At 33.2% G+C, this 57,671-nt stretch carries 38 protein-coding genes and 1 tRNA gene (1 of these 39 only partly in view); 17 read left to right on the top strand and 22 right to left on the bottom strand.

From position 1 onward, the window contains the following. The 11 genes from M4I23_RS15465 to M4I23_RS15515 form a co-directional block, all read right to left on the bottom strand. Positions 1-3,547: the 5' portion of a hybrid sensor histidine kinase/response regulator transcription factor gene (locus M4I23_RS15465; protein ID WP_249755006.1), read on the bottom strand. It extends 488 nt beyond the left edge of the window; 3,547 of the gene's 4,035 nt are visible here — the first part of the coding sequence; the start codon lies at positions 3,545-3,547; its stop codon lies off the left edge, out of view. Positions 3,548-3,566: 19 nt separating this feature from the next. Beyond that, the gene (locus M4I23_RS15470; protein WP_249755007.1) at positions 3,567-5,408 is read right to left on the bottom strand and encodes a metallophosphoesterase; all 1,842 of its coding nucleotides are present in this window, start codon (positions 5,406-5,408) and stop codon (positions 3,567-3,569) included. Positions 5,409-5,416: 8 nt separating this feature from the next. Next, positions 5,417-8,389, bottom strand: a complete 2,973-nt coding sequence (locus M4I23_RS15475; RefSeq protein ID WP_249755008.1) for a glycosyl hydrolase 115 family protein — start codon at positions 8,387-8,389, stop codon at positions 5,417-5,419. Positions 8,390-8,393: 4 nt separating this feature from the next. Further along, a complete protein-coding gene (locus tag M4I23_RS15480) occupies positions 8,394-10,244 on the bottom strand; it encodes a Ca2+-dependent phosphoinositide-specific phospholipase C (protein WP_249755009.1) in 1,851 nt (616 codons plus the stop codon). A 52-nt stretch (positions 10,245-10,296) separates the two neighbouring features. Continuing rightward, entirely contained in the window at positions 10,297-11,709 is a 1,413-nt protein-coding gene (locus M4I23_RS15485; RefSeq protein ID WP_249755010.1) for an alpha-L-fucosidase, read from the bottom strand. 61 nt (positions 11,710-11,770) lie between these two features. Then, positions 11,771-14,329, bottom strand: coding sequence for a glycoside hydrolase family 3 protein (locus M4I23_RS15490; protein ID WP_249755011.1), 2,559 nt, complete (start codon positions 14,327-14,329; stop codon positions 11,771-11,773). Between the two features lie 79 nt (positions 14,330-14,408). Next, positions 14,409-15,716, bottom strand: a complete 1,308-nt coding sequence (locus M4I23_RS15495) for an alpha-L-fucosidase (protein WP_249755012.1) — start codon at positions 15,714-15,716, stop codon at positions 14,409-14,411. Positions 15,717-15,720: 4 nt separating this feature from the next. Then, positions 15,721-18,045 (bottom strand): GH92 family glycosyl hydrolase, encoded by a 2,325-nt coding sequence (locus M4I23_RS15500; RefSeq protein ID WP_249755013.1) that lies wholly within the window; start codon positions 18,043-18,045, stop codon positions 15,721-15,723. A gap of 14 nt (positions 18,046-18,059) precedes the next feature. Next, the gene (locus M4I23_RS15505; RefSeq protein WP_249755014.1) at positions 18,060-20,093 is read right to left on the bottom strand and encodes a glycosyl hydrolase 115 family protein; all 2,034 of its coding nucleotides are present in this window, start codon (positions 20,091-20,093) and stop codon (positions 18,060-18,062) included. Between the two features lie 172 nt (positions 20,094-20,265). Beyond that, positions 20,266-21,942, bottom strand: a complete 1,677-nt coding sequence (locus M4I23_RS15510) for a RagB/SusD family nutrient uptake outer membrane protein (RefSeq protein ID WP_249755015.1) — start codon at positions 21,940-21,942, stop codon at positions 20,266-20,268. 17 nt (positions 21,943-21,959) lie between these two features. Next, positions 21,960-25,031, bottom strand: a complete 3,072-nt coding sequence (locus tag M4I23_RS15515; protein WP_249755016.1) for a TonB-dependent receptor — start codon at positions 25,029-25,031, stop codon at positions 21,960-21,962. Between the two features lie 247 nt (positions 25,032-25,278). Here M4I23_RS15515 and M4I23_RS15520 point away from each other — a divergent pair, with 247 nt between their 5' ends. The 6 genes from M4I23_RS15520 (at position 25,279) to M4I23_RS15545 (ending at position 33,738) form a co-directional block, all read left to right on the top strand. After that, positions 25,279-26,655: a DUF1080 domain-containing protein gene (locus tag M4I23_RS15520; protein WP_249755017.1), complete on the top strand. Its 1,377-nt coding sequence runs from the start codon at positions 25,279-25,281 to the stop codon at positions 26,653-26,655. 33 nt (positions 26,656-26,688) lie between these two features. After that, positions 26,689-28,038, top strand: coding sequence for a Gfo/Idh/MocA family protein (locus M4I23_RS15525; protein WP_249755018.1), 1,350 nt, complete (start codon positions 26,689-26,691; stop codon positions 28,036-28,038). A gap of 104 nt (positions 28,039-28,142) precedes the next feature. Then, complete coding sequence (locus tag M4I23_RS15530; RefSeq protein WP_249755019.1) at positions 28,143-29,345, top strand: Gfo/Idh/MocA family protein; 1,203 nt, start codon at positions 28,143-28,145, stop codon at positions 29,343-29,345. Beyond that, a complete protein-coding gene (locus M4I23_RS15535) occupies positions 29,338-31,179 on the top strand; it encodes an alpha-L-rhamnosidase C-terminal domain-containing protein (protein WP_249755020.1) in 1,842 nt (613 codons plus the stop codon). Before M4I23_RS15530 ends, M4I23_RS15535 begins: the two co-directional genes overlap by 8 nt. Positions 31,180-31,350: 171 nt before the next feature. After that, the gene (locus M4I23_RS15540) at positions 31,351-32,034 is read left to right on the top strand and encodes a hypothetical protein (protein WP_249755021.1); all 684 of its coding nucleotides are present in this window, start codon (positions 31,351-31,353) and stop codon (positions 32,032-32,034) included. A gap of 186 nt (positions 32,035-32,220) precedes the next feature. After that, the gene (locus tag M4I23_RS15545) at positions 32,221-33,738 is read left to right on the top strand and encodes a sialate O-acetylesterase (RefSeq protein WP_249755022.1); all 1,518 of its coding nucleotides are present in this window, start codon (positions 32,221-32,223) and stop codon (positions 33,736-33,738) included. A gap of 86 nt (positions 33,739-33,824) precedes the next feature. Here the strand turns inward: M4I23_RS15545 and M4I23_RS15550 are convergent, their stop codons facing one another. The 4 genes from M4I23_RS15550 to M4I23_RS15565 all read right to left on the bottom strand — a co-directional run bounded on the left by M4I23_RS15550 (position 33,825) and on the right by M4I23_RS15565 (position 39,405). Beyond that, positions 33,825-35,327: an aminotransferase class V-fold PLP-dependent enzyme gene (locus tag M4I23_RS15550; RefSeq protein WP_249755023.1), complete on the bottom strand. Its 1,503-nt coding sequence runs from the start codon at positions 35,325-35,327 to the stop codon at positions 33,825-33,827. 53 nt (positions 35,328-35,380) lie between these two features. Continuing rightward, complete coding sequence (locus tag M4I23_RS15555) at positions 35,381-36,382, bottom strand: TlpA disulfide reductase family protein (RefSeq protein ID WP_158847953.1); 1,002 nt, start codon at positions 36,380-36,382, stop codon at positions 35,381-35,383. A gap of 3 nt (positions 36,383-36,385) precedes the next feature. Continuing rightward, positions 36,386-38,344, bottom strand: a complete 1,959-nt coding sequence (locus M4I23_RS15560; RefSeq protein WP_249755024.1) for a cytochrome c biogenesis protein CcdA — start codon at positions 38,342-38,344, stop codon at positions 36,386-36,388. 722 nt (positions 38,345-39,066) lie between these two features. Further along, positions 39,067-39,405, bottom strand: coding sequence for a DUF4870 domain-containing protein (locus tag M4I23_RS15565; RefSeq protein ID WP_158847949.1), 339 nt, complete (start codon positions 39,403-39,405; stop codon positions 39,067-39,069). A gap of 169 nt (positions 39,406-39,574) precedes the next feature. Here M4I23_RS15565 and M4I23_RS15570 point away from each other — a divergent pair, with 169 nt between their 5' ends. From M4I23_RS15570 to M4I23_RS15585, 4 genes are all read left to right on the top strand, one after another. Then, positions 39,575-40,339 (top strand): DUF3108 domain-containing protein, encoded by a 765-nt coding sequence (locus M4I23_RS15570; protein WP_249755025.1) that lies wholly within the window; start codon positions 39,575-39,577, stop codon positions 40,337-40,339. 57 nt (positions 40,340-40,396) lie between these two features. Next, the gene (locus M4I23_RS15575; protein WP_199269929.1) at positions 40,397-40,906 is read left to right on the top strand and encodes a hypothetical protein; all 510 of its coding nucleotides are present in this window, start codon (positions 40,397-40,399) and stop codon (positions 40,904-40,906) included. A gap of 140 nt (positions 40,907-41,046) precedes the next feature. Beyond that, entirely contained in the window at positions 41,047-42,051 is a 1,005-nt protein-coding gene (locus M4I23_RS15580; RefSeq protein WP_249755026.1) for a M28 family metallopeptidase, read from the top strand. 28 nt (positions 42,052-42,079) lie between these two features. Further along, a complete protein-coding gene (locus M4I23_RS15585; protein ID WP_249755027.1) occupies positions 42,080-42,481 on the top strand; it encodes a hypothetical protein in 402 nt (133 codons plus the stop codon). A gap of 73 nt (positions 42,482-42,554) precedes the next feature. Here M4I23_RS15585 and M4I23_RS15590 read toward each other — a convergent pair. Both M4I23_RS15590 and bshB1 read right to left on the bottom strand, forming a co-directional pair. Continuing rightward, a tRNA-His gene (locus M4I23_RS15590) sits at positions 42,555-42,630 on the bottom strand. Between the two features lie 115 nt (positions 42,631-42,745). Further along, the gene (bshB1, locus tag M4I23_RS15595; protein ID WP_158847941.1) at positions 42,746-43,465 is read right to left on the bottom strand and encodes a bacillithiol biosynthesis deacetylase BshB1; all 720 of its coding nucleotides are present in this window, start codon (positions 43,463-43,465) and stop codon (positions 42,746-42,748) included. Positions 43,466-43,884: 419 nt separating this feature from the next. Between bshB1 and pckA the strand changes: the two genes are divergently transcribed. After that, positions 43,885-45,498: a phosphoenolpyruvate carboxykinase (ATP) gene (pckA, locus tag M4I23_RS15600; protein WP_158847939.1), complete on the top strand. Its 1,614-nt coding sequence runs from the start codon at positions 43,885-43,887 to the stop codon at positions 45,496-45,498. 139 nt (positions 45,499-45,637) lie between these two features. Beyond that, complete coding sequence (locus M4I23_RS15605) at positions 45,638-46,315, top strand: DUF2490 domain-containing protein (protein ID WP_249755028.1); 678 nt, start codon at positions 45,638-45,640, stop codon at positions 46,313-46,315. A 2-nt stretch (positions 46,316-46,317) separates the two neighbouring features. On the opposite strand, the gene M4I23_RS15610 is transcribed toward M4I23_RS15605, so the two are convergent. The 5 genes from M4I23_RS15610 to M4I23_RS15630 all read right to left on the bottom strand — a co-directional run bounded on the left by M4I23_RS15610 (position 46,318) and on the right by M4I23_RS15630 (position 51,407). After that, complete coding sequence (locus tag M4I23_RS15610; RefSeq protein WP_158847935.1) at positions 46,318-46,605, bottom strand: twin-arginine translocase TatA/TatE family subunit; 288 nt, start codon at positions 46,603-46,605, stop codon at positions 46,318-46,320. A 125-nt stretch (positions 46,606-46,730) separates the two neighbouring features. Continuing rightward, the gene (locus M4I23_RS15615) at positions 46,731-48,989 is read right to left on the bottom strand and encodes a M1 family metallopeptidase (RefSeq protein WP_249755029.1); all 2,259 of its coding nucleotides are present in this window, start codon (positions 48,987-48,989) and stop codon (positions 46,731-46,733) included. Positions 48,990-49,099: 110 nt separating this feature from the next. Further along, a complete protein-coding gene (locus M4I23_RS15620; RefSeq protein ID WP_249755030.1) occupies positions 49,100-49,603 on the bottom strand; it encodes a DUF6702 family protein in 504 nt (167 codons plus the stop codon). A 123-nt stretch (positions 49,604-49,726) separates the two neighbouring features. Next, entirely contained in the window at positions 49,727-50,515 is a 789-nt protein-coding gene (locus tag M4I23_RS15625) for a carboxypeptidase-like regulatory domain-containing protein (protein ID WP_249755031.1), read from the bottom strand. A gap of 85 nt (positions 50,516-50,600) precedes the next feature. After that, entirely contained in the window at positions 50,601-51,407 is an 807-nt protein-coding gene (locus M4I23_RS15630; RefSeq protein ID WP_249755032.1) for a carboxypeptidase-like regulatory domain-containing protein, read from the bottom strand. Positions 51,408-51,517: 110 nt separating this feature from the next. On the opposite strand from M4I23_RS15630, the gene pepE reads away from it, so the two are divergent. The 5 genes from pepE (at position 51,518) to M4I23_RS15655 (ending at position 57,658) form a co-directional block, all read left to right on the top strand. Next, positions 51,518-52,225 (top strand): dipeptidase PepE, encoded by a 708-nt coding sequence (gene pepE, locus M4I23_RS15635; RefSeq protein WP_249755033.1) that lies wholly within the window; start codon positions 51,518-51,520, stop codon positions 52,223-52,225. A 1,318-nt stretch (positions 52,226-53,543) separates the two neighbouring features. Then, a complete protein-coding gene (locus tag M4I23_RS15640) occupies positions 53,544-54,005 on the top strand; it encodes a UpxY family transcription antiterminator (RefSeq protein ID WP_249755034.1) in 462 nt (153 codons plus the stop codon). Between the two features lie 136 nt (positions 54,006-54,141). Then, positions 54,142-55,260, top strand: coding sequence for a GDP-mannose 4,6-dehydratase (gene gmd / locus M4I23_RS15645; RefSeq protein WP_158847921.1), 1,119 nt, complete (start codon positions 54,142-54,144; stop codon positions 55,258-55,260). A gap of 3 nt (positions 55,261-55,263) precedes the next feature. Beyond that, positions 55,264-56,214, top strand: coding sequence for a GDP-L-fucose synthase (locus tag M4I23_RS15650; RefSeq protein WP_158851719.1), 951 nt, complete (start codon positions 55,264-55,266; stop codon positions 56,212-56,214). A 10-nt stretch (positions 56,215-56,224) separates the two neighbouring features. Further along, positions 56,225-57,658, top strand: coding sequence for a UDP-glucose 6-dehydrogenase (locus M4I23_RS15655; protein ID WP_249755035.1), 1,434 nt, complete (start codon positions 56,225-56,227; stop codon positions 57,656-57,658). Positions 57,659-57,671: the final 13 nt, after the last annotated feature.

The raw sequence follows: 57,671 nt of genomic DNA on the forward strand, positions 1-57,671 counted from the left end.
CATTTTCCGAAAGTGCGGTTAATAAAATTACTGGAATATGACTAATAAACTCATCGTTTTTAAGTTCCTCACAAAACTCAAGCCCACTTTTAATAGGCATCATAACATCTGCAACACATAAAATGGGTTTTATTTGTCGGCAAATCCTCAAGCCCTCTTCCCCGTTTTCAGCTTCGTAAACTTTGTAATAATTCGATAAATAATCAATTAAATATTTACGGAGTTCTATATTATCCTCAACGACTAATATCTTCTCTTTTATTTCAGTATTAGTTGTTATTTTCTTTACCTGTACTTGAGGTATTGGCGTTTCTTCATTTGTATTAGCAACAAATTCAAAAACTTCATTTTTACTATAAAACTCTCGTTTTATCGGTATTTCAACTGAAAAAACACTTCCTTTTTTAGGTGTACTTTCAACAGTTATTTGTCCTTTATGCAGATCGACCAAGGCCTTAACTAAGGACAAACCAATACCAGAACCTGTATTATTTTCTTTACTATTTGTGGCTTGATAAAATCGCTTAAAAATCTTTTCTTGACTCTTTACGGGAATACCTATTCCATCATCACTTACTTCCAAAACTACAACCTCTTCTTTCTCGTCCTTAAAACGTACATATAAATCAACATGTCCGTATTTATTGGTAAACTTAATAGCATTAGACAATAGATTATAAAGAATTTTATCCAATTTATCATGATCAATCCAACCAAAAAGAGAATCGTTTTCGGTGTTAAAATTCATTTGAATTTCTTTATTATAGGCAAACTCTTTAAACGAATCGAAGGTGTTATGTGTGTATTGTAATATATCAGTTCGTGATACTTTTAGTTTTAATTCTCCCGTTTGCGCCTTTCTAAAATCTAAAACTTGATTAACCAAATTTAATAGTCGGCTCGCGTTTTGATGAATCAAATTATAACGACTTTTTTGGTACTCGCTACTATAAGTTTTACTCTCTTCTATTAATTGCTTTACAGGTCCTAAAATGAGTGTTAAAGGCGTTCTTAACTCGTGAGATATATTGGTGAAAAATCGTAATTTCTCATTGTTTAATTTAATATCCCGCTCACGGTTTACTTTTTCTGTTACTAACTCTTGTTTTAACCTCAATCTATTTTTCACTTCACGCCTCACAAAATGTAATATTACCCCAATTAGTAATATCAATAAAATAAGCGCCTGATAAGTAAACCAAAACGGACGTTCAATTTTTATTTTATATGAAACAACATTACTCCAATGCCCATCACTATTACACGATTTTATTTTGAAAACATAATTACCAGGAAATAAATTGGTGTATTGAACCGTTCGAGAATTACTACTAGTAGCAATCCATTTTTGATCGAAACCTTCTAACTGATATTCAAATTTATTAAGCTTTTCATTAGCATAAGATGGCGTAGAAAACTGTAACGAAAAATTCCTATTTTTATAATTTAGCGCAATACTTTTTGTTTGATTAAAATCTTTTGCAAGCGGTATTTCTCCATTTATTTCTTTGGTTGGAAATAATATCTCATTTTGAATTTTCACTTCGGTTATTACAGGTTGGGGTGATAGTTTATTTTCTTTAATAGTATAAGGCGAAAAGTAGATAACACCCTTTTTTCCTCCCAAATAAATATTAGAATCTCCGAACTTATAAAAACCACGAGAGCTAAAATAATCTAATCTATTCCCACTGTTTACATGGTAAATATTATAATCTAAACTATTAGTTTTTAGCCTTGCAACACTGTTATTATTTACGTTTAGCCATAAATCACCTTCTTTATCTATCAATAAATCTGTTATCCATTTCCCTGCAAGTTCTTTAGGGTTTTTTAAAGGTAAAAAGTTGTTTTCAACTTCATCAAAAAAGCATAAACCATTACGCGTTGCTGCCCAAAGTTTACCGGAGTTATCAAAAACGATATCACTAACGTTATTGTGCAATAACCCTCTAACCTTACTTAAAGATGAAGTGTAAACCATTTGATCTCCATTTACCAAGTTGTGTTTTACAACACCCGTTTCGGTAGCAAACCAGAGATTATTATCGGTATCTTTTATAATTTCATTAATCTCATACCCTTTTAATAACTGTATCTTCTTTGTTTTTTCTGAAACATCTTCTGTATCCAAAATCACAGCACCTTCGCCAAAGGAACCTATTACGAGCTTACCATTCCCTAAATTCTCGAAAGCTATAACAGGAGATTCTTCAAAACCAATACCAATTTCTTTTGATCTCCGATTTACATAATCGTAAATTAATATTTTACCGTCCCAAAGTCCACAATAAAACGTTTTACCATCTGTAGAACATATACTAGCAATATCTTTTTGGTTGATTTCTAAAGGAATAAAATTTTCTTTTTCAGAAATAAAAAGTCCATTGTGCCGTGTTGCCACAATAATTTTATCATCATAAGTTTTAGAAAACCCACGAATTCTAGGTGCTTGATTACCAATAAAATTAGAAATATCCTTATTAAGATTAAATTGATTTTCAAACGGATCATATTTATCCAAACCATCCTCGGTACCAATCCATAAAATCCCAGAAGTGTCAAAATATAAAGCCGATACAAGATTATCAATCAAGGAGGTTTGATCTGTTAAAACCGAAAAATAGCGCTTATACTCGCCTTTACTAATCGCTTCCAAAGAATCACAAACTAACAATCCGCCTAAAGTTCCTACCCAATATTTTCCATTAGGAGCTTGCGTAACTGTTAAAAAATAAGGGCCTAGAGCCTCTCTATCCGAGTTGTTTTCGATATAGAGATTCACAAACTTATTTTGGTTTTTATCTAATTTATAAAGTCCTTTACGAGTACCTACGAATATATCCTTTTTAGCATCCTCGTAAATAAAATTAACATAAGGATTTCTCTCAGTAGAATTTGGAATTTGAAGAACAAACGTTTCTATCTGCTGTATCTTCCCAACAGAATCTAATATTATTTTGGCTACCGATGCCGAACCATAACTTCCAATCCAAATATTACCTTTTGTATCTTCAAAAATTTCTTTAACATAATTAAAACCCTGAATTTCTACTTTTTCAAACCGTTTTTCTTCAGCAAAAAATAAAAAAATACCACTATCTTTAGTTCCAACCCAAACACGGCTAAATTTATCAATATAGATAGATCTAATTTCTTCATCTTGTAAACTGCTTAGATTCCCGTCTTCATTTAAAAAAGTGGTAAACTCCTGAGTTTCTATAGTAAATAGAGTAAGCCCTTTTCTTGTTCCAATCCAGATATCCCCCGTTTCTTTATCGATTTCTAAAGCTGTAATATCGTTATCGTTAATTTTACGATCACCTTCGGAAGTGTTTAAAAACGTTTGAAATTCATAACCATCAAATCGGTTTAACCCCGAAAAAGTTCCTAACCACAAAAAGCCATGTTTATCCTGTACAATATGCCGCACAGAATTGTGAGACAAGCCATCGTTATCGTTATAATGCTCGAATTTAAGGCTTTGTCCAAATGAGCACAAAGCAAAAAGTAACATGTAAAATAATATGATAAAGCGGTTTGCCATTAAAAATAGTAGTTTAAGTTTAGTTTAAAATGCGTTCGATACTATTTTGTTCTAGATTAATTTTAAAATGATTAGCTGGTTGCCCATTTTTGCTTTTTTCGAAAATATTAGCCCATAATTTGAACATGTCATTATCCGAGTTTTTTAACGCATGGCACACCAACTCATATTGTTTTAATCTACTTGCTCCAATATCTTCAAAGGCCAACTCATCTGCACTTCTTAGTTTATAAAAATCATTAATCATATCAAAACCTGTCCAGTTTTCGAATGATTCTAAAGTTACATTATTCTCCTCTAATACTTTTTTTAATAAAGTAGTTTCAATGGTATTCTTCAATAATAAATCTTTTCCTGACAAAGTCAATAAACTATCCGCAAAGTTTTCTGGCCAATCACTTGGTAAAAAACGAAGACGCACCAATTCTTTTAAATGAAACTTAGTAAATTCTTTATAGTTTTTAGTTAAAAGAATCTCTTTATCCCAGATTGAAGGTGCACCCGTTTCATTCAAATAAGCATACTCTTGTTTGTATAAAGGAAATAAACTATTGAAATTTTTAGCCGATTTAATAACCACAGTTTCTACTTCAAATTCCGATTTATTATGAATTGATAGTATTTTATAGCCTGGTGCATAAGCCGCTAAAGATGGTGTTTGAATATTAAAAAGTGTATTTCCTTTTTTACTTTTGTAAACGCCCGTATCATTAATATGCATGTGGCCTCCAAAATGAATTTTAATTCCTGCATCGGCAAATGTTTCGGCTACTTCACTTTTAGGAACGCGATGCAATTGCATTTTATTTTCTCCAAAAACGGCTTTCATTTCTTCCGAGGCATCGTCATTAAATTCAACCATGGGATAATGACTAAAGGCAATTAAAACCTTGCCTTTTTCTTGTGCTTCTTTAGCTACTTTTTTAACCCAACTTATTAAATGCTGTTTTTGTAAAAGCACATTATTATACCCAATACTAGCGCCCGAAAAATCGTTTGGATTATTAGAAGTACCAGCCAACTCTTTATTCGGCATATATACATTCGCATCAATAGCTAATAGCCACAAACCCTCAGTTGGCTCAACTAAATAACTAGCGTCTGGATGCTTATTAAAAGCATCAATAGCATAAACTCTTTTGGTTAACGCAGATGCTTCTAAAGCTTTTTCAAAACTATAATTAATGTAAGTATAGTTTGAAAAAGGTGTTTCCCAATACACATATTCCTTTTGAGGATAAAACCCAAAACTCGACATTTCATTTAAAATATCTTTATAACCCCATTTTTTAATTTCTGAAGTTATAATGGGTTTCAATTGCGTTTTATTAATTGATTTTAAGTTTTTATTGGAACTCACAATAATCTGTTCCTTTCCTCCTTCTCCTAAAAAATCAGTTTTTCCAGCATCTTGAGTAAATGGTTTTACAGGATCGTGATTACCTGTAGTTGCAAAAAACAACAAACCATGCTTTTTAGAATATTGATCTAGAATTTTACGCAAACCTTTAACATGTACAGGTTGTCCATCGTCGCTAAAATCGCCAGGTAATGCAACGTATTTTATGCCACGCGCTACAATATCATCTAAAGCTTCTAAGAAGGCGAAGTAGTTCTCATTAAAAATTCGGGTGGAATGTAATTGCGCTTCCATGGTTCGAATATTTACATATTCGCCAGTCTCAGGATGTTTTACACCTTGGTAATTGGCATCATCAAAATGCGCATGAATATCTTGAAAATGAGCGTCAGCAATAAACGCTATCTTAATAGGTTCAAAAATTTCAGTTGTTTTTTTTTCACATGAAAACAGTACTGTAAAAATTAATAGAATACTGCAACTGTTATAAAATTTATTCAAATCTGTTTCTATTTTTTAACTGTTTCTTTAGGGAATGCATAACTTTTTTTCCAACCTCCCAAATCAATCAATACTTGATCGAGCATAACACCTGCATCTACCATCCAAATTTTTAATGTATGTTTTCCTGCGGTATTTACAATTTGCTTAACCGATTTTACAGTAGCATTTTTAAGTACATTCTCTTTCCATGTTTCGCTGCGCCCAAACGTTTGAAAATCTACTATTACAGGCTCAGCATTATCTATAGAAACAGCATAATGCACTCCAATTCCGGCATGTGGTGCATGGGTTGGTACAGCTTGTAAATTCACACTTACTTCTCCAAAATTAAAAGTATAAAAATCGTATTCTAAAACGGCACTATTTGTTTTTATTTTTTCAATATCTGTAATCGACTTTGTGTTTCTAGGCAAAGCTGTTATCACTTTATTGGTATAACCAATACCTTCAAAAACTTGCCACTGTGCTTGTTTACCGTCTTTTTTTCTAGTGAAATTTTCAGCATTAATAGAGACATAACCTTTATCTTCAACAAAGCCGTTATAGTTTTTTAAAGATTCAAACTCTGGATTATAAACAGAAACACCTATGCTTGTTGTTTTTCCATTTGAAATAAAATCGATAGCACTATTCACTTTAAAACTTGGTGGAATTAATTGAAAATCATGACCCAAAGGTGCTTCTTTTTTATTTTCCCCTTTTGGTACTTTAGCCCAATCGATACTTACCCAAAGACGTTTTTCAGTTTCACCTATATAACCATTAATCATTCCTTTTTTTTCTGATAGTGTAATCCAGTCAGCCTTTGGTGTAGCTTCCCAATTAACTTCCCCCTCACCTTTTACAAATACATCAATAAAATATTTGCTATCTGTGTAGCTATTAAAAACAGGTAATACATTGGCATAACTATTAATAATTTCATCGTTAACTTCCATTTGATATCCTTCTAAAGCTAAGCCTAAACTTGCTTTTTCTTTTGTATCTACTTGAGACATGGCAGGTTTAGAGAAAACGGGTAAAAATCGAGGAGCCATCGTCATAATATGATTCCATTTACCTTGTTGAAGTTTTGTATTATAGTAATCTGTTTCTTTTTCTATACGATGAAAAGCCGCGTTAGATTGTTCTCTAAAGTAATTTGCACTCTGTCTGTCCTGTTGTGCTGTAAACTTATTTTTGAAGTTATATAACCATTTCTGATTAAGTTTTGAAGCTCCAATTATGGGATAATAAACTAATTGAAAAAAGGCATCTTTTCTATTCCCATCTATATTTTCATACAGTTTTTCTGTTGTATCAATAATATCTTGATAGTTCTTAATTCTTGCTGAAACCTCATCACCATAATGATATTGCGTTAGCTCCGTTTCGCCTGCTTTAGTAACGGGCTCCACTTGGCTCCACGCCATAAATTCCGGACGGCGTATATATGCCAATCTATTATTTTCGAATAACACATTTGTGATTTCGGTTGCAGAGTGGCTCCCAAATTCACGAGTTGCCCAATTGTTCATGTGTGATTTTACAGAACTGCTTTTTTCGAAATCATCCATATTCCAAGCCATATCTAAAAATAGCTCGATATTGTATTCGTGCGGCTTGATATCTCCACAATTTAAAATCCAAATATCACGCGATTGAAATTGATATGCCTTAGACATTTCTTCCCACATTAAAACAGGATTTGTAGAGTTTAACCAAAGATAATCGTGCGGACGCCCCCAATACGAGGTATGATAATAAACACCAGCTCCTCCCGGTCGTTTTTGCTCTTCAGGGTTACTTAATTGGCGAATATAACCGTAATTATCATCGGTCCACACTAGTGTTATATCTTCTGGTAATTTTAATCCGCTTTGGTAATAATTCAACACTTCTTTATAGGGCACAAAGGCCTGCGGAATAGTATTTGGATTCTTTTTTGTTTCCTTTTTTAGAATAGCACGCTGATCTGTAATAACACGCTCTAACAATTTCACTTGGGCATCGGTATCATCTTCTCCAACAATCATAGGAGAATCGTGTTCACCACGCATACCTGTGGTATAAATACCATCAAAATCTGCCGTTTCTTTAACCCGTTTTGTAAATAACTTTTTTATGGTTTCCGAATTAGTATCGTATCGGTATTCTCCCATGGTATCATGATTCCATTCCGTGTTTATGTTACTCAACATAGGCTCTGCGTGAGATGTTCCGATAACTATAGCATAATTATCTGCCACAATTTTATTTTTAGGAAATGAGTAAAATGGCTTGGTACTAGAATGCATGGCAGGCCAAATAGTATTAGCTCTTAACCGCAATAACAACTCGAATACCTTAGCATAGGTTTTCGGTCCCATATCTCCCGTTTCTGGCTCAAAATTTAAGGCCGCCCAACGTTGTAAACCCCAATCTTCATCATTTAAAAAAACACCTCTATATTTTACAGAAGGACGTTTCGATCTTTCATTTTGTATTGAAATAGTAATATTTTCTTTTTTCTCTGGAGTAACATCTGCCCACCATTCCCATGGAGAAACACCCATTTTTCTAGATAGTTCTAAAATACCGTAAGCAGTACCGCGACGATCACTTCCAACAATAATTAGTGCTTTTTTAATACCTTTTATTGGATTATCTACTAGCTGAATACTATAACGCTCCCAATCTCCTTTAATGTCTGAAACTTCAATTTTTCCGCTTGAAATTAATTGATCAATAATCTTGTTTTTACCAATAGTCCCAGCGATAATAACATTCGATTCTTTTGATGATTTTGAAATAATCTTTGGTTTTTTCCCTGAAATTTCAAAAACATCTTCAGCAAATATATTAGAAGCTATACTTACTACTTTAGAATCACTTTTATCGATTAATACGGAAACAACCTGATTGCCTTCAATAATTGAAAATTTAGAATTCCCAATAGTTTGAGCCGACAAAACCGACATATGAAAGCATAAAATAAGTAATCCTATATTTTTTAACATGCTATTATTCTTTAATACGTTCATAAGTTTCATCTTCAAAAATTACTTTAAAATCCGATTCAAATAAAGTCGATGGTACATAATAGTCTGTAGAAATCACTTGTGCTCCCGATGCTTTTGCTTTTAGAAACCTATCATAATTATTTGCTCTCGCTTCTTTAGTCCCTGCATCTGCACGGGTTCTCACCATATACCCTTTAGCAACCAATTCTTTTATATAATCGAAATCGGTAATTGGATTGTTTATTATCCTAAAGGCAGCTTCTGGGCTACCTTCTTTACTATTTACAAACATCACTCTCCCATCTAAATTGGGGTGACCTTTTATGTATTTGTTTATTTTATCTTCCTTTTCATCTAAAACAAATAAGAACTTTCCTTTTGTTAACCCTAACTCTGGCCAACCTTTTATTAAAATGGCTTTCTCCAAAGTTGCAAATTCACTACGAACATCATTAGGCGTAATTAATTGTTCTTTTGAAAACACACTCCTAATTTCTGAATCTATACTATCTAAAGCTTCTGAAGTAAATGGCAACGAATTTCTTGTTCCATCCACTCTTTGATCTTTTGCATTTATTAAAATAACTACTGGTGTGTGGTTTGAATTATTATTAGACCATTTTTTTAATACTCTTAATCCATCTTTAAACAATAATTGGTGGCTTCTAAAATCAATATCTTGAATATGAAACATTTTTAAACCAGGCTGTTTCAACTTCTCTTCTTTATCAAATGCCAACGTTTCTATACCTTTAGATTTCATTATAGCTAAACCTTTTGGATTAGAAAAATGACCTCCCATTGGATCATAAAAAACATCTAATTCTAAATTCCGTAAACCTAAACTTAACTGTTCTTCTAGTGAAACATGACCATATTGTAAACTTTTCATTCGCTCATTATCTTTAGTTGATAAAAAATCGAACAATGATTTTTCTATTTGAATTTTATAAGAATTATGACTTCCTATAACTTGTATATCATTAAATTTCTTGGCTGGTATTAATAAATTATCAAGCCATGTTTTAGCTAATTTTGGCCAAACTTCAGCGGCTTTATTTCCTTTTCGTAAACCATACCCATGTCCACCTTCACTATACATGTGTTGCTCTACAACAGTTTTGTTATTACGAATAGCCTGAGCCATCACCAAGCCACTATTTCCGTAGTGATCATCGGCAGTTCCAAAAATAAAGAATGGAGGAATATATTTATCAAACTCAAAATTAGGTTCAATGGTTTTGTTTTCACCTTTATCTAGATAAGCTGGATAAATTAACATGGTGAAATCTGGACGGCTAGAAAAAAGATCTATATCATCCTGTTTCTTGTAAAAATTGTTTTTATAATTGGTAGAAGCTAACGCTGATAAATGACCCCCAGCCGAAAAGCCTATAAGTCCAATTTTTTGCGAACTCAAGTCGAATTCAGAAGTCTTACTTCTTACTAATTTTATAGCTCGTTGCACATCTTGAGCTGCTCCTTCTTTATTTTTAGGAACACGATATTGTAACACAAATGCTGTATATCCAATAGAATTTAGCCATTCAGCTATTTCATAACCTTCCTTATCGATTGCTAAAATACCATAGCCACCACCTGGACAAACAATAATTCCAGCTTTTGATGTATTGGGAGTTTTTGGTTTATAAACAGTTAATATTGGGTTTGTAACTTCACTAATTCTTGTAACACCTCCCGATGTATTATCGGATAATTTAGCAGGTTGTTTTTTTTCAACTTGTCCAGGAACATCATTTGGCCATAAATCGATAATCTTTCTTCCTTGTCCTTCTGAAATGAAAGCTAATAACAAGAAAACAATGATGAGTTTTGTTTTAATACAATTCATTAATACATGCTGTTATTTATAAAAAACTCTAAAATTTATACTTTTAGAATAATTAAAATTCTATTTTAAAACCTGTAATAGGGATTTCATTTTCGGAATAATTTGGAATATTTAAGACTAAACCAGCATCGGTTTGATTCCATTTTACTTTTTCCGAAGTATCTAATCGTGTTACAGATTTAATTTGCCTTTCATTTTTGGTTGAAAGTGACTTTATGAGTACTTCATTTTCGGTCGCACTACAAACATAAGCATATACTGCACCCGCTTTAGAAGTAAAGCGAACCTCTGGAAAAACATCTTTTGATGTGGCGTCATTTGCATTATCTTTCATTAGGTTTTCTTCTTCAGAAAGATTAGCTTTTTTTATAGACTTCTGAATTTTAATAAGACGTTCCCCTTGTACTTTCCATGGTTTAGAACCGTAAACACCTTCGCTATTTTGTTTCATCCATTCCCCAATTTGTGCCAATCGCTCTTGCGCCAAATTAGTTATTTCGCCCTTTCCTGTTGGCCCATTATTCAGTAATAAATTACCTCCTTTACTTACTATTTCTAGTAACTGTCTTGTCATTAATTCCGAAGATTTATAAATCGTATCATACTCAATATATCCCCAGTTTTTCCCCATAGTAATGCAGGCTTCCCATGGTTCTACTTCTAAATTCTCACTTATTTTTTGTTCTTTAACTTCGTAATCGCCAAATCCATGTTTTATACGGCTATTAATGATACAGTCTGGTTGAATATTCAATATCAATTCTCTTAACTCTTTACTTTCATCTGGACTAATAAGCTCTGGTGTATCAAACCAAATCACATCAATTTTTCCATACTGCGTTAGTAATTCCTTTATTTGAGGCTTTACCTTTCTTTCAAAGTAACGACTAAACACTTTTATATCTTCATCAGGATAATCTACCAAATTACTTCTCCCGCCTTTATGTGGCCAATTTGTAGCAACATCTGGATCTTCCCAATCTCGACCTAAAGAATAATAAAACCCAAATTTCATATCGTGTTTATGGCAAGCATCTACAAGTTCTTTCATGGGATCTTTAGCATATGGTGTACGTTCTTTAATATTATAGTCATTGGATGGCGAATTGAACATTGCAAAACCATCGTGATGTTTAGAGGTGATAATAATGTATTTCATGCCGGCCGCTTTCGCAGTAAGCACCCATTTTTCAGCATTAAAATTAACAGGATTAAAGTCGTCGGCAATGGTGGCGTATTCCTTTAATGATATCTTTTCATGAATCATAAAATGCTCATTCCCTTTTGCTTTATGACCATCCCAATAACCAGCAGTTTGAGAGTATAAACCCCAATGCATAAACATACCAAATTTGGCATCTTTCCACCAATCCATTTTATCTGGTGTCTGGGCGACGCTAAAATTGAATGCTAAACAAATAACTACTAAACTGTAAAGCGTATTTTTTTTAATTAGATTTTTCATTTTTAATGGATATAAAACGCGTTTGTAAAACAGAAATTTATAATTTTTGAATGTCGATTCGCTAATTTATTGAAATTATTTTCTTTAATCGAATGTCTTTAGATGAAGTGCCAAGCATAAACTCATAATCTCCACTTTCAAAACTCCATTGTTTTTTTTCTTCATCCCAAAACTGTAAATCTTTTCTAGATATTTCGAATTCGACTTTCTCAGATTTTCCAATATTTATTGAAGTTCTATTAAAACCAATCAATTTCTTAATCGGTCTTTTAGGCACCGTTTTAGGTAATTTATAATATAATTGAACAACTTCATCTCCATCATAATCTCCCGTGTTTTTAATAGTAGCAGAAATCATGATTTTATCGTTATTCTTTTTAAGTTTAAAACCGCTATAATCAAATTTGGTATAACTTAAACCGTAACCAAAAGGATATAATTCTTCACCTTGAAAGTACATATATGTTCTTCCATTAGAAACTTCATAATCATCCATTGGAGGTAAATCTGTAATTGATTTATAAAATGTAAACGGCAATCTTCCAGCAGGATTATAATCGCCAAATAATACATCTGCAATAGCTGTACCACCAGATTCACCAGGATACCAAGCATCAACAATAGCTGGGATGTTTTCGTCCATCCAATTAATAGCCAAAGAACTTCCAGCTACTAAAACCACTATCATGTTCTTGTTTTCGGCGTAAATCTCTTTTATATAATTAATTTGATCTTCTGGTAAATTTAGTGAGGTTCTATCTTTTCCTTCCTTTTCAATAGTTTTATTGATACCCATTACTGCAATTACATAATCACTAGTTTTTGCAGCTTCAATATCTTCATCATATAAGGTTCCATTTTCATTTCCTGGCACTTCCCAAAGTAATTGGCATACGGCATCACCTCCATTATCAAAATACTCTAATTTAATAGCATATTTCTCCCCGGCTTCCATGTTAATTTCTACTTGATCGGTAGTTGCTCCACGATTATGCCAAGCATCCACAACTAATTCATTATTTAGCCATAAACGTATCCCATCATCCGAGTTTACTCCAATTTTATAAGTTCCAGAAAAATTAGGCTTAATATACCCCGTCCATCGCATCGATTTATGTCTGTAATTTGTGTACGGATCCGGCGGATTATTTACAGGATCGAAATTCACCACCTTATCTACTCGAGTTTGAGGTGTGCCTTCTAAAAATTTATCGTCAAAATATTCACCATACAAACCAGGTTCATCATTAAAGTCATTTCGTAAATTCTCGGCTTCCAAAATATTTAAATTTCTTGCAGCCGTTTTCCATTTCACGTATTTTACTTCAACCTTATCACCTACTTTATTTTTAATACCTTCGAGTGGTGATATTGGTTTTATAACAGATAACCCGCTATAATCGCCAAAAACAACCTGATTAGCATTAAAACCAACAACCGTAATTTTCTTTATTTTATCTGAATTTAAAGGTAAAATATGGTTTTGATTCTTTAGAAGAACAATTGATTGTCTTGAAGTTTCTAAAGCTAAATTTTGATGTTTTTTAGACCCAATAACTTCAGGTGAAATTTTAGTGTATGGATTATTATCTGTTGAATCGAAAATACCAAGTTTAAATCTTGCTTTTAAAACTCTTTTAACCGATTTATCTATGGATGATTGAGAAACCATCCCTCTTTTAAATGCAGATAATAAATGTTTTGCATAAATATCATTACCACATTCTAAGTCTAAACCAGCCTCAATAGCAACTTTAGCAGCGAGTTCCTTAGTATCAACATAGTGATGAGATTTCACTAAATATGTTGGTGCTCCACAATCACTAACTACATAGCCCGAAAACCCCCATTCGTTTCTTAAAACCGTATTTAAAAGCCAATTATTCGCTGTGCTAGGCACGCCGTTTATGGCATTATAGGCACTCATAATAGATTGTGCGTTTCCTTCTTTAACAGCTGCTTTATATGCAGGAAAGTAATATTCGCGTAATGATTTTTCTGAAACTACAGCATTATAAGCAAATCTATTATCTTCTTGATTATTAGCAACAAAATGTTTTGGGGTTGAAACGACTTTAAGATAGTTTTCATCATTACCTTGAAGTCCTTTTACAAACGAAACACCCATTTTACTGGTTAAAAAAGGATCTTCCCCGTATGTTTCTGGCGTTCTGCCCCATCTAGGGTCTCTCGCCATATTAATGGTTGGCGACCAAAAAGTTAGTAAATCACTGTAAACATTTTTTTGATCTTTACCTTGATTATAGAAATTCCACTTTCCTCTAGCTTCGTCTGAAATTGCTGTTGACACCTTATAAATTAAATCTGGATTCCAAGTTGCAGATAAAGCGATTGCCTGCGGAAAAACAGTAAAACGCCCTCCTTTTACAACACCATGTAAGGCTTCATTACCATGATAATATTTCTCAACATCTAACCGCGGAATGGCTTCTGCTGTAGATACTAGTAATGATACTTTTTCTTCAACAGTTAATCGCTCTATCAAATCATTTACCCGTTCTTCAATAGATAAAGTTTGATTTTGATAAGGGTTTAACGTTTGTGCTATTCCTAAAACAGGAACTAAACATAGAATAATTACAAGCCTGTATAGTCTCATTGTATTACAAATATTTTTTTTGAGTTTTTCAATTTTAAAAAACGTTATTAGGCAAATACAAACAGTACAAATCGAATAATTATTTTCCGATGAATTCAACGTTTGTAATTTTAACCACAATAGGGTTTGGCCAAATTTTATCGTTATAAAGTCTTTGTGCTTTACTCACCGAAATTTCCAACAATTTATCATGCTGAATATATCTTGTTGTTGGCGTGTTTTCTGGCCAATATTCTACAACCAAATCATTTTGTCCTAATACAGAAATTTCAGAACTCTTAGTTGCCTTTATATTTTTAAGCATAAAATTTCTTCTAAAACCTTTAAACCAATTTTTCTGGTTTGTTATAAAAACATAGGCCGTATTTTCATCTTTAGCTTTGGTAAACCATAAATCGCCATCTTTTATAATATTAGGTACTGTTCTTACATCCTTAACCGCTTCATTATTTACAAACATCCAAAGTGCCATTTCGCGTAAACGTTCCTCTTGTTCTATAGCAATTTCCCCATTAGGTTTTGGTCCCACATTCATTAAAAAATTACCGCCTTTGGCTCTTATTTCAATTAACTTTTTTATTAAATCTCCGCCATCTTTATATTCCTCGTTCGTTGGTTTGTAAGCCCATTGTGTTCCCATCGTCATACAGGTTTCCCAAGGTCCTGGCATGGCGCCATCTGGAATTTTTTGTTCTGGTGTTTTCATTTCTCCTCGAGTAACCACAACATTTGGTGCTATTTCATGTACATATTGCGCCATCGGTTTTGTATGAAATGCATCAAAAAACATAACGTCTATAGGTCCATAATTATCAATAAGTTCCTTAACCTGAGATTTATCATAATCAAACAATTCTTTATTAGCTGTAATTTGAGTCATTGGTCCTTTTCTCGAAATTAAATGCCCTTGCTTATGTAGTATACTAAAATCTTCTGGTGAAAAATAAAGTCCCACTTTTAAACCATATTTACGTAAAGATTTAACCAACATACCGGTTATATCTTTTCCGTAAGGTGTGTTCATAATATTAAAATCTGTTGTTTTTGTATCCCACATACAAAATCCATTATGGTGTTTTGTTGTAAACACCACATATTCTGCACCTGTTAATTTAAATAACCTTGCCCACTCATCGGGATCAAATTTATCTGGAAAAAATGTTTTTGGAAGGTCGTTCATATAACGATTCACATAATCATCAGAAGCACCAACCATAGAGTGACTAATAACACTACCCAGCTGTGAATCCATACTCCAATGTATAAATATACCAAACCCCATATCCATAAACTCTTCATTGAGTTCTGGCTTATTTTTAAGCTGTGCAAAAGTTGAAAAACAAATAGTTAACAACAATACTGTGGTTAGTTTTAATTTAGAACTCATTATTTTAGTTTGACTTATTTGACATTTCTAGTTTTAATTCGCCGCCTTTAATAATATCATTATGAGATAGTTTATAGCTTTCAACCTTTTTATTATTCAACTTTACTCTATTAATATAAACATTGGACTCACTATTATTAACTGTTTTAATAGTGAAACTTTCGTTTGAATAATAATCTGGATTCAATTTAATGATAACCTCATCAAAAATAGGACTTCCAATTTGATAATTAGGATTTTCTTCTGTTCCTCCATTCATTTGAAATAATCCAATTTTCATAAGTACCGAAAGGCTTCCCATTAATCCCTGATCTTCATCTCCATTAAAACCTGTAGCTGGAGACAGCCCGCTAAAAGCTTTATTTACAACGGCTCTAGACCAATATTGAGAAAGATCATTTCTTCCTAATTCATTAAAAACAAATGCTGTTTGCATAGAAGGTTGATTACCGTAATTTATAGGAATTCGGCTATATTCCGGATGTAATTCTTGCGAATGTGAATTACCTGCGGTAAACCCAAGTTCTTGTGCTGTTTTAAACTGTGCGTTTAATTTTTCGACCGCTTTATCTGTTCCGCCCATTAAATTTGCTAAACCTTGTAAATCGTGAGGTACAAACCATGTGGATTGTGCGCCGTTAGATTCAATAAAACCATTTTCTGGTTGGTATGGATCAAAATCTTGTTTCCAAACACCTGCTAAGTTTTTCGGGCGCATCCAACTACTTTCTTTATCAAAAACATTTTTGTAATTATTAGATCGTTTTAAGAAGTAATCATAATCGGCTTCGTGATTTAATTTTTTAGCTAATTGAGCTAACGTCCAATCTTGATATGCATATTCCATAGTCATGCTGGCACCATCTTGATGTCCGCCAAACTTCCCTTCTGGAATTGGATATGGCACATACCCGTTTTCTATATAATGTTTTAAACCACCACCTAGATTGGTATCATGCTCGTAACCTGCTTTACCCATAATACCATTAAGCATGTGGTTCCTTTTTAAAGCCTGATAAATGCCTTCTAAATCTTCTGTAATTACACCTTTTTGAATAGCACTTACAATAAACGGTGTAGATGATGCTCCCGTCATAACATAAGTGTAATTTCCACCAGATGGTCCACGAGGAACCATGCCTCCATCTTTATAATATTGCATTAAAGAATGTGTAAAATCGGCCATGATTTCTGGATAAACCAAACCCCAAAGCGTATTGATAGTCCATTGCGCACCCCAAAAAGAATCGGAATTAAAGTGATTGAATTTAGGTTTCCCATTTTTATCTAATGGCAACTGCCCAATTCTAAATGCAGCTCCCGTATTATCAGGATATGCACCGTTTACATCGTTTATAATTCTACGACCTTGCAGTGCGTGCCATAAATCTGTATAAAAACGCCTTTGTGCTTGTTCTGTATTTCCTTTTACATCTATTCTTCCTAATAAATTATTCCATTCATCTTTCGATTCTTCTATAACCTCATTGAAATCCCAATTTGGTAATTCTGTATCTATATTAATATTTGCATTTTCCACGGAAGTGTATGAAACCCCAACTTTCATCAACACTTTTTTATTTGTTTCCTTTAGGCTAACCAAGTAATTACCCGTTTCATCATCTTTTTCTAAAATATCAATTTCCGAATTTAACTTCACTTTAAAATAAACGGTTAAAGGTTTTGGACGCCTGTGAGTTGCATCCATTACTAGTTTTCCCGAAAGTTCCTTAGCATCATTCTGTTCTAAAAATCCTTCCGAATTATTACATGGTCCTAAAAAAGTATTTAAATTAAAAAGAATAGCCGCATTTTCATTCTCCGGAAATGTATATTGATGAAAACCAACACGTTTTGTACTTGTAAGTTGTGTTTTTATGTTATAACGCTCTAATTCTAAACTATGAAAACCAGGTACTATTTGTTCTTTTTCATGACTGAATTTTGAATAAAAATCTTTAAAAATATTGCTTTTATTTTCTTCGGAAATGGTAACTGGCATAACAGAAACACCAGACATTTGCCATGCATGAATATGGCTAAACCCTTTAATAGTATCGGTTTTAAAACGATAGCCACTACCCCAAGCACCTCCAATTTGAGTATCTGGACTTAAATTAACCATCCCAAATGGGCGATTTGCAGACGAAAAGAAAAACCATCTAGAATTTTCGGTATCTAATAATGGATAGACTTTTGCTGTATAATCAACCGTAGATTCATGGACTTCACTTAGCACCTGCTTTTCGTTTTCTTTACACGAAAAAAGTGTTATACATACAAAACTAAATATGCAAATTCTGTTTTTAAAGAGGGGATATAACTTCATTTTTCTAGGTTTTTTTAAGGCGTAATTTTATTTAGGTTATCTTCAATAGCAGTTAACATATCATAAGTAGGGAAACCGTTATTTTGTCTTCTGTTTTTTATGGCGTACCAATCTTTCCATTTACCATCTAAATCGCCTGATGCTCTACGTTTATAGATAACTTCTAGCTGTTCTTTAGCTGAAGGAAGCAATGCTTTAGCTTCATTTAAAAATGTGTTATTTTTAGATTCTTCGAACTGATTTTTAAGTTTTGTCATGCTATGAAGCGTCGTTTCAAAAGCAATTAAATCACTATATAATTGCGTAGGTAACAAAATGTAAGCGTGATAAAAATGAGTGGCTTCTATTTGATAGCCTTGCTCCGCTTCCGTTAAAGCTTTTTTTACATTTTCAGCAACATGTTCCGTAGTTTTATAATCTCCTATAACACGTTTATAATCAAAAGGAATTGGAGTTTTTCCTGGTCTTCTAATTGGTGCGTTTGATAAATATGAAACGGCCTCACGAATTTCCCATAAATGTTCTACATAACCTTTACGTCCTTCTTGCGCTTCATGTAAATATTTCATGGAAGCGATAGCATGCTTTGATACTTCATCTGAAAAATATCGAGATGTCCAATCCTTGTAAAATTCATCGCCGTTAAAAGTTTCTGGATTATTACAAACGGCACTGTACGCTTCTAGATTTAATAAAAATGGTCTAAAATTTTGTCCGTTTACCAAACAAAATTTATCAGCATTATAGGTTTCAAACATCTCCTTCATTATGGTTTCTACTTTGTTTGGGTATGGATTATGAACCGTATGGTTTAACCAATATCCTGCATGCATGTAGGTTCCAAACTCATAATTATCGGTAGTATTTGGTAGATGTTCGAAATCGCCAAAACCATGATCGGACCAAAGGACCGTCCAATCTTCCGGAGGTCTAAAACCTTCGTTCCACATTTCCATCCCATCGGAATAGCATACCAAAACTTTTGAAGCATTAGGCTTATATTCGTCTATTAATTTTCCGAATTCTACATATACTTCATTAAACACATCTATTTTATTCTCGCCGCATGAGCTTTCGTATTTCCAGTCCCAAACTTGATGACGTGGACGCAGAATAAAAATATCGGTTTTAGCCAATGGTGTTTCTTCTAAATAGTATCTCCAAGCGCTTAACCAATCTTCTTTATAAGTTTTCCAACAATCGGCTTTATCGGCCGACATTGGGTGTATTTGGTATCCTAACTCAAAATCTATAGCCACTTTCATGCCTTTTAATTGGGCATAATCGATCATTTTATCTATAAAATTAATATCTACTTGATAGTCTGGTTTTAGTTTTTTGTATTCTGGACGAATAAAGAATTCTGGCCGCCCCAACATATCGAATAATTGAATGGCGTTGTAGCGCATACGTACTAAAGCATCTATTAATTCAGTATAAGTTTCCCAATCGTATTCTAGTAATTCACCTCGGTAATTTGCTAGCTCGTCCACATCGTTTTCAAAATAGGCCAAAACGGGTACTTTTGGTGGTGCTATGGTTTTTGCTGTGAAGTTTAAAACAGCTTCATTAGATATTTTATTGGGTGTTTTACCTGTCCAATATTCTAAAGGATCAATTCCTAAAACGTCTTTTGAATAATCGTAAATCGCATACTGCAATCCTTGAACGTCTGAACCTCCAATTACAATAGTGTTTTTATGATTTTTGTGATTTACTTTTGCCCAAATTCCACCACGACTTCCTGGTATTTCAGTAGACAAATTAATATTTTTTTGAATGGCTAATTCTTCGATTAACGCATTTGAAGTTGGTGTTCCTAAAATGAAAACTGTACCATGTTCTGGAAAAGCTTCTTTTTCTGAAACGATTTTAACTTCGGAAGTAATTACTTTTTGTAAATCTGTTTTTAAATCATTTATAGTGTTTAATTCAACTTTTGATAAATTATCGCCAACCACTAAATAAAAAGATTCATCTTCTGTTTTTGTACATGACAAGCATAAAACAACTATTAATAGAATACTTATTATGTAATTTTTTTTCATGTTTAAAATGGGATTCAAAATTGATTTTATATATAATTTTGAGTAAACACTGTTAACGATTTCTGTTTACTAAAACAAAATGACTCTTGATTAATAAAAATATAGGCAGACATATTCTCGTCTGCCTATATAAACTAACTTCAAACAACTAAATTTTTTAATTTACTATTAATTAATAATTTGGATTTTGAGTCATTGTATTAGGAGAAAGTGTTAATTCTCTATTTGGAATTGGACGCAATAAATGTTTATTAGCATCAAACGCTCCATGGTTTACTACATGTGGATTATAAAGTTCTATCCTTTCTTGTAATTTACCAGTTCTTTTTAAAACAGCCCATCTATTATCCTCTCCTGCAAGCTCTAATGCACGTTCATTTAAGATATCATCTATAGTGATTGAAGTATACTCATTTGCAACACCTGTCGCTCTTTCTCTAACTCTATTAAGATGAGTTAGTGCCGACGTTGTATTACTAGCTCCTAAATAAGCTTCGGCTGCTATTAAATGTGTTTCTGCTATTCTAAAAATAAAAGTATCACGCGCACCTTCTCCTGCTTCACTAAAATCTTCATCATCAAATTTTTTGAAAATCGGAAAATTTGTTTCTTGCGTATTTCTAGAATATGGATAATTAACTTCGGTAGAAAGATCCGAAGGTCTTCCAAATAAATACTGATCTGGTTGATATACCCAATAAAGATCTAAATGTTTTATTAACTCTGTAGCATCTAAAGCAACCTTTGGAAAGTATACGATAGTATCTCCCACAGATACATTTTCCAAAACAATAGTATCATCAACTAAATCTTTCCATGTACCTTCTTCATCTGCTATAATCGCTCTATGTATTGTAACATCTTCTCTTGAATCATTATCTGTAAATAAAGAATAAAAGAATGGCGTAGGCATATTGCTTCCACTTTTTGATCCATAAGGATTAGCTCTTGACACACCTATTGGTAACTCGAAAACTTGATTCATAAAAATCGCATGCTTATTATTATTCTTTTGTGTAGAAGTACTACCTCCATCCCATTGTGCAGCAAACAAGATTTCATCATTTATTTGATTATCATAATCAAAAACCTGTTCAAATGTCTGACTTCTAATATCATACCCTCCAATGGCTGATTCAGCCAATGTTGCAGCCGTTGTAAAATCAGTACTTAAACCATAAGATTTGTATGCTCTTGTTAAATACACTTCAGCCAATACATGTTGCGCAGCTCTTTTTGAAAACCGCCCTGTCTCTGGAGCAACTTCTAAATCTAAAATAGCAGATTCTAATTCTGAAATAATAAAAGTATAAGTATCTTCTTCTGAAGACCTTGTGTAATCTGAACGGATACTTTGAGGCTCTTCTAAATCCAATACAACACCGCCATATTGTTGAGCTAAATTGAAAAAAGCTAATGCTCTTAAACCTTTTGCTTGTGCGATACCATAAGCTTTTTCACCTAATTTTCCTTCACTCCAGTTTATTTCATTTTCATAACGATTAATGGCTGTATTAGCCTTTGCTATTACGTCGTAATTATTAGACCAAACACTATTTGTTTCTGGAACCGTAACTCCCACGTAATCATTTCCAGCACTAATAGAGGTAACATCGTTTTGAGTTGTAAAGATATCAGTACCTTCAAATTTATAACCGTAGTTTTTATAAACCGTCCGTACTTGAGTATAAATACCAACTACCAATTGATCGGCATTACTTTCGTCAATAAAATTCTCAACAGTTATATCGGAGAATATATCTTCTTCAATATAGCTATCACAAGCTACAAGCACAGAATTGATCGCTACAAACAATGCTATATATTTTATATTTTTTAATATTTTCATTTTAATATGATTTAAAATTAGTAAGATAATTTAAGTCCAAATAATACAGTTTTAGTCAAATACCCTCCATTATAGTTATTTTGAAGACCTGTTTCAGGATCCGAACCATAATAATCAGTAAATGTAAATGGGTTTTGAACATCTAATGTTACACGTAAACTAGACATTTTTAACTTATCTAATATTGCGTCTGAAAATTGGTATCCCATACCGATATTACCTATACGAACAAAATCAAAATCGGTATAATACCAGCTAGTATCTGCTCCATATTCTAGAGCTGGATTTTTAGCATCTGGATTATTAGGTGTCCAGTAATCTGCATCTACCTTATTTAATTTAGCATCATCACCTTGCCATGGCACAGAAAGCGAATTAAATTCAGAGTGACCAAAACTACCTTGTCTTGTATAAGCCATAATAGAAAAATCAAAATTCTTGTAAGTGAATGTATTTGTCATACCTCCTGTCCAATCTGGAGATACTTGACCTATTACTCTTCTATCATCATTATCAATATCACCGTCATTATCTTGATCTTTAAATTTATACTCTCCAGGAATTCGATCATATACTGCTGCTTCAGCTATCTCATCTAATTGCCAAATACCAATTTTTTCTAAAGCATAAGTAGCATCAACAGCTTCACCAACTTGTAAAACACCGTGATTTCCGTAAGGAATTAAATCTAATTCTCCTTCTAAGTCTAAAATTTCATTATTGTTTTTAGCAAAATTAAAACTAGTTTTCCAGCTAAAATCTTCTGTTTTGATGTTTACAGTATTCAAAGTTACTTCAACCCCACGGTTACGAACAGAACCATAATTACCAGTGGCAATAGCAAACCCTGTAATAGGAGACAATGTTCTATCCAAAATACTCCCTACTGTTGTTTTGCTATAAAGCTCTAAGCCTAATCGTATTCTATTATCTAGAATTCCTAAATCTAAACCTACGTTATATTCTTTAGATCGTTCCCAAGTTAAATCATAATTATTTAATCCATCTACTACAACTCCACTAGTATAATTCCCTCCAAACACATAGTCAGTATTACTTAAAAAAGCAAGAGAATCATAAGCAGAAACTGTAGTATCATTACCTGCTTCACCATAACTTAATCGTAATTTTAAATTATTCAACCAATCTGCATTTTGAATAAAATCTTCTTCAGATACTTTCCAAGCAAAAGCAGCAGAAGGGAAAAACGCCCATTTATTACCAACCGCTAATTTAGAAGAACCATCATACCTACCGGTAAACGTAAACAAGTATTTATCCAAAATACTATAGTTTAATCTACCTGCAAAAGATGTTAATGACTCTTTTTCATATTCGGTGTCAGCATTTCTAATATCATTATTATTTGACTCTGTATTATAAAATAAATATGCGTCCGTATCAAAGTCTCTAGTTTGTATATTACTAGTCTCTCTTTGATAATAATACACTGAAGAAATAAGGGTTGCTTTTAAATTATGTCCTTCTGCTACATCAAAGTTGAAATTAGCTATATTATCCCAAGTATAAGACGTATCAAAAGAAGTATCATAATATGCCCGAATTCTACTAGCCTCATTACGAGAAGACTTAGTTAACAAACCTCTATATTCTCCAAATCTTGCATTTCTGATATTCGGTGAAAATTGCGTTTTAAAATCAACCCACTCCGTAGGCTTATAGTTCAAAAATATATTGGCTATTACATTCATTGACTTTGTATTTACAGTCCAAGCGCCATTAGCATCATAATACGGATTAAGAAAACGTGAATCTTGATCGTCTGGCGTTAAAATTAGATTACCATCTGTATCACGAGAATTTACTGTTGGAGGAAGACGTTGTGTACTTCTATACAGTTCTCTACTTCCTTCTTCTCTTTCAGAATAAGCTAAATACGCTTTTACACCTGCAGTAAAATTATCTGTAACTTTTTTAGAAAGCGAAGCGCTTAAATTATAACGTTCAAAAGCCTCAATACCTATAACACCTTCGTCACTTAGGTAACCTAACGAAGCACTATAAACTAAACCATTACTTCCTCCAGACATCCCTAAATTATGAGTCTTTTGTATTCCTGTCTTTTGGTAATCCTTAATCCAGTTTGTATAGCGTCTATTAGCAACATTATTAGCTTCTTCATTTGATACTTGAATCTCATTTCCTATGAGAGAAGATATATCAATATTATTATAATCAGCTACAGTACCTACACCTGTCGTAAACAGTTTTCCCCACTCTTCACTTCTAATAACATCGCCTACAAAATTAACGTATTCATCTCCATTAAAATAATCAGGCTCATTAGCAACTGTGCTTACCCCTAAAGTAGTCTCATAAGTAAATACTGTTTTACCTTCAATACCGTTTTTAGTTGTTATAATAACCACACCGTTTGAACCACGAGAACCATAAATAGCCGTCGCAGATGCATCCTTTAAAATATCCATTTGTTGAATATCTGCAGGATTTAAAATATTAATATCTTCAAAGAAAACACCATCTACAACATATAAAGGTTTTGAACGATCATCCGTAGGATCATCACTAAGTCCATCTCTACCTGCTACGTTATTTGTAATCGCTGTATTTCCTCTTATTCTAATATTAAGAGGAGCTCCAGGCTTATTACTAAGCGATCGAACATCAACCCCTGCTACTTGACCTTTAACAGCTTGTCCAATATCTGTTTTCTTACGTTCTGTTAAATCACCTGCACTTAAGGATGCTACAGCACCTGTTAAATCTGTACGCTTCACAGAACCATATCCAATAACAACAACTTCATCAAGTTGAGCTGCATCTTCTTCTAACTTCACATTTAATGATTTTTGTCCATTATATGTAAGCTCTTGTGTTATAAACCCAATAAAAGAGAAAGTAAGCACATCTCCACTTTTAGCATTAAGCTGAAATTTCCCATCGAAATCTGTGGCGGCTCCATTCGATGTTCCTTTTATAATGACATTTACTCCCGGAATAGGCACATTTTGCCCATCGGTTACTACTCCTGAAACTTTTGCCTGACCCCAAGAGGTACTCGCATAACCTATTAACAAGGTCATTAATAAGAGTTTTAGTTTTTCCATATTATTATTTAGTATTAGTTATACCGCTAATGTATAGTTAAAAGTTTGTTAAAGAATGGACAATTCGCTCCAAATTATGGATACAATCGTCAGTTCCTAAAAATCTAATCCTTACAAAAAACCCAGTATTCATAGATGTTAAGCACAAAACAATTAGACCAATTAATCCATCACTTTGCAGAATACGTCCATTTAAAAATGGATAAAAAAAAGTATCTTAGTAGAATAATAACTAAGCTATTTTAAAATGAAAAAAACCACTATTTACAGTAAAGTCCTATTTATTGTTTTAGCAACTGTATTCCTTAACTGTAAAGAAACCCCGAAAGACAACACGCCATGGCAAGCACTTTTTGATGGAGAAACCCTTAACGGCTGGCACCAATTAGGCGGAAAAGCGACATATGCTGTTCGTGACCAATCTATTATTGGTACAACTGTACATAATACACCAAATTCATTTTTAACTTCGGATAAAATGTATGGTGATTTTATTTTAGAACTCGATTATAAAGTAGATTCTACAATGAATTCTGGTATTCAAATTAGAAGTAATAGTTTTCCTAATTATAGAGACGGACGCGTTCACGGATATCAAGTTGAAATCGATCCATCTAAAAGAGCCTGGAGCGCAGGTATTTACGACGAGTCTAGACGCGGTTGGTTAAACACTATGGAAAACAACCCTGAAGCACAAAAAGCTTTTAAACAAAACGATTGGAATCATTACCGTATTGAAGCTATTGGTGATACATTAAAAACATGGATAAACGATGTTCCTGCATCTTATTTAATAGATGATAAAACTGCAAGTGGGTTTATTTGCTTACAAGTACATGGTATTCATGCTGATAAAAAAGAAGGCACAGAAATTATTTGGAAAAATATTAAAATATTAACTGACAACCTTAGTGAATATGCTAAAAAATCGCCACTTGAACCTATAATTACAAAAAACCATTTAACTATAGATGAAAAGAAAAACGGATGGCAACTACTTTGGGATGGTAAAACAACCAACGGATGGCGTGGTGCAAAACTAGAAGAATTTCCTGAAAATGGATGGAAAATCGAAGACGGTGTACTTAGCGTTCTAGCTTCTGGTGGTGCCGAGTCTACTGCCGGTGGTGATATTGTTACAAAAGAACAATTTGGTGATTTTGAATTAAAAGTTGATTTCAAATTAACACCTGGTGCAAATAGTGGTATTAAGTATTATGTAGATACTAATATTAATAAAGGAGCAGGATCTTCTATTGGTTTAGAATATCAAATTTTAGACGATGCTTTACATCCTGACGCAAAATTAGGAAACCATGATGGTAGTAGAACCGTAAGTTCTTTATACGATTTAATTCAAGCCGATGTAAACAAACCTATACATCCAATTGGAGCATGGAATACAGCACATATTATCTCTAAAAACAACCATGTTGAACATTGGTTAAACGATGTAAAAGTTTTAGAATACGAAAGAAAAAGTGATGATTACTTAAAATTAGTATCGGAAAGTAAATATGCCAAATGGCCAAATTTTGGAGAATTAGATAAAGGAGAGATACTACTTCAGGATCACGGCGATTTAGTATCCTTTAAAAATGTAAAAATTCGTCCTATTAACTAAATTCCAACCAACTAAACCCAAGATTTAAATATTATGAGTTCAAATAGAAGAGATTTTTTAAAAAAAACAGCTTTAGGTGCTGTTGGAGTTACATTAGCTTCTAACAGCTTAAATGCCATGTCGGCAAAAAGTTATTCTAAAATAATTGGTGCTAACGATCGTATAAACGTAGCTATTCAAGGCTTGGGTCGTCGTTACGGTGCATACATGTCCGCTATTGGAGATAAAAACAATAATATTGAGTTAAGCTATTTATGCGATGTCATGAAAAGCCAACGCGATAAAGCAGCTATTGCCGTATCTAAAAAACTAGGTAAAACACCAAAACTAGAAAACGACATTAGAAAAATAATAAACGATAAAGATGTCGATGCTATATTTATGGCAACTCCAGATCATTGGCACGCTCCTGGTGCTTGTATGGCTATGCAGGCGGGTAAAGACGTGTATTTAGAAAAGCCTTGTAGCCACAATCCAAAAGAGGGTGAGTTACTTGTTGCTTATCAGCAAAAATATAATAAAATTGTACAAATGGGGAATCAACAACGTTCTTCATTACAATCGCAAGAAATTATAAAAGCCATTCACGAAGGTGTTATTGGTGATGTGTATAATGCCATTGCTTTTTACACCAGTAAACGTGGGCCTGTGCCTCACCAAACAAAAACAGCTCCACCAGAAGGGTTAGATTGGGAATTATTTCAAGGGCCAGCACCAAGGAGAGAATATACCGATGATACTTGGAATTATAACTGGCACTGGTACGGTTGGGATTATGGTACAGCTGAAATGGGTAACAATGCCACACACGAATTAGATATTGCACGTTGGGCTTTAGACGTTAAATACCCAGAACATGTAGATGTTAAATCTGGTAAATTCCATTATAAAGATGATGGTTGGGAAATGTACGACACTATGGAAGCAACATTCCGTTTTGCGAACAACCGCTCTATTCAATGGGATGGACGTAGCAGAAATGGTTACGATAAATATGGTGCTGGTCGTGGAACTATAATCTATGGTTCTAACGGTTCTGCTTTTATTACTCGTGATGGTTATAAATTATACGATATTAAAGGAAAAGAACAAAAAGAAAACCTAGTTCCGGGTATTGAAGATGGTAACAAACTGGGAGGCGGCGGCCAACTTTCTAAAGCACATACCGTAAACTTTTTTGATGCTATTAGAGGAAAAGCACCATTAACATCGCCAATAGAGCAAGGCGCTATTAGCCAAATGCTAACCCATTATGCAAATATTGCCTCTAGAATAGACGATTCGTTTGAAGTAGATGAAACTACCGGACGTATTTTTAATAGAGAAGCCATGAAACTATGGTCTAGAACATACGAACCAGGTTGGGAAATTAAACCTGTTTAATAAAAGAAAATGAAACCTCGAGACTTTATGCCTCGAGGTTTCTGTTTAAATTACTATTCCTATTAAAACAGGAATTTATTGCTATTCTTATTATAAAAAACCAAATGAAAAGAAGAGAATTTATAATTAAAGGAGCTATGGCCTCCGCTGCCATTACAACTTCGGCTGCAGCCATGACTAATGTATTTGATTTTAAACACGTAAACGATGCTTTAAACATTGGAATTATTGGAACTGGAGACCGAGGAACTGGCCTTTCTGCTAATATAAATTCCATTAATAATTTCAATATTATTGCTTGTTGCGACACCTTACCTTTTAGATTAGAAAACGGATTAAAAGCTGCTCTTGGAAAAGCTAAAGGTTATACCGATTATCGTAGACTTTTAGATAATAAAGATATTGATTCTATTTTAGTTACCACACCATTTAACACGCACTCGCAAATTGCAATGGATGCTTTAGATGCTGGCAAACATGTATATTGTGAAAAAACAATGGCCAAAGGTTTCGGAGGTATCCAAAATTTAGTAGATAAAGTCGATCAATCCGATCATGTTTTTCAAACAGGGCATCAATACCACAGTTCTAGACTTTACACCCATGTTGTAGATTTAATTAAAGGAGGAAAAATAGGAGAAATTTCAGCCTTTGAATGCCAATGGAACCGACACGGAAACTGGAGAAGAGACGTACCAAGTCCAGAATTAGAAAGACAAATTAACTGGCGTATGTATCGCGAATATTCGGGTGGTTTGGTTGCCGAACTTTGCTCGCATCAAATAGATTTTGCTAATTGGGTTTTAGGAGAAACGCCTAATCAAGTTATGGGAACAGGTGGAGTAGATTATTACAAAGACGGACGAGAAACTTACGATAATATTCACTTAATTTACAATTACCCAAGTGGTGTAAAAGCAAAATTTACGTGTTTAACCAGTAATGCAAAAGATGGATACCAAATAAAAGTTATGGGAGATAAAGGCACCATAGTTTTAGGTTACAGCAAAGCGTGGTTTTTCCCCGAAGGAGACAAGAAAAAAGAATTAGGCATTGTAGATGGTGTATCTGGAGCGACTTCCAAATGGGAAAAGGATTTAGGAATCCCTATTGAAATAGAACATAAAGAGGCTAGCCTACAAGCTTTAATAGATTTTAAAAACAGCGTAACAAACAATAGCAAACCAATTTCAGATATTAAAACAGGAGCAAATACGGCAATTTGCGTTCAAATGGGCTTAGATGCCATGTATACAAACAGTATTATTAAACAAGATTCTTTTAAAGGCTTTAAATTTTATGAATAAACACATTTCTCTTCTAATTATCCTAGTAGTAGCATATTTAAATTTAGGCGCTCAAAACTCAACAGACAAAATTGATTTAGAGAGCTCTTTAATTCAACCAAAAAACATAATAAAAATTAGTGATGGTCATTATTTTATAGACTTCGGAAAAGCTTTTTTCGGTAATGTTGAAATCACACCAAAGGCCGGCCAAAAGGATTCTTTAGTATTTCATTTAGGTGAAAAGTTAGATTCAGAATTTCACATTGATAGAAACCCCGGAGCCACTATTCGCTATAGAAAATCAAAGATGAGTGGGTTAATAGCAAATCAAACCACATTACCAGAATTAGCACCTTATAAACGAAATACAACAGGCGCTGCTATTTTATTACCAGATAGTGTTGGGACTATTATCCCCTTTCGTTATTGCGAAATTGAAAATTTAAAAATTCCGATTGAAGATCTTCAAATAAAACAAAAAGCCCTTCATTATAAATTTAATGATGATGCAGCCACTTTTTCGTCTTCAAATAAAATGATGGATTCCATTTGGGACTTTTGTAAACACACTATAAAAGCGACAAGTTTTACAGGTTATTATGTGGATGGCGATCGCGAACGTATTCCTTACGAGGCTGATGCATACATCAATCAATTAAGTCATTACAGCGTAGATAATAACTACGAAATGGCAAAACGTACCAATGAATATTTTATTGATAATCCAACTTGGCCAACCGAATGGTTACTACATACCGTTTTAATGTTTTATACAGATTATATGTACACGGCTGATATAGCGCCATTACAAAAATATTATGATAATTTAAAACTAAAAACCTTAATGGACTTAGAACGTGCCGACGGCTTGATTAGTTCTAAATCGCCAAAATTCACGGAAGCATTAGCTTTAAAACTTGGGTTTAAAAAAGGAAGTAAAAAAATCCAAGACATTATAGATTGGCCTCCTGCACAAAAAGACACAGGTTGGAAATTAGCAACGGCAGAAGGAGAACGTGATGGCTATGAAATTGTTCCTGTAAATACCGCTATTAACTCTTTTTACTATTACAATTTAAAATTAATGACCGAGATTGCTGGTTTTCTAGATAAAAAAGAAGACGTTGCTTTCTTTAAGCAGAAAGCAGAAAAAGTAAAAGAAACCATTAATACCAAACTATTAGATACCCAAAAAGGCTATTATATAGATGGCGAAGGTTCTACGCACTCTGCTTTACATGCAAATATGTTACCCTTAGCTTTCGATTTGGTTCCCGAAGAACATATTGCTTCGGTTACAGAATTCGTGAAATCTAGAGGTATGGCTTGTAGTGTTTATGGTTCGCAATATTTACTAGAAGGTCTTTACAAGAATGGAGAAGCTCAATATGCCGCAGATTTAATAACTAGTACTACGGGCGACCGAAATTGGTGGAACATGATGAATGTTGGTTCCACAATGGCTATGGAAGCTTGGGATTTAAAATATAAACCAAATTCCGATTGGAACCATGCTTGGGGAACGGCTCCTCTAAACGTTATTACTAGATACATGTGGGGAATTAAGCCCAAAACAGCTGGTTTTAAAGTAGCACAAATTGAACCTCAATTAGGTGATTTGTCTTTTTCGTCAATTAAAGCACCTACTAAAAACGGTTTTATTTTAGCTGAATTTAAAAAGAAAAATGATAAAACAGATGTTTATTATATTACAATTCCGAATAATATGTCTGCTGAATTTATACTTCCTAAAAATGTGAAAAAAGTATTTTTAAATAATAAGAAGGTTAAAAATTATGATAGTTATTTAAATCTTAAAAGTGGTGAGCATGTTATTAGAATTGACCACTAAATAGTTGAAACTATTTAAAGAAATTATGTCTATAATATTAAATCAATACGGAATCTATTCTTGAATATATATAAAGATGAATATTAAAAAAATTTATACTTTTGATTTAAGAAATTATAGTCTTATTTTAAGTCTAGACCTTGAATACATAACGTTATAAACATAATAATTATGAAAAAAGTTTTTAGTATCTCAATATTCCTACTAATATTTCAACTGACATATTCGCAAACTTGTGAAAACATTTCGCCTTATAAAAAAGGCATGTCTATGGAATACACTAATTATAATAAGAAAGGTAAAATACAATCGGTTGAGAACCATTTTATCGAATCTGTTACAAATGAAGAAGGGAGTCTAAACATTAAAATTAAATCATCTGAAGGCAAAAAAGCTAAAAACGAAAGAGAATATATTTTGAAATGTGTTAATGGAGATTTTTATGTTGACATGTCTAACTATACATCACTTCAAAATGAAGACCAGAAAGACACTTTCAAAGTAAAAGCTACTGGGGATTTTATAGAATTCCCTGAAGGCATGAAAGTCGGAACTGTTTTAGAAGATGGCAACATTGCTTTAGAAGTTGGAAGCGGAGCTTCTTTTGCACCAATGGCTAATATGAAAGTTCTCAACAGAACTGTTTTAGAAAACAAGTCGCTTACCATTAAAGCAGGAACTTTTGATGGATATAAAATCTCTTTTGATTATGTATTCGATTTAGGCCTATTAAAATTTAGAGGATCTGGAATAGAATGGTATGTAAAAGGAATTGGAATAGTAAAAAGCGAAAACTATAGTAAAAAAGGAAAACTTCGTTCTTATAGAGAATTAACTAAAATCAATAATAATTAAACTAAACTTCTAATTTGTTTTATTTAACAGAAAAGAGATTATAATTCAAGCCTACTAAAAAAAGATTGGATTTCTTATCTCGTTCATTACATTTTCTCTAATTGAATAGATTCAATATACAAAAACACTTATTATAATCCGAAATAGAATTGGAACACACATAACAGAAAAATTCTTAACACTAAAATGAAAAAAAGTCTCTTAATCCCTTCCCTAATCCTTTTAATATTTATTTCAACTTTTGGGTTTGCTCAAGAATTAAAACCAAATAATTTATTCTGCAACGGTATGGTTTTACAACAAAACATGCCGGTTCCTGTTTGGGGAACAGCAAAACCAAATCAAAAAATAAAGGTAGTATTTGGTAAACAAAAAGTATCTACTACTACAAATAGAAACGGGAAATGGTCTATAAAACTAGCACCATTAAAAGCTTCTAAAATTGGTCGAGACATGATAATTTCGGGAAGTAGTAAAATTAAAATTTCTAATGTATTAGTTGGTGAAGTTTGGATTTGCTCTGGACAATCTAACATGCAATTCTCCGTAAATAATGTTCCTGAAATTAAATCACTTATTCCTTTTGCTAAAAACATTAGAACTTTTGAAGTAAAAAGACAAGTTTCCTTAAAAGAAGCAGAACAAGCATCAGGAACTTGGACAGAGACCAACCCGAGCAGCGCTGTAGCTTTTGATTTTGCATTCTTCTTAGAAAATATTGGAGATGTCCCTGTCGGAATTATTTTATCATCTTGGGGAAGTTCTTCAATCGAAGCTTGGATGCCACGAGATATGGAAAACGACTTACCTTATTTTAAAAGCATAATGGACGATTTTGATAAAGATACGGCAACTCGTAACCGACTTGAAAAAGCTATAAATACACCCAACGGTTGGAATAATAAAGAAGATATTTTTATGAGACGTCAACCAAATGTAGTATATAATGCCATGATGAAACCACTTGCACCTTACGCCTGCCGTGGACTTGTATGGTATCAAGGAGAGCGCAACGCCCGTTATCTTACGGGTGTTCCTGAAGTTACCGAAGCCAACTGGTTCCATAGAGTGGTTGGAATAAAAGAATATGGAGACGTTTTAAAATTATGGATTGAACGTTACCGCCAAGAATGGCAAAATAAAAACATGTACTTCTCTATCGTTATGCTTCCTGGCTACGGAAAAGGCACTCATGCCACCCCAAATATCGATTCTAAAAATCCAACTGAGGAATCTTGGGCATGGATGCGCGAATCGCAATTAAAAGCTTTAGAATTACCAAACACCAGTGTTGCAAACACTATAGATTTAGGTAGTGAAACTAATATTCACCCAACTGATAAATTCCCCGTAGGACAACGTTTGGCTCTTTTAGCTGCTAAATACACACTAAACCAAAATGTAGTTGCCGAAGGCCCTATTTTTGATAAAGTAGACATCGAAAACAATACTTTAATTGTTCATTTTAAAAATAATATAGGCTTAAAAACGAATAACAGAAAAGCACCTTCAGGGTTTTGGATTGCCGATAAATCTTTAAACTGGCAAATGGCCGAAGCTGAAATTATTGAAGAAACAGTAGTCCTTCAAAATAAATCAATAAAAAAACCTCTATACATTCGTTACGCTTTCGCAGGAAAACCAGATGTTAATTTAGTGAATAATGCTGAATTACCTGCTTATCCTTTTCGAACAGATTTTTAAGGGTAAATCTAGATTTAGATAAAAAAGCACCGTTAATATCTAAATTAACGGTGCTTTTTATATAATTCTGAATATTTACTGATTATCTAAAACCAATTTTTCATAATATTCTTTTCAGTATTTGGTTTTTCGTTATGTATAAATTCATTTTTAATGGCGTTATACTCGTACTCTTTTCCCCAAGCCTCGTGATTTTTGGCAACTTGACTTATAGCCTCGCAAATAAACTCAACCTCAGCATTTGTAAAAGTTGGATGAATAGACATTCTAATCCACCCCGGACGCTCCATTAAACAACCTTCAAGTATCTTTACTTCAATCGATTTAGAAGTATTCTCATCAACATTTAATAAATAATGTCCATAAGTACCAGCGCAAGAACAACCACCTCTAGTTTGCACACCAAAACGATCGTTTAAAAGTTTTACAATTAAATTATAATGTGCTTTTTCAATATAAAATGAAAACACTCCTAACCTATCTGTATGCTCTGGTGCTAAAATTTTAAGATTTTCAATGGCTCGAAGTTTATCGAAAATTATAGAGTTAAGTTCATGCTCCCTATCTAAAAGATTCTGAATACCCATTTTTTCTTTCAACTGAATAGAAAAAGCAATTTTTATAGTTTGCAAAAAACCGGGCGTTCCGCCGTCTTCACGAGTTTCAATATCATCTATATAATCGTGATCGCCCCATGGATTAGTATAACTCACTGTACCTCCACCAGGATTATCTGGCACTAAATTTTTATATAATTTTTTATTAAAAACTAACACGCCCGAAGTTCCTGGGCCTCCTAAAAATTTATGAGGAGAAAAGGTAATAGCATCAAGATATTGTTCTTCATCTTCGGGGTGCATATCAATATGCACATAAGGTGCCGAACATGCAAAATCAACAAAACATAAACCATTATTTTGGTGCATGATTTTAGCAACATCATAATATGGTGTTCGGATTCCTGTTACGTTAGAACAACCAGTAATAGCGGCAATTTTTACGGGAACATGATTGTACTCCACCAATAATTTCTTTAACCCCTCCAAACAGGGTAATCCATTGGCATTAGATGGAATCACTTTTACGCATGCAATAGTTTCTAACCATGATGTTTGATTGGAATGATGCTCCATGTGCGACACAAAAATTATTGGTCGTTTTTCATCTGGAACCTTTGTGCTATCTTTTAAATTTTCATTCAATTTGATACCCAAAATACGCTGAAACTTATTGATAGCACCTGTCATCCCCGTACCAACCGTGATTAAAACATCATCTTTAGAGGCATTAACATGCTCCTTTATAATTGCTCTAGCCTTGTGATACGCATGCGTCATCACACTACCAGTTATGGAAGTTTCTGTATGTGTATTAGCCACATAAGGACCTATATCGTTTAAAAGTTTGTCTTCAATTGGGCGATATAAACGTCCGCTTGCTGTCCAATCGGCATAAATTATCTTTTTCTTACCATATGGCGACTCAAAATAAAGATCGACACCTACAACATTATTTCTAAACTGCTCAAAATAATGTTCTAAGTTATTACTTTCATCCTTAGATTTAAAAATACTTTTTAAGACATCCATTATTGAGAATTTAAAAATGATTTACATTGATTTTTTTTTTAAACTTCAAAAGTTTATATAGCCAAAGATTCTAGTAAGGTCTTTAATTGTGGGCTAGATGGTCTTGGCGCATCTGCTTTTACAATATTACCTTCTGGATCGATTAGAATAAATCTTGGAATACCAGTTACATTATAAGCTGTAACAAAAGAGCGATCTTCTTTAGCAAACAATTGTACGCCTCCTAATTCTTTTTCTTCAATCATAGTGCGCCATTTAGCATGCGCGTTCTGATCGTCTACCGAAATACTTACAAACTGAATATTTTTACCGTGATATTCTTTTTCAACAGCTTTTAGAGATGGTATTTCTGCCAAACATGGTCCGCACCAAGTAGCCCAAACATCAATATAAACATACTTTCCTTTTAAATCGTCTAAAGATGTATTTCCACCATTATAATTTTCGTAATCCACAAATTTAGGAGATTCCGTTCCGTTAAGAGCAGAGGATTGCTGTTTTTGTGCGTACATTTCCTGGAGCTGATTTTGTAACCCAACCGCTTCTTTTTCTTCGCTTACAATAAATAGAGAATCTAAATCGCCAGCATTATCAAGTAAATCTTTAAATGTTTTATTACTCTTTTTCACTTCTTCATTAAAAGCAGCTTGATCTAATTCAAATAGTGTTTCTATATCGAAAACCTCTTCCATTAACAAAGCCTTTTTTGCTAAATAATTACTAGCCTCGGCTCCTGTACCTTCAAAAGCTATTGTTTCATCGAAAGATTTAGTATCTAGCTTCATCTTTAAATCGTATCCGTTTTTTAAATATAGACGAGCTTGCTCTGCACCATCATACATTAGAAAAACACCTGGTTCTACTTTTAAAGTATCCGAAAATGTTCCATCAGGTTTAACCTTTATTACTTTTGAAACTGTCCTGCTTCTTACAAATAGAGAATCGGAATTCTGATTTGTAATCGTTCCCGAAAACGTAACATAATCTTTTGGTGCTTCTTCTTTACACGCTGTAAATACTAATCCTACCAATAATAAATAAATAAAATGCTTCATCTGTTATTTTTTAAATTTTGAAATTCCTGTTTCTAACCAATTGTGATACTCTTCTACATCTGGTGTATAACTTACTGGATCTAATAAATTCTCTTCGTTATGATCCATTAGCACATAAAATGGTTGCGTATTGGCTTTGTATTTTATAGTTTGAAGTTCACTCCATTTCTGACCAATATATTTTAATTTTTTACCTGGCTTTAATTTTGAATCTACAACCTCTCCAGCCTCAAGTGGGCGTTTATCATCCACATACAAGGATATTAAAACCACATCATTTTTTAAAATTCTTAAAACCTCTGGTTTTGGCCAAACATTTTGTTCCATTTTTCGACAGTTCACACAAGCCCAACCTGTAAAATCGACCATAACTGGCTTTCCTACTTTTTTAGCGTAAGCCAAACCTTTATCGTAATCATTAAAAGCTAAAATATCATGTGGTGCTAATAAATGAGCTCCATCTGGTATATCGGCATGAGCATCTAAAGAACCTGAGCCTTCTCCTAGTTTTGTGAATCCAACACCATAAGGCGACTCGCTATAATCTTGTGGTGGCGGGAAAGCACTTATTAAATTTAATGGTGCACCCCAAAGTCCAGGAATCATATAAATAGTGAATGTTAAAACTACTAAACCTAAACTTAATCTACCTACCGAAATATGAGGTAATGGCGAATCGTGAGGTAATTGAATTTTCCCGAAAAGATATAAGGCTAATGTTCCAAAAATAGCAATCCAAATCGCGATAAAGACCTCTCGTTCTAGCAAATGACCTTGTAAAACTAAATCGGCTTGCGATAAAAATTTAAAAGCTAAAGCTAATTCTAAAAAGCCTAGAACTACTTTTACCGTATTTAACCATCCTCCCGATTTTGGTAAAGAATTTAACCAACCCGGAAATGCTGCAAATAAAGCAAAAGGTAAAGCAATCGCTAATGAAAAACCAAACATACCTACTATTGGTGCTAAACCTCCTTTAGATGCGGATTCTACTAACAATGTCCCTACAATTGGACCAGTACAAGAAAAAGATACTATAGCCAAAGCTAGTGCCATAAAAAAGATACCGATTAATCCACCACGATCGGCTTGAGAATCTACTTTATTAGCCCAAGAATTTGGTAACATAATTTCGAAAGCTCCTAAAAACGAAGTTGCAAATACAACTAATAATATGAAAAATATAATATTGAACCATACGTTGGTTGCTAGTGCATTTAAAGCATCAGCACCAAATATTCCGGTTACTGCCGTTCCTAATAAAACATAAATTACGATAATACAAATACCATAAATAATAGCGTTTTTAATACCAACCGCTTTGTTTTTACTTTGTTTGGTAAAGAAACTCACCGTCATCGGGATCATTGGGAAAACACATGGCGTTAATAAAGCTGCAAAACCAGATAAAAAAGCGATAAAAAAGATACCCCAAAGTCCTTTTTTAGAACTTGACTCGGTAGATTTTATAGCATTATCCTGGACTTTTTCTGCTGTTATTGCTGCTGCGTTATCTTCTGATATTTTAAAAGTTAAATCTACTTCGGTTGGTGGTAAACAACGCGAATCGTCGCAAACCATAAACTCGACAAAAGCATTTATTGTTGAAACACCTTCTGTAACGGTTACTTTTTGCTTGAAAGTGGCCGATTTTTCAAAGAATTTAATTTCCATTTCAAAAACAGGATCGTCAATGGTGTGTCCTTCTTCTTCTGATGTGTTTCCAACAATTTTGAATTGACCTTCACCATCATCATAAGTAAACGTTGTTGGAATTGGACCATCTTGAGGTACGTCTTGAGAATATAAATGCCATCCAGAGTCTATTGTTGCTTTGGAAATTAATTGATATTCGGTATCCGATAATTTTTTAACAGAAGTTGTCCATTTCACCGGGTCTAGAACCTGTGCTTGCCCAACCAAAACGGATATTAGTGCTAAAAATAAAATTACTTTCTTCATTCCTCAAATTTATTATTAATTATCTAATAGTCTCTAGTTTTTATATTTCTTTCAAAAAAGCCCCAATATTAAACATTTATTTCGGTTTGCTACGCTCGTGTTTTAAACTGCAAAAAAACGCTTTTAATTATAAAATAAAAAAGAATTATGCTACACAACCCCTTATAAAACCAGTGCCTTTTGCTAATTAACTGTAGTGTAACTCTTAATTATATTTAAACAAAATTTAGCTTAAGACGTATGCTTTTTAGATCTATCGTGAGAGCTTTACTAAATGACTTTCATTCTATATAGACCAAAAAATAAGCAAATCCCCTTATTAAAATTATGTTAAAATTTTATGTTTAGGTTATACTATTCCTTTCGAAATTGAATTTTGGTTGAAATTTACAACATATTTTAAATGAAGAATAATAGATTATAAAACTTTAACACCTCTTGCTTTTATTGATGATCCAAATAGATTTGTGATAATTTGAAATTGTATTAAAAAGAAAACAACGAACCTGAAATTTTAAACCTATCCATTTATTTAAATAAAACACCTTAATCACACGCCCGCGTTAAGGATTGCAGAGAAAAGCCCACAGCGCCCCTGATGAAATCAGGGCGCGAGGACTTGTAACGTAAAGCCTGACCCGATAGGGTAACGCCCAAAACAAAAAAAACGCCCACTAAAAAGTGAACGTTTTGACTATCTCGAATTATATTAACCAATAAAATTAAGAGATAATATTAAATGTTAATGGGTATGTTGGGTTTTCTCCACGGCTTGCTTTTATAGCGTTTACAATGGGTAAAATGATTGAAATAACTCCTAATGCAACGAAGCCTAATAAGCCTAATCCAAACAACAATATAAAGGGTACACATATTATGCACCAGATGATTAGACTGAGCTGAAAGTTGATTATGTTTTTTCCCTGGGTATCCATTTGCTCTACTTTCTCTTTGTTTGTGAGCCATAGTATTAATGGGAGTAATAAGCTACCAAAGCCTGTTACTAAACATATTAATTGACTTAAATGGGTGATGACTAATAATTGATTATCTTTTCTCATGGTTTTGTGTGTTTTGATTGATGTACTTATATGACGCTTAAGTGTTTAATTTGTTACAGACATAGTGCTTAATTATTTATAAATTAAATGCCCAATAATATTTTGCTTGTTGTATTTTTGGCACAATAAATGATTTATGCGACGTTATAACATAAAAACAAAAACACATATGATGCGTTTTACCTTACTTATAGCTTTATTTTTTTCGGTTGCTTTACAGGCACAGAATAATGCGATTTCTACTGATGAAAAATTAGTTTATACGGCATCTTACAACATGTCGGGCATTTTAAACGATATTGCTCAGGTTACCATGCAAACCTCTAAAGTAAACACATCTAAAGCGACATTAATGCGCTTAAAAATTACTGCTTTAACCTACAGCAAATGGGATAACTTTTTTAAAATCAGAGATTTATACGAGAGCTATGTGAGCCCAAAAACGTTAACACCTTATTTATATAAACGTGATATTAACGAAGGCGGTTATTATAAAGCCATGAAATATACGTTTAGCCACAAGACAAGTACGGTTAAAACGGTACAAACAAAGAAAAATAATTACGTAGAAAACAAAACGGTTTCGATTAGTAAAGGGACTAAAGATATTGTTTCGGCTTTATACTACATCAGGTTGTTTGATTATGCTAGCATGAGTAAAGGTAGCAGCAAAAGCTTAAATATTGTTTTTGATAGAAAAGAATTTAACGGTAAGATTACTTATATGGGTAAAGAAACAATCTCGACTGCTATTGGTAGTAAAGAATGTTATAAATTATCTATTGGTGCGGGTAGCGCTAGTGGTTTACAAGGATCGAGTAACTTTTTATGGTTAACTGCAGACGAAAACAAAATTCCGGTTTATGGTAAATTTAAAATTCCTGTTGGAAATGGAGAGCTAAAAATAAAATCGGCTTCGGGTTTAAGAAACTAAACCTATTTTTTAATAGCTTGCTTTTTTGATTACTAGAAACATTAAAATTACAGACTCATGAAAAAAATTTTCACCATACTTGCCATAATAGCGTCGGTTTTTGCTATCATTTTTTCGGTATTACCTATTTCTAACTTAGCTATTATTCCCGCTGTAGCAGCACTTATTTTTGGATTAATTGCTTTTTACTTATCTAAAAAATCGGGCGAAGTTAAAAAAATTATTCAGTTTTCGTTTTTATTAACTATTGCTGCTTTGGCTATTGTAACCTATAAATCTGTTTTTACAGCCACGGAAGTAGCAAGTACAGAAGTTATAGATGCTAAAGAAATTGAATCTGAAGAAGAGGCCATGGACGATTTGGAAGACCTAGAAATTGAGGATTTAGAATTTGATGATGCTGAATTGGAATTCGATGAGTCGGAATTGGGAATTGATGCATTAGAAATTGAAGATTCTCAATTAGACATTAAAACAGAGCAACTAGAAATTAGCGAACCAGACTTAGAGATTCTTGAAGAAGATATTGAAATAGACGAGTCTGACTTAGAAGATATCGAATTTTAAAAAGTATTTCTCCTTATAGAACGGGAATATTCTACCTTATTTTAAACAAAACTATATTAACGGCTTTATGCTAAATTATTTAGCATGAACTATGTGGATTTTTAATTTTGTAATATCTTAGCGGTTAAAACCTCTTTTTTATGAAAAAATTACTTCCGCTATGTTTAGTGGCATTCTCACTAATAGCTTGTAGTAGCTCTCAAAACAAATCTAAAACAGCTGTTAATGCTGAAACTTTTGCAAAAACAATAACTGCTGACGAATTAAAAGAGATGCTTTATACTTATGCCTCGGATGAGTTTGAAGGTAGAAAAACTGGCGAACCTGGGCAAAAAAAAGCAATTGAGTTTATTAAGCAAGGTTACATTGCTAATGGTATTCCTTCGCCAATTGCAGATGGTGATTACTTTCAAGAAATCCCGGCTTCCTTCTTTAAAGATGGTATTAAAGCTTCGGAAAACGTTTTAGCCTACATTAAAGGTTCTGAAAAGCCAGATGAAATTGTTATTATTTCAGCGCATCTAGATCACATTGGTATTTCTGGAAGTGGTGAGATTAACAATGGTGCCGATGATGATGGTTCTGGAACTGTTGCTGTCATGGAAATTGCTGAAGCATTTAAGCAAGCTGCCGATAAAGGTTTTGGACCAAAACGTTCTATTTTATTTTTACACGTTACTGGTGAAGAAATTGGACTTTACGGCTCTCGTTATTATGCCGACGAAGATCCTGTTTTCCCATTAGCGAACACTGTAGCTGATTTAAATATTGATATGATTGGTCGTGTAGATCCAAAGCATGAAAACAACGAGAACTACCTCTATTTAATTGGAGCAGACAAATTGAGTAAAGAATTGCACGATATCTCTGAAGCTGTAAATAAAGAATATACAAAATTAGATTTCGATTATACTTATAATGACGAAAACGACCCGAACCGCTTCTATTACAGATCGGATCATTACAACTTTGCTAAAAACAATATTCCTGTAATATTTTATTTTAACGGTACGCATGCCGATTACCATAAACCTAGCGATACGCCAGATAAAATTAGATATGATTTATTAGAGACTCGTGCTAGACTTATATTTTATACCGCTTGGGAAATTGCCAATCGCGAAGAACGTTTAAAACTTGATTAATAAGAACCTGATAAAAAAAAATTGAAAATTGGCTACCATAGATAAATCCATAATTAAAGAAATAGCAGAAGACTTAAACTGCGGCTGTACCTGCTATTATAACTTTAAAACTAAAGAAGTAATAGCAATTCCAAATTTTCTGGATGGTTTTGATGATTTTGATGATGACGAATTTAAAGCGCCTACAGAAGAAGATTTTACAGAAATTAGACCTCTAGAGAGTTCTGAATCTTTCAAAATAATGGAATTATTTACACAACAACTCCCTGAGAACACATTAAAACAAGAGCTAGAGCGTGCGTTGCGCAACAGCAAACCTTTTCAAAATTTCAAGTATTTAGTTGAAACTTCTGAGTTTAGAGCGCCGTGGTTTAGCTTTAAGCAAACGGAAACTGAAAAACATGTTGCGTTTCAATTAAATGAGAAATAAACAATAGATAGACTAATCTTAACTTACATCCACAAAAAAAGCCTTTCAATTTCTTGAAAGGCTTTTACTTTTTGGGTGGAAGACCGGATTCGAACCGGCGACCCTTGGTACCACAAACCAATGCTCTAACCAACTGAGCTACAACCACCATGTAACTTGCATTTTGTAATGCGTGTGCAAATGTAGAATATTTCAACGTTATCTACAAAGACTTTTTAAACATTTTATTCAAAAATTTAAAAATATTTTATTCCACTGTTGTAACTACTTTAAATCGAACAAACTACCAACCACAGGCAAACGTTCCACATTAAAACCTTCGGCATATCTTACACCTACCAATCGCCCTAAGTCTTGTGCACGATAAACTACGCTATCCGTGAAGTTTTTACTAGATATTGGTGTTACAGGTGCTTTGCTGTCTGGATCGTAAAACTGTGTTTTATATGCTAACACCGATTCCATTTTTTTATCGATTACAGTAGAGATGTCTACTACAAAGTCGGGCTCAAGGTTTTTCCATTGTATATAATGATATACTTGCTTTGGTCTCCATGGCGCCTGAAGCTCTCCTTTATCATCTACTGTTTCTATTTTAATAAGTCCGCTTAAAAAGCAAGCATCACTTACTAATTTACTCCCTTTTCCATGATCAATATGTCGATCATCAATTGCATTACAGAGTATAATTTCTGGTTGATACTTACGTATCATTTTTATAACCTCTAATTGATGTTCCTTATTATTAATAAAGAAACCATCGGCAAAGCCTAAATTCTCACGAACTGCAATACCAAGTATTTTTGCTGCCTCACTTGCTTCTTCAAACCTCGTCTCTGCAGTACCTCGTGTTCCTAATTCTCCTTGCGTTAAATCTACAATACCAACCTTCTTACCGTTTTCAATTTCTTTTGCAATAGTACCACCACAACCTAACTCCACATCATCTGGATGTGCTCCAATGGCTAGAATATCTAATTTCATTTCTACTTCTTTTTAATTTTTAAATAACTTTTCAACATGCATAATCATAATACCTTACGAAAAATCTTAAATATCGCAATACTCTTAATAACGCAAACGTATTCGTAAATATTTTTTACACTTAATAAGGTGCAAATATAATAATAATGAAAAAATAGCTTGTAAATCGAAAGTATGACTTTCGTCATAATTACTTTTCTAGTTCTACTGTAATTTTACCATATAATAAAAACACAACATTTAAAGTGCTAAACTAACAAACAATTATAAATTATGATTCACTTAATCTTTTTCATTTTAGCAACATTAACTCTAAGTGGATTTAACAACATAAATACGAGTGCCAATAACATGGCCATAATAAAATAATAAATATTATTAAAAATTTTAAATTAAGTAAATTAAAAACAACAGAAGACATGAAAACAAATCCTGATTTAAAACAGTACGGTATTGAAAATGCAAAAGTAAACTGGAATTTATCTCCAGAAGTACTTCAAAAAATAACAGTTGATGCTGGTCAAGGTAAAGAAACTGCAAACGGAACTTTAGTAGTTAATACAGGTAAATTTACAGGACGTTCTCCTCAAGATCGTTTTATTGTAAAAGATGACTATACTGCTGAAAGAGTTTGGTGGGGAAAAACAAATAAAGCTGTATCTCCAGAGAATTTTGATAAATTAGAAAAAGAGGTTACAAAATACCTTTCTGGAAAAGAAATATACGCAAGAGATGGTTATGTATGTGCAGAACCAGAATATAGAACAAATATTAGAACAATAACTGAATATTCTTGGTCAAGCATGTTTGTTTTCAATATGTTTTTACGTCCTAGTCCTAGCGAATTAGAAAACTTTAGCGAAGATTGGTTAGTACTTTGTGCTCCTGGTTATGAATGTCCAGATCCAAAAGCATACGGTATCCGTCAAGGGAACTTCTCAATTATAAACTTTACTAAAAAAATAGCTTTAATTGGTGGATCTGCTTATACAGGAGAAATTAAAAAAGGTATCTTCTCTGCTTTAAACATGGTTTTACCAGTAGAAAAAAATGTATTACCAATGCACTGCTCTGCTAACGTAGGTAAAAAAGGTGATACTGCTATTTTCTTCGGATTATCAGGAACAGGAAAAACAACACTTTCAGCAGATCCAGAAAGAAAATTAATTGGTGATGATGAACACGGTTGGACTGCAGATAACACTATTTTTAACTTTGAAGGTGGATGTTACGCAAAAGTTATCGATTTATCTGAAGAAAAAGAACCAGACATCTTTAGAGCTGTTAAACCAGGTGCTTTACTTGAAAACATTTTAATTAAAGAAGACGGACAACCAGATTATTTAGATAGTAGTATTACTCAAAACACACGTGTAAGTTACCCTATTTATCATATCGATAATATCCAAGAAACACTTTACGCAAACAACCCAAAAAACATTTTCTTTTTAACTTGTGATGCTTTTGGTGTATTACCTCCAGTATCTAAATTAACTCCTGGCCAAGCTGCTTACCACTTTATCTCTGGTTATACTGCTAAAGTTGCAGGAACAGAAGCTGGAATTACAGAACCAGTACCATCTTTCTCTGCTTGTTTTGGAGAACCATTTATGCCATTACACCCAACAGTTTACGGTGAAATGTTAAGTAAAAAAATGACTGAAGCTGGTGTAAACGTTTGGTTAATAAACACAGGATGGAGTGCAGGACCTTACGGTGTAGGATCTCGTATAAAATTAAAATATACAAGAGCAATGATTACAGCCATTCTAAACGGAGAGTTAGAAGGTGTTGATTACGATCAAAACTTTATTTTCGGATTACACATGCCTAAATACTGTCCAGGTGTACCAACAGAAATTTTAGACCCAATGAATACTTGGTTGAAAAAAGGTGATTATGTAGGGAAAGCAATTCAATTAGCTCACTCATTCCACTTGAATTTTGAAAAATTCTCAGCACAAGCTTCAGAGCAAATTATTGAAGGTGGACCACTAATTGATGAACACCATCACTTACACGAAAGCTTTTAATTAAGAATTCTTAATAGCAATAAAAGGAGCTCATAACAGAGCTCCTTTTGTATTTTAATAACTTTTCTAAATAGGTATTTATAGTCATAAATAATTACCCAATATCCCTAACCGTATTACCTACCTAAAATAACAAATCATGAAGTACTTATTAACTACATTAGTGCTTATTCTTTTCATCTCTAACAGCTATTCTCAATCATCGCCAGAAGATAAATTAGGAGCTTGGTATATGTTTGATGCTACACATAGAGTTGCTGACAAATGGAGTATTAAAACCGGAACTGAGTTTCGTACATTCGAAGTATTCGATAATATGAACCTCTTATTTTATTACTTAGGAGCTAATTATCATTTAAACAAAAAAACAACGTTAACCATATCATATTGCTATGTAGATATTGATAGAAGCTACGCTATTTCGGGTGAAAGTCATTTATATGAAAACAGACCTTACGAACAACTTAGCTACAAGCAAGACACTTTTAAAATCCCTCTATTTCATAGACTAAGATTAGAACATCGTTTTCTAAACTATAAACATACCCACACTACATTACACAGGCTAAGATACCGCTTAGGCACTAAAATTAATTTAAACAAGACGCTATTTCTAAATGTAAAAAATGAAGTTTTTGCTAATCTTAAAGATGAAGTATTTACAGAAAATAGATTTTATGCGGCGTTAGGGTTTAATATTTCAAAAACAAATAATATCCAACTGGGTTATTTAAATCATGAAATAAACAAATCGAATTTTAACAGATTACAACTCGGTTTATTTATTAAAACCGATTTACGAAAAAAGACAAAGTAACCTTATAATTTTCGTTTAACAGAACCAGCAAAATCTTCGATATCGTCTTTAACTTGATCGAGTTGCTTTTTAATATCACCGGTTACACTAGTATCAATACCACTCTTTTCAGCAGTTTTAGTTATTTCGTGTTTAATATCATTGGTTGCATCTTTTAGAGTACGCATACCTTTCCCTAAGCCTCGGGCTATTTCGGGTATTTTATCGGCACCAAAAACCATCACTACTATAAATAGAATGAAACCTATTTCTGCTCCGCTTATAAATAAAAATGTTGCTAGTTGTATCACGTTACAAATATAGTAACTTGTTTTATTAGATTAAAGAATTTTTAATTTGTTTAACGCAAAATTTAAAGTATAAAAAAAGCCGACTTTTTCAAGTCGGCTATAGTAAAGAATTTCATTGCTATCAATCAGCCCTTTACTTTTTGTTTAAACTTACTAAACGCATCGTTATCAGCCTTTTTAGGCCAAGAATTGTTAGATGTATCAACATCCGCAGTTTCTAAATCTGGATCAATAACAAAACTAGTTATTGCTTTTTCAGTTTTAAATACTTTAGAGACTTCAAATTCATTGTATCTCCATATTTCTGCTGGATATGTTTTTCTTTCTTTAGTACCATCTTCATAAGTCATTTCTAAAATAATAGGCATTACCAACCCACCTGGCTTTTCAAAAGTAACTTCGTAAAAATATTTTGGTGCTTCTTTTAACTGTGCTTTTTCTTCGGAAGATAAAGATCCTAAATAAGCATTAAGTTCTGGGAAATCTTGTGCACTTTTAGCATCTTTTGGTATAACACCATTTTCAGCTTCAGCATAATAAATTAATTTACCTTTATAATCATTAAGATTCATGTTATAACGCTTAGCATTCTCTTTAGCCTTTTCCGTAGGCTTATCTGTTAAATAAAATTGCTTGACATTTTTAACACCTATATCTGTATAATCTGTAGTATAAAACCAACCTCTCCAAAACCAATCTAAGTCCATTGCAGAGGCATCTTCCATAGATCTAAAGAAATCTGCCGGAGTTGGGTGCTTAAACATCCAACGTTGCGAATAGGTTCTAAATGCATAATCGAATAATTCGGGTCCCATAATGGTTTGACGTAACATATAAAGTCCTGCTGCTGGTTTTGCATAAGCATTTGGACCAAATTGATGTACATAATCACCTTGCGACATAATTGGAGAAATATTACTTTGATCGCCTCCCATGTAAGGCACTAGATCTTCTGGTAAGTTTCCAGTAATATAATTTGGATCGAAATCAAGTTCGGCTAATGTTTCTACAAACGAGTTTAACCCCTCATCCATCCAAGTCCATTGGCGCTCATCACTATTTACAATCATTGGGAAAAAATTATGCCCAACTTCGTGTGTAATAACACCAATCATTCCGCGCTTCAATCTTTCAGAATACGTTCCGTCAGGATTTGGACGCCCATAATTAAAACAAATCATTGGGTATTCCATTCCCATTTCTGCATGTACAGAAACCGCTTTGTTATAAGGATAATCGAAAGTTAATTTAGAATATTCCTCTAAAGTATTAGCCACAACACGAGTTGAAAGCTCTTCCCATAATGGGTTTCCTTCTTTAGAATATAAAGAAATAGCCATTACAGAACGCCCATTAATATCTACAGCCATAGCATCCCAAAGAAATTTTCTAGAGGTTGCAAAAGCAAAATCTCTAACTCTATCTGCTTTAAAATGCCAAGTCTTTAATTCTGTACTACGTTGTTTTTCTGCTTGTTCAGCTTCGGCTTGCGTTACAATAAACACAGGATCTTTAAACGATTTCTTAGCCTGCTCAAAACGATTAATTTGTTCTTTAGTTAAAACATCTTTCGGGTTTTGTAATTCGCCGGTTGCTTCCATTTTATGATCTGCAGGAACAGTAAGCTTTACATCGTAATTTCCAAATTCTAAAGCAAATTCACTTCTGCCCCAAAATTGCATGTTTTGCCAACCTTCAACATTATTATAAACACATAATCTTGGGAAAAACTGAGCAATAACATATGTATTGTTTCCATCAGGAAATGCTTCGTAACCAGAACGGCCGCCATCTTTAACGTGATTATTTACATTATACCACCATTTAATTTGAAATTTAAACTCCTCGCCTGGCGCTAATGGTTTTGCAAGATTGATACGCATCATGGTTTGATTTATCGTATAAGATAAATCAGATCCGTTCTCATTCTTTACATATTGTATATTAAACCCACCATCAAAGTTTTTCTTTAAGTTTGCTTTGGTAAAAGATTTGGCTCCATTAAAAGGAGCTTTAAAACTTTCTTTTTTTACATCTGGTGTTTTTGAATCTTGAGCTCGCATGTTTTGATCGAGTTGGATCCATAAATATTGTAAATGGTCTGTTGAATTGTTGTGATACGTTATTTTTTCGTCACCAAAAATCTGACTGGTGTTTTCGTCTAAACGAATATCCATTACATAATCAACTTGTTGCTGGGTGTACTTGTAGCCTGGCGCACCAGAGGCTGTTCTAGTTTCATTTGGAGTTGCCAATACATCCTTCATTTGCCTAAACTTGTTTTGATCGGTATGACCTTGTGGTTTAGATTTTGAAGATTCTTGGGCAAAAAGACTAGAAGAAATAAAAATGATTGATAGGAAACAATACTTTAGGATTCTCATTTTAGCTGTAAATAAATTTAACAAATTTTCGAGTTTCAGCTATAAAGAGTTAACTTTTAGTAACTAAAAACGGTCGAAAATAATAAATCTAGAAGTAAATTAACAGTAAATTAATTAAAATTTAACAGTGCAGAGTCATTTTTTTTTGTGAGTATAATACTTTTTTGCTTTGCATTTATTTTAGTTTTCACAATATTTTGCTGATCGGTACAAACATCAAAAAGCATTTTATTAGAAACATCAAAATCTTTAACCTCTTCAACATCAATTATTTCAAGATAAAAACGCACAATATCTCCATCATATTCTTTACCAACAAATTGAAGTTGAGCGGGCTCCTTATTTATAGAAATCACTAAATTATTATTAACGTATTCTTCCATGTAACCATTTATCGAATCGGCCTCCTTATTTTCATCTAAAGTGATATTTTCATCATAATTATGGCGTAATGCTTTTTCTAAATCATCAATAAAAACACGAGAAATAATTTGAACGGACTGTTTTTCTTTAACAAACTCAATTTGCGTTACACTAATGTAGTATTTGTGCATACCTGTAAATGAAAAAAAACTAAATACCGAGAGAAGTAAAACTATTTTAAAACGATTCATTAATCTATATATTTTTTGCTAAAGTAATTATTTATAAGATTCAAAAAGTATTCCAAAAACATAAGTCGTTTATTTCTCGACCCAGATTCCATTTTTTTTTGATATAATACCTATAGCTTAAAATCACTCTTCTCTGTTCGCAACGTATTGTTTATACTTCATTCTTAAAAAAATAAGTATTCTAAAATCTGTTTGATTTTTACAGAATTTAAAAAAATTAGCATCATCGGAGCAGAAATATAAAAAATCCATCCTAAAATCTTCATCCAATGGGTTCGATGCAAAAAAGTCTTTACCCAAACGCCCTTTAATACTAAGGATGAGCGACTGTTTCTCATCTAACTTCACTCTATTTCTAAGCATTTTTGTTCGGCCTGTGATAGCGTTTATTATGGGCGTAAATCCAACTGAAGCGCCAAGTCCGTAGCCAGAGCCACCTAAACTTGGGTTAAAACTAGAAGCCTCACTTAATTGCCGTTCGCTTTGTGTTGCAATTCTTCCGGTGTATCCAGGAATGCCCACATCGAAAAAATTTAGAGGTCTATCGCCTTTCGTGTTCTTAATATCAGAAAATAAATCGCCCGTTAGTATTTTACCAATAAAAATCTCGTCGAGCTCATTAATTTGCTCATCTAACTTCACCAAAACAGCTTTATTAACAAGCATTCGGTGTGTTACAATAACCTCCTTCAATTTATACTGAATAGAAGAAAACACAATAGTATCATGAAGTCTTATAGGAATTTTAAATTCGCCATTTTTATCGGTAATAGTAAAAGCTTGAGCCGTACTATTAATAACATGTATGTTCTCCACATCACTTAAACTCGATACTTTACCCAATAATTCAATGGTTTGACCAGAGACACCAAGAGTCGCTAAAAAAAATAAAATAAGTAGTTTTCGTTTCACACTTTAAATTTAAAGCACGAATAACGGTTTTAGTTTCTTAAAGAAATTACAAAAAGTAACTAAACTTTTGTTAAACCTAATAGCCCTATTCCTTTGCTTCGGCATTTAAAAAGGCAACACTCTTTGCGTTTAGTAACTCTAAAAAAGCCATTTCTTTACCTTCATTAAGTAAACTGAAATCAAAATTATTACGTTGTACATAATTTATAAACTCTTCAACGCGATGTTCGGGTATATTAAAATTATCGACTAAAAACTCCGAACCAAAGTAATATTTAACAGCCTCAATAGGTACTTCTGGAATCCCTTTTTCTTTCTTATTTTTAATCTTAGATCTAAATAAAGGCAGTAATAACTGGTCTACTACATTTACAACATTCAACCCATTTACCATTGGCATATGTTCCCTACCAAGAGCATCATTAACTGTTTTAGTACTATAATCACTAGCAAACTCAAATTCATCTTTATGTTTTATACCATAATAAAGCGCATCCAATTTAGGTTCAAACGGTTTGCTTACCTCCATATCTTTAGCCAAATTACCAGATAGTTTTTGTGGCAATAATATAATTTCATCGAGCTTATTAATTTCCACTATCAAAAACAACTTCATACTCTTAGAACCTACAATAGCTTCATTCACATTAAATTTAATATTCTGAAACTGTAAAGCGCTTACCTCAATAACATCATTAAGCCGCACGGCAAGTGTAAATTCTCCATGATCGTCGGTAATTGTACCCGTATTAGCCGATGCATTAAAAACCGTAATACCACCAAGATCGCTACTTTCAACAATAATTTTTCCAGAAACATTAAAACGCTGAAAATCTTGCGAAAAAGCTAATGAACTTATTAAAAAAACCAAAAAAAGCAATTTATTTTTCATATTCTATTTTTATTAAAAGTACATTATAAACAACGATTTTTCAAGTAAAACCAAAAAAATATACGCTAAAAACATAAAATTATTTAGTTTTACTCACTAAACCAAACCACATGCAACAAATAACAATTGCTAGCACATCTACCGTACACGGATCTGGCTATTTAGAATATCTGCTAGATTATTTAAGCCATTTTTTTAAAGATGCAAACAGCATACTATTTATTCCATACGCAAGGCCAGGCGGCATAAGTCATGATGGGTATACAGAACTTGTACAAACCGCATTTGCTAAAATTAATAAAACCGTAACCGGAATCCATACCTACAATAATCCCGTTGAAGCCGTAAACCAAGCCGAAGCTATTTTTGTTGGAGGTGGCAATACCTTTGTACTCACCAATCAATTGTATAAAAACAACCTCATCGCAACTTTACGCACCGTCATTAAAGCCGGAACACCGTATTTAGGAACCAGTGCAGGTAGTAATATTTGTGGGCTCACTATAAAAAACACCAACGATATGCCTATAATATATCCGCCAAGTTTCAATGCTTTGGCTTTGGTGCCATTCAACATAAACCCGCATTATTTAGACCCTTTGCCAGATAGCAAACACATGGGCGAAACGCGCGAAACCCGTATAAAAGAATTCCATAATTTCAATACAAACCCCGTAGTTGGCTTGCGCGAAGGGAGCTGGCTAGCAGTTTCAGGGAAATCTATCGTTTTAAAAGGCGAGTTACCAGCCCGCATTTTCGAATACAACAAAACACCTTACGAGGTCGTGCCAGAAACCGAGCTAAATCATCTAAAATAGCTAGAATTATAAATTAATCTTTTAAATATTTTTTTGGGCGGGTTTTTAAGAAGAATAAAAACCGCGCTATCCGTTATATCTTTTTGCGAAGTAATCTTAAGCTTTTTTTAGGAACACCTCGCCTTAAACAAAGTTTAGTAAAATCAATACTATTTAAGAATTCGCAAAAAGGATGCCACTGCTATCGCTCCCGCGTGTATCCGCCAGTAAAAGTAACTATAGAAAGATATTGTTTATTTGCAGTAAATAGTTAGAAAACAAAATTACGCGTTCCTTTATTTATCCGTCTCAGTTTTCTAATAATAAAAACATGATTTCGTCTCATCCTAAATTCAAAAGAAAAAAAACTGCGTTTAGTTAATTGTTAGGTTTGTATTAGTAATAATGTCATGAAACCTAATTCAATTTTAAAAAACCATAACAACCACAAAAAGAGACTTCAAATAATTCCTATTTTATTTGTTTTGAGCGTTTTATTGATAAAATAAAGCTGAAATTCTAGAATATAGCTCCCTAAAAATTTATTATAAAAAAAATATTAATTCTTATAAAAAAAGAGCCTTTCTAATTAGAATTACGAGTTTAGCAGTATTTTTTTATTTTTCTTTGAATTTCATAATTCCTTAAAGAAATAATACGTTTTTTCTCAGAATTTTAAACCTATTTCAATCAGATTATTATTTCTCCAAAAACCCAAAATATCCTAAATACAATCGACAAAACGTAATGTTTTATCTTTTAAACGCAAATAAATAGCTTTTAACCGATTTTAATAGTGTTTTTAGCGAATTACAAAAATCCCTTACCTATTTTATTAAAACAATTTCTATGTTTGTAAACTTAAAACAATACTGATTAATAGCGACGTATTCGTTTAATGATTAAAAGTACAAATGGCTTTTTAAACCCTTATTTAGGAAGTTTAACTTATAATTATTAGATAATTGAAATTTTTAATGCTAATCTGTGTTTTTATATCCACTTTAAAAGGTAGATATTACTTTCCTTTTTAGCGTAAATGAAGTTTAATGATAGATTAAAAACAAACCAGTAATCGAGGTATGATACAATCTATTTAAAATATTTATATCCTCCCTTAAGGTCATATTTATTAATTAAATCCAATTTATTATGAAAAAATTTAAATTAGTTTCGTTAGTATTTTTGTTGTTTACGGTAGTTCACCTATTTTTAACATTGCTATTATTATATATTAATGATTTAATAAGCAAAAAAAGAAATAGAATAATAGGGGATTTAAATTAAAAATGTAGCCCTTTCAATCTCTATGGAGGTTGTTTTTTAACAATATTAAGAAATGGACTGGAAAGTGATATATGTAAAACCCAGAACGGAGAAAAAAGTTGAATCTGCATTGTTAAAAATGGGGATTAAAGCTTACTGTCCTGTAGTTACAGAAATTCACCAATGGTCCGATAGAAAGAAAAAGGTAGAAGTTCCCATATTAAAGTCTTATGTGTTTGTTCAACCAGACGATAAAAAACTTGATGCCGTATTTCAAGTTAACCATGTAGTGCGTTATCTTTTTTGGCTAGGCAAACCTGCTATAGTTAGAGATAATGAAATTCAAGTCATGCAAAATTGGTTGGTAAAAGGAAACACAGAATCTAGTGTAGAAAGTATTCAACCTGGAGATAAATTAGATATTAATACAGGCCCTTTTAAGGGACAGAAAGGTCTTGTAAAAGAAATAAGTAAAAATAGAATCCAATTATTACTTTTGGATTTAGAAATGAAAATTACTTTAAACCGAAATTAGACTTCGTTTAAAGTTTTTTTTTGCAATAATACTGGGGCCTTAATGGGACTCAGGAGGCGGAGCTGTGAAGAGCCGCCATTAGTATCAGACTCAAATAAACTCAAATATATTTTCAAATTAAAAAAAAAACAAAACAATGGCAAACAAAGTAGCATTTATCACAGGGGTAACAGGCCAAGATGGCGCCTATTTAAGTGAGTTTTTATTAAAAAAAGGATATACAGTACATGGTTTAAAACGCCGTTCTTCTTTATTTAATACAGATAGAATAGATCATTTATATCAAGACCCACATATTGAGGAGCGTAAGTTCATTTTACACTATGGGGATATGACGGATAGTACGAATTTAATCCGTTTAATAAAAGAAATTCAGCCAGACGAGATTTACAATCTTGCAGCTATGAGTCACGTACATGTATCATTCGAGATTCCAGAATACACAGCAAATGCAGATGGTATTGGTACACTTAGAATTCTTGATGCTGTTAGATTACTAGGTTTAGAAAAGAAAACTAGAATCTACCAAGCCTCTACATCAGAGTTATACGGTAAAGTTCAAGAAGTACCACAATCTGAAACAACACCTTTTTACCCACGTTCTCCGTATGCTGTTGCAAAAATGTACGCTTACTGGATTACTGTAAATTATAGAGAAGCTTACGGTATGTATGCTTGTAATGGTATTTTATTTAATCACGAGTCGCCTATTAGAGGAGAAACGTTTGTAACGCGTAAAATTACAAGAGCAACCTCTAGAATTGCTTTAGGTTTACAAGATAAATTCTATTTAGGAAACCTAGATGCCAAACGTGATTGGGGCCATGCTAAAGATTATGTTCGCATGATGTGGATGATCCTTCAAGCTGAAGAAGCTGAAGATTGGGTTATTGCAACAGGAAAAACAACAACCGTTAGAGACTTTGTACGTTTAAGTTTTGCTGAAGTTGGTATAACATTAGAATTTAAAGGCGAAGGTATTAATGAAAAGGGTTATGTAAAATCTTGTTCTAACGAAAAATACAAAATGGAAATTGGTAAAGAAGTTTTAGCCGTAGATCCAAAATATTTCAGACCAACAGAAGTTGAGTTATTAATTGGTGATGCTACTAAAGCAAATACCAAATTAGGATGGGAATGCCAATATGAACTTGCCGATTTGGTAAAAGATATGATGGAAAGCGATTTGCATTTAATGCATAAAGATTGCTATTTACAAGAAGGTAACTATAAAACGTTAAATTATTTTGAATAGATGATGGACAAAAATTCAAAAATATACATAGCTGGCCATAGAGGTATGGTCGGCTCTGCCGTATGGCGAGCATTAGAAGCCGCAGGTTACACCAATATTATTGGCAAAACCAGTGCAGAACTAGATTTGCGTAGTCAAAATGCAGTACAAGAATTCATCGTAAAAGCACAACCAGATGTTATTATAGATGCCGCTGCAAAAGTGGGTGGTATTTTAGCGAATAGCCAATACCAATTTGAGTTCTTGCTAGAAAACATGCAAATTCAAAATAACTTAATCGATGCTGCTCATAAAAATAATGTTTCAAAATTTATTTTTTTAGGGAGCTCTTGCATTTATCCTAAGTTAGCGCCACAACCTTTAAAGGAAGATTATTTATTAACGGGCCCATTAGAACCTACAAACGATGGTTATGCCATTGCTAAAATTTCGGGTGTACGTTTATGTAAAGCGATAAGAGACCAATACCAAAAAGATTTTGTAAGCTTAATGCCTACTAATTTATATGGTCCTTTTGATAATTTCGATTTAAAATCATCGCATGTATTACCTGCCATGATTAGAAAATTTCATGAAGCAAAAATTGATAATAACGCTACAGTAACATTATGGGGCAGTGGATCTCCAATGCGAGAGTTTTTACATGTCGATGATATGGCGCAAGCCGTTCTTTTCGCTGTTCAAAATAAGCTCCCTGAACATTTATACAATGTAGGAACTGGTACCGATGTCACTATTAAAAATTTAGCAGAAACCGTACAACGTATTGTTGGGCACGAAGGTGCTATTATATGGGATGATACAAAACCCGATGGCACACCAAGAAAACTTATGGATATTTCTAAAATGAATACTATTGGCTGGCAATCCACCACACCCCTAGCCCAAGGTATTCAAAACACCTATAATTGGTTTCTTTCAAACGAAGAATCTTATAAAAAAATTAAATTATAAATTAAATATTATGTTTACTCAAATAGATAACACCGCTATGCTTTCTACTGCAAAAAAAATAAAGTCAATATGTTGTATTGGTGCTGGATATGTTGGTGGGCCAACTATGGCTGTTATGGCTCAAAAAAATCCAGATATTAAAGTCACTGTAGTCGACCTTAATAAACAGCGTATTGCAGACTGGAATGATAGTGATTTAACAAAATTACCTATTTTTGAACCCGGTTTAGATGTTGTGGTGCAAGAAGCAAGAGGTCGTAATCTATTTTTTTCTACAGATGTTGATAAAGCCATTCAAGAAGCCGACATGATTTTTATTTCGGTAAACACACCTACCAAAACCTATGGTGTTGGTAAAGGTATGGCAGCAGATTTAAAATATATTGAGCTTTGTGCCAGACAAATTGCGCAAGTCGCTACAACCGATAAAATTGTTGTAGAAAAATCGACTCTACCCGTTAAAACAGCACAGGCTATAAAAAGTATTTTAGATAATACAGGCAACGGTGTTAAGTTTCAAATTTTATCGAACCCTGAATTTTTAGCAGAAGGTACGGCTATGACAGATTTGGAAAATCCAGATCGCGTGTTAATAGGTGGCGAACAAACTGAAGATGGTCTTAAAGCCATTCAATCCTTAGTTAATGTTTACGCGACTTGGGTACCCAAAGCACAGATTCTAACCACTAATATATGGTCTTCAGAGCTATCTAAATTAGTGGCTAATGCCTTTTTAGCGCAACGTGTTTCTTCTATTAACGCCATTTCAGAACTTTGTGAAGCTAGTGGTGCTAATGTGGAAGAAGTTTCTAAAGCTATTGGAATGGACTCTCGTATCGGATCAAAATTCTTAAAAGCCTCTGTAGGTTTTGGAGGGTCTTGTTTTCAAAAAGATATTCTAAACTTAGTCTATATTTCAAAATCCTTAGGTTTAAATGAAGTTGCCGATTACTGGGAGCAGGTTATTATCATGAATAATCACCAACGTAACCGCTTTGCAAAAAATATTGTATCGACACTATACAACACTGTAGCTGGTAAAAAAATAGCATTCTTAGGTTGGGCCTTTAAAAAAGACACCAATGATACTCGAGAATCTGCTGCCATTTACGTAGCCGATCAACTTATCGAGGAGCAAGCCAACATTAGCGTTTACGACCCTAAAGTAACGGCTTCACGAATGCAATCAGATTTAAATTATTTAGAGACAAGATCTGAAACTGAAAACGAGACATATGTTAAAACAGAAACCGATCCATACAAAGCCGTAGAAGGTGCACACGCTATAGCGGTTCTAACCGAATGGGATGCCTTTAAAACTTACGATTGGCAACGCATTTACGACCAAATGAGCAAACCGGCCTTTATATTCGATGGCCGTAATGTTTTAGATAAATCGAATTTGGAAACTATTGGGTTTCAAGTAAAATCAATTGGTAAATAATTAGTATCAACCA

Origin of the sequence: Algibacter sp. L4_22, assembly GCF_023473045.1 — a bacterium.
Classification (GTDB): domain Bacteria; phylum Bacteroidota; class Bacteroidia; order Flavobacteriales; family Flavobacteriaceae; genus Algibacter.

Excerpts from the sequence above, each read along its gene's own strand:
- M4I23_RS15475 (WP_249755008.1), bottom strand. The coding sequence starts at position 8,389 with ATGTTAAAAAATATAGGATTACTTATTTTATGCTTTCATATGTCGGTT.
- M4I23_RS15480 (WP_249755009.1), bottom strand. The coding sequence starts at position 10,244 with ATGAATTGTATTAAAACAAAACTCATCATTGTTTTCTTGTTATTAGCT.
- M4I23_RS15485 (WP_249755010.1), bottom strand. The coding sequence starts at position 11,709 with ATGAAAAATCTAATTAAAAAAAATACGCTTTACAGTTTAGTAGTTATT.
- M4I23_RS15490 (WP_249755011.1), bottom strand. The coding sequence starts at position 14,329 with ATGAGACTATACAGGCTTGTAATTATTCTATGTTTAGTTCCTGTTTTA.
- M4I23_RS15495 (WP_249755012.1), bottom strand. The coding sequence starts at position 15,716 with ATGAGTTCTAAATTAAAACTAACCACAGTATTGTTGTTAACTATTTGT.
- M4I23_RS15500 (WP_249755013.1), bottom strand. The coding sequence starts at position 18,045 with ATGAAGTTATATCCCCTCTTTAAAAACAGAATTTGCATATTTAGTTTT.
- M4I23_RS15505 (WP_249755014.1), bottom strand. The coding sequence starts at position 20,093 with ATGAAAAAAAATTACATAATAAGTATTCTATTAATAGTTGTTTTATGC.
- M4I23_RS15510 (WP_249755015.1), bottom strand. The coding sequence starts at position 21,942 with ATGAAAATATTAAAAAATATAAAATATATAGCATTGTTTGTAGCGATC.
- M4I23_RS15515 (WP_249755016.1), bottom strand. The coding sequence starts at position 25,031 with ATGGAAAAACTAAAACTCTTATTAATGACCTTGTTAATAGGTTATGCG.
- M4I23_RS15520 (WP_249755017.1), top strand. The coding sequence starts at position 25,279 with ATGAAAAAAACCACTATTTACAGTAAAGTCCTATTTATTGTTTTAGCA.
- M4I23_RS15525 (WP_249755018.1), top strand. The coding sequence starts at position 26,689 with ATGAGTTCAAATAGAAGAGATTTTTTAAAAAAAACAGCTTTAGGTGCT.
- M4I23_RS15530 (WP_249755019.1), top strand. The coding sequence starts at position 28,143 with ATGAAAAGAAGAGAATTTATAATTAAAGGAGCTATGGCCTCCGCTGCC.
- M4I23_RS15535 (WP_249755020.1), top strand. The coding sequence starts at position 29,338 with ATGAATAAACACATTTCTCTTCTAATTATCCTAGTAGTAGCATATTTA.
- M4I23_RS15540 (WP_249755021.1), top strand. The coding sequence starts at position 31,351 with ATGAAAAAAGTTTTTAGTATCTCAATATTCCTACTAATATTTCAACTG.
- M4I23_RS15545 (WP_249755022.1), top strand. The coding sequence starts at position 32,221 with ATGAAAAAAAGTCTCTTAATCCCTTCCCTAATCCTTTTAATATTTATT.
- M4I23_RS15550 (WP_249755023.1), bottom strand. The coding sequence starts at position 35,327 with ATGGATGTCTTAAAAAGTATTTTTAAATCTAAGGATGAAAGTAATAAC.
- M4I23_RS15555 (WP_158847953.1), bottom strand. The coding sequence starts at position 36,382 with ATGAAGCATTTTATTTATTTATTATTGGTAGGATTAGTATTTACAGCG.
- M4I23_RS15560 (WP_249755024.1), bottom strand. The coding sequence starts at position 38,344 with ATGAAGAAAGTAATTTTATTTTTAGCACTAATATCCGTTTTGGTTGGG.
- M4I23_RS15565 (WP_158847949.1), bottom strand. The coding sequence starts at position 39,405 with ATGAGAAAAGATAATCAATTATTAGTCATCACCCATTTAAGTCAATTA.
- M4I23_RS15570 (WP_249755025.1), top strand. The coding sequence starts at position 39,575 with ATGATGCGTTTTACCTTACTTATAGCTTTATTTTTTTCGGTTGCTTTA.
- M4I23_RS15575 (WP_199269929.1), top strand. The coding sequence starts at position 40,397 with ATGAAAAAAATTTTCACCATACTTGCCATAATAGCGTCGGTTTTTGCT.
- M4I23_RS15580 (WP_249755026.1), top strand. The coding sequence starts at position 41,047 with ATGAAAAAATTACTTCCGCTATGTTTAGTGGCATTCTCACTAATAGCT.
- bshB1 (WP_158847941.1), bottom strand. The coding sequence starts at position 43,465 with ATGAAATTAGATATTCTAGCCATTGGAGCACATCCAGATGATGTGGAG.
- pckA (WP_158847939.1), top strand. The coding sequence starts at position 43,885 with ATGAAAACAAATCCTGATTTAAAACAGTACGGTATTGAAAATGCAAAA.
- M4I23_RS15605 (WP_249755028.1), top strand. The coding sequence starts at position 45,638 with ATGAAGTACTTATTAACTACATTAGTGCTTATTCTTTTCATCTCTAAC.
- M4I23_RS15615 (WP_249755029.1), bottom strand. The coding sequence starts at position 48,989 with ATGAGAATCCTAAAGTATTGTTTCCTATCAATCATTTTTATTTCTTCT.
- M4I23_RS15620 (WP_249755030.1), bottom strand. The coding sequence starts at position 49,603 with ATGAATCGTTTTAAAATAGTTTTACTTCTCTCGGTATTTAGTTTTTTT.
- M4I23_RS15630 (WP_249755032.1), bottom strand. The coding sequence starts at position 51,407 with ATGAAAAATAAATTGCTTTTTTTGGTTTTTTTAATAAGTTCATTAGCT.
- pepE (WP_249755033.1), top strand. The coding sequence starts at position 51,518 with ATGCAACAAATAACAATTGCTAGCACATCTACCGTACACGGATCTGGC.
- M4I23_RS15640 (WP_249755034.1), top strand. The coding sequence starts at position 53,544 with ATGGACTGGAAAGTGATATATGTAAAACCCAGAACGGAGAAAAAAGTT.
- gmd (WP_158847921.1), top strand. The coding sequence starts at position 54,142 with ATGGCAAACAAAGTAGCATTTATCACAGGGGTAACAGGCCAAGATGGC.
- M4I23_RS15650 (WP_158851719.1), top strand. The coding sequence starts at position 55,264 with ATGGACAAAAATTCAAAAATATACATAGCTGGCCATAGAGGTATGGTC.
- M4I23_RS15655 (WP_249755035.1), top strand. The coding sequence starts at position 56,225 with ATGTTTACTCAAATAGATAACACCGCTATGCTTTCTACTGCAAAAAAA.